At 71.2% G+C, this 55939-nt stretch carries 56 protein-coding genes (1 of these 56 cut by a window edge); 39 read left to right on the top strand and 17 right to left on the bottom strand.

The genetic code is table 11. The features are described from left to right. The 6 genes from dacB to folE form a co-directional block, all read left to right on the top strand. Window positions 1–71, top strand: the final stretch of a protein-coding gene (dacB, locus tag O5O46_RS25200) for a D-alanyl-D-alanine carboxypeptidase/D-alanyl-D-alanine endopeptidase (RefSeq protein WP_443072619.1). It extends 1513 nt beyond the left edge of the window; 71 of the gene's 1584 nt are visible here — the last part of the coding sequence; its start codon lies beyond the left edge, outside the window; it ends in the stop codon at window positions 69–71. A 77-nt stretch (window positions 72–148) separates the two neighbouring features. Continuing rightward, entirely contained in the window at window positions 149–1306 is a 1158-nt protein-coding gene (locus tag O5O46_RS25195) for a zinc-dependent metalloprotease (RefSeq protein ID WP_269857848.1), read from the top strand. A gap of 166 nt (window positions 1307–1472) precedes the next feature. Beyond that, on the top strand, window positions 1473–2549 hold the full coding sequence (tilS, locus tag O5O46_RS25190) for a tRNA lysidine(34) synthetase TilS (RefSeq protein ID WP_269857847.1): 1077 nt from the start codon (window positions 1473–1475) through the stop codon (window positions 2547–2549). A 48-nt stretch (window positions 2550–2597) separates the two neighbouring features. Beyond that, on the top strand, window positions 2598–3137 hold the full coding sequence (gene hpt, locus O5O46_RS25185) for a hypoxanthine phosphoribosyltransferase (RefSeq protein WP_443072621.1): 540 nt from the start codon (window positions 2598–2600) through the stop codon (window positions 3135–3137). 254 nt (window positions 3138–3391) lie between these two features. Beyond that, window positions 3392–5476, top strand: a complete 2085-nt coding sequence (gene ftsH, locus O5O46_RS25180) for an ATP-dependent zinc metalloprotease FtsH (RefSeq protein ID WP_269857845.1) — start codon at window positions 3392–3394, stop codon at window positions 5474–5476. Window positions 5477–5590: 114 nt separating this feature from the next. After that, complete coding sequence (folE, locus tag O5O46_RS25175) at window positions 5591–6196, top strand: GTP cyclohydrolase I FolE (RefSeq protein WP_269857844.1); 606 nt, start codon at window positions 5591–5593, stop codon at window positions 6194–6196. Window positions 6197–6433: 237 nt separating this feature from the next. Here folE and O5O46_RS25170 read toward each other — a convergent pair whose 3' ends face one another. After that, window positions 6434–7555: an alpha/beta hydrolase gene (locus O5O46_RS25170; protein WP_269857843.1), complete on the bottom strand. Its 1122-nt coding sequence runs from the start codon at window positions 7553–7555 to the stop codon at window positions 6434–6436. 203 nt (window positions 7556–7758) lie between these two features. Here O5O46_RS25170 and O5O46_RS25165 point away from each other — a divergent pair, with 203 nt between their 5' ends. The 6 genes from O5O46_RS25165 (at window position 7759) to O5O46_RS25140 (ending at window position 12773) form a co-directional block, all read left to right on the top strand. Beyond that, window positions 7759–9600, top strand: coding sequence for a phosphatidylglycerol lysyltransferase domain-containing protein (locus O5O46_RS25165; protein ID WP_269857842.1), 1842 nt, complete (start codon window positions 7759–7761; stop codon window positions 9598–9600). A 60-nt stretch (window positions 9601–9660) separates the two neighbouring features. Beyond that, window positions 9661–10515, top strand: coding sequence for a dihydropteroate synthase (gene folP, locus O5O46_RS25160; protein ID WP_269857841.1), 855 nt, complete (start codon window positions 9661–9663; stop codon window positions 10513–10515). Between the two features lie 2 nt (window positions 10516–10517). Further along, window positions 10518–10997, top strand: a complete 480-nt coding sequence (locus tag O5O46_RS25155) for a nuclear transport factor 2 family protein (RefSeq protein ID WP_443072620.1) — start codon at window positions 10518–10520, stop codon at window positions 10995–10997. Window positions 10998–11318: 321 nt separating this feature from the next. Next, window positions 11319–11678, top strand: a complete 360-nt coding sequence (gene folB, locus O5O46_RS25150; protein WP_269857839.1) for a dihydroneopterin aldolase — start codon at window positions 11319–11321, stop codon at window positions 11676–11678. Next, window positions 11675–12265 carry a 2-amino-4-hydroxy-6-hydroxymethyldihydropteridine diphosphokinase gene (gene folK, locus O5O46_RS25145; protein ID WP_269857838.1) on the top strand — a complete coding sequence of 197 codons (591 nt, stop codon included), beginning with the start codon at window positions 11675–11677 and terminating at the stop codon, window positions 12263–12265. Before folB ends, folK begins: the two co-directional genes overlap by 4 nt. A 46-nt stretch (window positions 12266–12311) precedes the next feature. Next, on the top strand, window positions 12312–12773 hold the full coding sequence (locus O5O46_RS25140) for a DUF3180 domain-containing protein (RefSeq protein WP_269857837.1): 462 nt from the start codon (window positions 12312–12314) through the stop codon (window positions 12771–12773). Between the two features lie 125 nt (window positions 12774–12898). Here O5O46_RS25140 and O5O46_RS25135 read toward each other — a convergent pair whose 3' ends face one another. Then, window positions 12899–14050, bottom strand: a complete 1152-nt coding sequence (locus O5O46_RS25135; protein WP_269857836.1) for an ABC transporter ATP-binding protein — start codon at window positions 14048–14050, stop codon at window positions 12899–12901. Between the two features lie 252 nt (window positions 14051–14302). Between O5O46_RS25135 and O5O46_RS25130 the strand changes: the two genes are divergently transcribed. The 4 genes from O5O46_RS25130 (at window position 14303) to O5O46_RS25115 (ending at window position 17744) form a co-directional block, all read left to right on the top strand. Beyond that, on the top strand, window positions 14303–15025 hold the full coding sequence (locus O5O46_RS25130; protein ID WP_269857925.1) for an ABC transporter permease: 723 nt from the start codon (window positions 14303–14305) through the stop codon (window positions 15023–15025). Further along, window positions 15025–15750, top strand: coding sequence for an ABC transporter permease (locus O5O46_RS25125; RefSeq protein ID WP_269857835.1), 726 nt, complete (start codon window positions 15025–15027; stop codon window positions 15748–15750). The genes O5O46_RS25130 and O5O46_RS25125 overlap by 1 nt, the downstream gene beginning before the upstream one ends. Next, window positions 15747–16718: an ABC transporter substrate-binding protein gene (locus O5O46_RS25120; protein WP_269857834.1), complete on the top strand. Its 972-nt coding sequence runs from the start codon at window positions 15747–15749 to the stop codon at window positions 16716–16718. The genes O5O46_RS25125 and O5O46_RS25120 overlap by 4 nt, the downstream gene beginning before the upstream one ends. Window positions 16719–16808: 90 nt before the next feature. Next, a complete protein-coding gene (locus O5O46_RS25115) occupies window positions 16809–17744 on the top strand; it encodes a hypothetical protein (protein WP_269857833.1) in 936 nt (311 codons plus the stop codon). A gap of 68 nt (window positions 17745–17812) precedes the next feature. Here the strand turns inward: O5O46_RS25115 and O5O46_RS25110 are convergent, their stop codons facing one another. Further along, window positions 17813–18955: an NADH-quinone oxidoreductase subunit D gene (locus O5O46_RS25110; protein ID WP_269857832.1), complete on the bottom strand. Its 1143-nt coding sequence runs from the start codon at window positions 18953–18955 to the stop codon at window positions 17813–17815. A gap of 12 nt (window positions 18956–18967) precedes the next feature. Continuing rightward, on the bottom strand, window positions 18968–20020 hold the full coding sequence (locus tag O5O46_RS25105; protein ID WP_269857831.1) for an SAM-dependent methyltransferase: 1053 nt from the start codon (window positions 20018–20020) through the stop codon (window positions 18968–18970). Window positions 20021–20104: 84 nt separating this feature from the next. On the opposite strand from O5O46_RS25105, the gene O5O46_RS25100 reads away from it, so the two are divergent. From O5O46_RS25100 to O5O46_RS25045, 12 genes are all read left to right on the top strand, one after another. Beyond that, window positions 20105–21307: a sensor histidine kinase gene (locus tag O5O46_RS25100; RefSeq protein ID WP_269857830.1), complete on the top strand. Its 1203-nt coding sequence runs from the start codon at window positions 20105–20107 to the stop codon at window positions 21305–21307. A 46-nt stretch (window positions 21308–21353) separates the two neighbouring features. Then, the gene (locus O5O46_RS25095) at window positions 21354–22040 is read left to right on the top strand and encodes a response regulator (RefSeq protein ID WP_269857829.1); all 687 of its coding nucleotides are present in this window, start codon (window positions 21354–21356) and stop codon (window positions 22038–22040) included. Window positions 22041–22270: 230 nt separating this feature from the next. After that, window positions 22271–23185 (top strand): Rossmann-like and DUF2520 domain-containing protein, encoded by a 915-nt coding sequence (locus O5O46_RS25090; RefSeq protein ID WP_269857828.1) that lies wholly within the window; start codon window positions 22271–22273, stop codon window positions 23183–23185. After that, on the top strand, window positions 23182–24033 hold the full coding sequence (panC, locus tag O5O46_RS25085; protein ID WP_269857827.1) for a pantoate--beta-alanine ligase: 852 nt from the start codon (window positions 23182–23184) through the stop codon (window positions 24031–24033). Before O5O46_RS25090 ends, panC begins: the two co-directional genes overlap by 4 nt. Then, window positions 24030–25727: an L-aspartate oxidase gene (locus tag O5O46_RS25080; RefSeq protein ID WP_269857826.1), complete on the top strand. Its 1698-nt coding sequence runs from the start codon at window positions 24030–24032 to the stop codon at window positions 25725–25727. Before panC ends, O5O46_RS25080 begins: the two co-directional genes overlap by 4 nt. Next, window positions 25724–26743 (top strand): carboxylating nicotinate-nucleotide diphosphorylase, encoded by a 1020-nt coding sequence (gene nadC, locus O5O46_RS25075; protein WP_269857825.1) that lies wholly within the window; start codon window positions 25724–25726, stop codon window positions 26741–26743. Before O5O46_RS25080 ends, nadC begins: the two co-directional genes overlap by 4 nt. Then, window positions 26743–27540, top strand: coding sequence for a type III pantothenate kinase (locus O5O46_RS25070; protein ID WP_269857824.1), 798 nt, complete (start codon window positions 26743–26745; stop codon window positions 27538–27540). Before nadC ends, O5O46_RS25070 begins: the two co-directional genes overlap by 1 nt. Before the next feature lie 236 nt (window positions 27541–27776). Next, entirely contained in the window at window positions 27777–28445 is a 669-nt protein-coding gene (locus tag O5O46_RS25065; protein ID WP_269857823.1) for a hypothetical protein, read from the top strand. A gap of 88 nt (window positions 28446–28533) precedes the next feature. Next, the gene (locus tag O5O46_RS25060; RefSeq protein ID WP_269857822.1) at window positions 28534–28716 is read left to right on the top strand and encodes a hypothetical protein; all 183 of its coding nucleotides are present in this window, start codon (window positions 28534–28536) and stop codon (window positions 28714–28716) included. A gap of 65 nt (window positions 28717–28781) precedes the next feature. After that, complete coding sequence (locus O5O46_RS25055) at window positions 28782–29189, top strand: BlaI/MecI/CopY family transcriptional regulator (protein ID WP_255932763.1); 408 nt, start codon at window positions 28782–28784, stop codon at window positions 29187–29189. 9 nt (window positions 29190–29198) lie between these two features. Next, a complete protein-coding gene (locus O5O46_RS25050) occupies window positions 29199–29750 on the top strand; it encodes an amino-acid N-acetyltransferase (RefSeq protein ID WP_269857821.1) in 552 nt (183 codons plus the stop codon). A gap of 225 nt (window positions 29751–29975) precedes the next feature. Then, window positions 29976–30311, top strand: a complete 336-nt coding sequence (locus tag O5O46_RS25045; protein ID WP_269857820.1) for a histone-like nucleoid-structuring protein Lsr2 — start codon at window positions 29976–29978, stop codon at window positions 30309–30311. On the opposite strand, the gene O5O46_RS25040 is transcribed toward O5O46_RS25045, so the two are convergent. Then, complete coding sequence (locus O5O46_RS25040) at window positions 30242–30880, bottom strand: SCO3374 family protein (protein ID WP_269857819.1); 639 nt, start codon at window positions 30878–30880, stop codon at window positions 30242–30244. The two genes, O5O46_RS25045 and O5O46_RS25040, sit on opposite strands and share 70 nt — an antisense overlap. Window positions 30881–31293: 413 nt before the next feature. Here O5O46_RS25040 and O5O46_RS25035 point away from each other — a divergent pair, with 413 nt between their 5' ends. Continuing rightward, window positions 31294–33825, top strand: coding sequence for an ATP-dependent Clp protease ATP-binding subunit (locus tag O5O46_RS25035; protein ID WP_269857818.1), 2532 nt, complete (start codon window positions 31294–31296; stop codon window positions 33823–33825). Between the two features lie 73 nt (window positions 33826–33898). On the opposite strand, the gene O5O46_RS25030 is transcribed toward O5O46_RS25035, so the two are convergent. The 6 genes from O5O46_RS25030 to O5O46_RS25005 all read right to left on the bottom strand — a co-directional run bounded on the left by O5O46_RS25030 (window position 33899) and on the right by O5O46_RS25005 (window position 38590). After that, window positions 33899–34150 (bottom strand): hypothetical protein, encoded by a 252-nt coding sequence (locus O5O46_RS25030; protein WP_269857817.1) that lies wholly within the window; start codon window positions 34148–34150, stop codon window positions 33899–33901. 197 nt (window positions 34151–34347) lie between these two features. Beyond that, the gene (locus tag O5O46_RS25025) at window positions 34348–35622 is read right to left on the bottom strand and encodes a sensor histidine kinase (protein WP_269857816.1); all 1275 of its coding nucleotides are present in this window, start codon (window positions 35620–35622) and stop codon (window positions 34348–34350) included. 15 nt (window positions 35623–35637) lie between these two features. Then, on the bottom strand, window positions 35638–36333 hold the full coding sequence (gene cseB / locus O5O46_RS25020) for a two-component system response regulator CseB (RefSeq protein WP_269857815.1): 696 nt from the start codon (window positions 36331–36333) through the stop codon (window positions 35638–35640). After that, window positions 36326–36916: a hypothetical protein gene (locus O5O46_RS25015; RefSeq protein ID WP_269857814.1), complete on the bottom strand. Its 591-nt coding sequence runs from the start codon at window positions 36914–36916 to the stop codon at window positions 36326–36328. The genes cseB and O5O46_RS25015 overlap by 8 nt, the downstream gene beginning before the upstream one ends. Then, window positions 36904–37461 (bottom strand): SigE family RNA polymerase sigma factor, encoded by a 558-nt coding sequence (locus tag O5O46_RS25010; protein WP_269857813.1) that lies wholly within the window; start codon window positions 37459–37461, stop codon window positions 36904–36906. The genes O5O46_RS25015 and O5O46_RS25010 overlap by 13 nt, the downstream gene beginning before the upstream one ends. Before the next feature lie 220 nt (window positions 37462–37681). Beyond that, window positions 37682–38590 (bottom strand): A/G-specific adenine glycosylase, encoded by a 909-nt coding sequence (locus O5O46_RS25005; RefSeq protein WP_269857812.1) that lies wholly within the window; start codon window positions 38588–38590, stop codon window positions 37682–37684. Window positions 38591–38713: 123 nt separating this feature from the next. Here O5O46_RS25005 and O5O46_RS25000 point away from each other — a divergent pair, with 123 nt between their 5' ends. After that, entirely contained in the window at window positions 38714–39517 is an 804-nt protein-coding gene (locus O5O46_RS25000; protein ID WP_269857811.1) for a hypothetical protein, read from the top strand. A 9-nt stretch (window positions 39518–39526) separates the two neighbouring features. On the opposite strand, the gene disA is transcribed toward O5O46_RS25000, so the two are convergent. Both disA and radA read right to left on the bottom strand, forming a co-directional pair. Further along, the gene (disA, locus tag O5O46_RS24995) at window positions 39527–40651 is read right to left on the bottom strand and encodes a DNA integrity scanning diadenylate cyclase DisA (RefSeq protein ID WP_269857810.1); all 1125 of its coding nucleotides are present in this window, start codon (window positions 40649–40651) and stop codon (window positions 39527–39529) included. Between the two features lie 92 nt (window positions 40652–40743). After that, window positions 40744–42132: a DNA repair protein RadA gene (radA, locus tag O5O46_RS24990; protein ID WP_269857809.1), complete on the bottom strand. Its 1389-nt coding sequence runs from the start codon at window positions 42130–42132 to the stop codon at window positions 40744–40746. A 346-nt stretch (window positions 42133–42478) separates the two neighbouring features. On the opposite strand from radA, the gene O5O46_RS24985 reads away from it, so the two are divergent. Next, window positions 42479–44026 (top strand): BACON domain-containing protein, encoded by a 1548-nt coding sequence (locus O5O46_RS24985; RefSeq protein ID WP_269857808.1) that lies wholly within the window; start codon window positions 42479–42481, stop codon window positions 44024–44026. A gap of 83 nt (window positions 44027–44109) precedes the next feature. Here O5O46_RS24985 and O5O46_RS24980 read toward each other — a convergent pair whose 3' ends face one another. Next, the gene (locus tag O5O46_RS24980) at window positions 44110–44913 is read right to left on the bottom strand and encodes a hypothetical protein (protein WP_443072618.1); all 804 of its coding nucleotides are present in this window, start codon (window positions 44911–44913) and stop codon (window positions 44110–44112) included. A gap of 62 nt (window positions 44914–44975) precedes the next feature. Here O5O46_RS24980 and O5O46_RS24975 point away from each other — a divergent pair, with 62 nt between their 5' ends. The 5 genes from O5O46_RS24975 to O5O46_RS24955 all read left to right on the top strand — a co-directional run bounded on the left by O5O46_RS24975 (window position 44976) and on the right by O5O46_RS24955 (window position 49959). Continuing rightward, window positions 44976–45899 (top strand): Ppx/GppA phosphatase family protein, encoded by a 924-nt coding sequence (locus O5O46_RS24975; RefSeq protein ID WP_269857807.1) that lies wholly within the window; start codon window positions 44976–44978, stop codon window positions 45897–45899. A 157-nt stretch (window positions 45900–46056) separates the two neighbouring features. Beyond that, window positions 46057–46887, top strand: coding sequence for a sugar phosphate isomerase/epimerase family protein (locus O5O46_RS24970; RefSeq protein ID WP_269857923.1), 831 nt, complete (start codon window positions 46057–46059; stop codon window positions 46885–46887). After that, window positions 46884–47507, top strand: coding sequence for a TetR/AcrR family transcriptional regulator (locus O5O46_RS24965; protein WP_269857806.1), 624 nt, complete (start codon window positions 46884–46886; stop codon window positions 47505–47507). The genes O5O46_RS24970 and O5O46_RS24965 overlap by 4 nt, the downstream gene beginning before the upstream one ends. Before the next feature lie 89 nt (window positions 47508–47596). Then, a complete protein-coding gene (ilvD, locus tag O5O46_RS24960) occupies window positions 47597–49438 on the top strand; it encodes a dihydroxy-acid dehydratase (RefSeq protein ID WP_269857805.1) in 1842 nt (613 codons plus the stop codon). Between the two features lie 11 nt (window positions 49439–49449). Continuing rightward, on the top strand, window positions 49450–49959 hold the full coding sequence (locus O5O46_RS24955; protein ID WP_269857804.1) for a hypothetical protein: 510 nt from the start codon (window positions 49450–49452) through the stop codon (window positions 49957–49959). Window positions 49960–49965: 6 nt separating this feature from the next. Here the strand turns inward: O5O46_RS24955 and O5O46_RS24950 are convergent, their stop codons facing one another. Then, window positions 49966–50613, bottom strand: coding sequence for a LuxR C-terminal-related transcriptional regulator (locus O5O46_RS24950; RefSeq protein WP_269857803.1), 648 nt, complete (start codon window positions 50611–50613; stop codon window positions 49966–49968). Next, window positions 50565–51959, bottom strand: a complete 1395-nt coding sequence (locus O5O46_RS24945) for a sensor histidine kinase (RefSeq protein WP_269857802.1) — start codon at window positions 51957–51959, stop codon at window positions 50565–50567. The genes O5O46_RS24950 and O5O46_RS24945 overlap by 49 nt, the downstream gene beginning before the upstream one ends. Window positions 51960–52081: 122 nt before the next feature. Here O5O46_RS24945 and O5O46_RS24940 point away from each other — a divergent pair, with 122 nt between their 5' ends. The 3 genes from O5O46_RS24940 to proC all read left to right on the top strand — a co-directional run bounded on the left by O5O46_RS24940 (window position 52082) and on the right by proC (window position 54509). Beyond that, on the top strand, window positions 52082–52843 hold the full coding sequence (locus O5O46_RS24940) for an ABC transporter ATP-binding protein (protein ID WP_269857801.1): 762 nt from the start codon (window positions 52082–52084) through the stop codon (window positions 52841–52843). Further along, window positions 52840–53577, top strand: a complete 738-nt coding sequence (locus O5O46_RS24935; protein ID WP_269857800.1) for an ABC transporter permease — start codon at window positions 52840–52842, stop codon at window positions 53575–53577. The genes O5O46_RS24940 and O5O46_RS24935 overlap by 4 nt, the downstream gene beginning before the upstream one ends. Window positions 53578–53699: 122 nt before the next feature. Then, on the top strand, window positions 53700–54509 hold the full coding sequence (gene proC, locus O5O46_RS24930) for a pyrroline-5-carboxylate reductase (RefSeq protein WP_269857799.1): 810 nt from the start codon (window positions 53700–53702) through the stop codon (window positions 54507–54509). A 9-nt stretch (window positions 54510–54518) separates the two neighbouring features. On the opposite strand, the gene trpS is transcribed toward proC, so the two are convergent. Then, complete coding sequence (gene trpS / locus O5O46_RS24925) at window positions 54519–55517, bottom strand: tryptophan--tRNA ligase (RefSeq protein ID WP_269857798.1); 999 nt, start codon at window positions 55515–55517, stop codon at window positions 54519–54521. Window positions 55518–55939 lie beyond the last annotated feature (422 nt).

Here is a 55939-nt window from a genome sequence, read left to right as displayed (position 1 = left end):
AGAACGCCACGAACGCGGTCACCGCGCTGGACCGGCTGGCCGCCACCGTGACGAACTGCGGCTGCCGGTAAGGCGCCGGGGGCAGGGGGCGGGCCCCAAAATCAGCGCCGGGCGGCGAAAGCCGCCCGGCGCCACGTACCGTGAAGCCATGACGAGCATCGGTGGTGCGGAGATGGTCGACTGGAACCTCGCGGTGGCGACCGCGACCCGGCTGGTACGCCCGGGTCCCGAGGTCAGCCGTGAGGAGGCGCGGACCGTGGTGACCGAACTGCGCCGCCACGCCAGGTCGTCCGAGGAACACGTACGGTCCTTCACGCAGATGTACGGCGCCGGCGGCCCCGACGAGCCGCAGAACGGCAGCCCGGTCCTGGTCGTGGACCGCGCGGGCTGGGTCAAGGCCAACGTGGCGGGCTTCCGGGAGATCCTCAAGCCGCTGCTCGACAAGATGCAGGCGCGCCGCGGCACGCTCCCCGGCGGTGCCGTGCTCGGCGCGGTCGGCGGCAAGGTCACCGGCGTCGAGGTCGGCGCACTGCTGTCGTTCCTCGCCTCCCGGGTGCTCGGCCAGTACGAGACCTTCGCCCCGGCCACCCGCGAGATGCCCGCGGGTCCGGTGCTCCCCGAGCCCGGCGCGCCGCGCACCGGGCGACTGCTGCTGGTCGCGCCGAACATCGTGCACGTGGAGCGTGAACTCGACGTGGATCCGCACGACTTCCGGCTGTGGGTCTGCCTGCACGAGGAGACCCACCGCACCCAGTTCACCGCCGTGCCCTGGCTGCGCGACCACATCGAATCGGAGATCCAGGAGTTCCTGTCGCAGACCGACGTCGACCCCGCCACCCTGCTGGAGCGGGTCCGCGAGGCCGCACAGTCGTTCGTCGGCGCCCGTCCCGAGGGCGAGGAGAGCGAGGGCCGCAGTCTGGTCGAGATCGTCCAGACCCCGGCCCAGCGGGAGATCCTGGCCCGGCTGACCGCCGTGATGTCGCTGCTCGAAGGCCATGCCGACTATGTGATGGACGGCGTGGGACCGGACGTCGTGCCGTCCGTCGCGGAGATCAGGGAGAAGTTCCAGAAGCGCCGTGCCACCGGCGCCGGTCGGCTCGACCAGGCGCTGCGCAAGCTGCTCGGGCTGGACGCCAAGCTGCGCCAGTACCGCGACGGCGAACGCTTCGTGCGCTCCGTGGTCGACGAGGTCGGCATGGACGGCTTCAACCGGATCTGGACCTCGCCCAACACCCTGCCCACCAAGACGGAGATCGCCAAACCGGCGGACTGGATCGCAAGGGTGCATCGTCGCACTGATTCATGAACCCTGAGCGCCCCACAGTTCACCCATCCGAGGGACCATGGCCGATGGGTAGGCGTGCGATGCTCGGGTAGCGCTCCATATCTGTCACCATCTAGCCACGCTCCGTCATCCCCCCGCGGCCCTCCCAAAATCCTCAGGTGGGCTGTGTATTTCAGGAGGAATGGATATGGGTCCCCACCCCGCGGTCGCCGCGATACGCCTGGCGGTCCGCCGCGTACTGCACGACGTGCTCAACGACCTGGCCCGCACCCCCGCCGCAGCCTCCACGCCGACCACCCCCACCGCCGCCGGCACCCGCGCCCTGATGGACCGGCCGCTGGTCCTCGCGGCCTGTAGCGGCGGCGCCGACTCCATGGCGCTCGCCTCAGCCCTCGCCTTCGAGGCCCGCAAGCTCGACGTACGGGCCGGCGCCGTCACCGTCGACCACGGCCTGCAGAACGGCTCCACCGCCCGCGCCCTCGACGTCGTGCACCGACTGCGCGACCTCGGCCTCGACCCCGTGGAGGCCCTCGGCGTCACCGTCGGCCGCCAGGGCGGCCCGGAAGCCGCCGCCCGCGACGCCCGGTACGCCGCCCTCGACGCCGCCGCCAGCTCGCTGGGCGCCGCCGCCGTGCTGCTCGGCCACACCCGTGATGACCAGGCGGAAACCGTCCTGCTGGCGCTCGCCCGCGGCTCCGGCACCCGCTCGCTGTCCGGCATGGCCGCCGTCTCCGGCCCCGGCGGCCGCTACCGCCGCCCGTTCCTGCTGCTCGACCGGGAGACCACCCGCAAGGCCTGCGTCGCCCAGGGCATCGACGTCTGGGAGGACCCGCACAACGCCGACCCGGCGTACACCCGCGCCCGGGTCCGGCACGAGGCGCTGCCCGTACTGGAGAAGTCGCTGGGCCGCGGGGTGGTCGCCTCGCTGGCCCGTACCGCCCAGCTGTTCCGGGACGACGCCGACGCGCTCGACCAGTGGGCCGCGGCCGCCACCCGGGAGGCCACGGTGGACGGTGACCCGGACCACGCGCTGGACCCCGCCAAACTCTTCCCCCTGCCCTCCGCCGTACGCCGCCGGGTCCTGCGCCGCGCGGCCATCACGGCGGGCAGCCCGGCCGGATCGCTGTTCTCCCGGCACATCGAGGAGACCGACCGGCTGATCACCGGTTGGCGCGGTCAGGGCCCCATCAACCTGCCCGGGGGCGTCGAGGCCCGTCGGTCGAATGGCAAACTGGTTTTCCGGCGGACGACCGCAGCCGAATGACGTAGCCGGTAGGCCTTGCAGGAAGTAGCGCGGGTGAACGAGAAGGACATGGGCACCGACCTCGAGAAGGTGCTCATCAGCAAGGAAGAGATCGACCTCAAGCTGGCCGAGTTGGCCGCGGAGATCGACAGGGACTACGCCGGGAAGGACCTGCTGATCGTCGGTGTCCTGAAGGGTGCCGTGATGGTGATGGCGGACCTGGCCCGCGCACTGTCCTCCGACGTCACCATGGACTGGATGGCGGTGTCCTCGTACGGCGCCGGAACCAAGTCCTCCGGCGTGGTCCGCATCCTCAAGGACCTCGACACCGACATCGCCGACCGCGATGTGCTGATCGTCGAGGACATCATCGACTCCGGCCTGACCCTGTCCTGGCTGCTGTCCAACCTCAGCTCGCGCGGCCCGGCCTCGCTGCGGGTGTGCACCCTGCTGCGCAAGCCGGAGGCGGCCAAGGTCGACATCGATGTGACGTATGTCGGTTTCGACATCCCGAACGAGTTCGTGGTGGGCTACGGGCTGGACTACGCGGAGAAGTACCGCAACCTGCCGTTCGTGGGCACACTCGCCCCGCACGTCTACGGCGGCTGACACGCCGACCGGCTGGGCCAGATTTCGGAAACCCGGTGTCGGAGCCGGGGAACCGACCCCGGTTTCCTGCCGTTGGAGCAAGGGAAGAGGGGTTTGTTAACGGTCCTCGGCAGCATCGGGTGACAATGCTGAGGTACCGTCCGAAGGTCGGGTCATAAACCGTCGGGTCATACACCTAGCTAGCGCACATCGGCCGATGGGGCCGAAGTGCTCTCACTGTGGCAGGAGGGACGGGGCGTCGCCGCCCCGCATGGATGGACGTCAAACGCTACTTCCGTGGGCCGGTCATGTGGATCGTGCTGGCCGTCCTTGCCGTGGTCGTCTTGATGCAGGTCGTCGGCTCGACGGGCGGCTACAAGACGGTGGACACCGGCCAGGTCGTCGCCGCGGTCGACCAGGGGCTCGCCCAGTCAGCCAAAATCACCACCGGTGACGAGCAGACCATCTCGGTCCAGCTGAAGCCGGGCGCCAAGGTCGACGGCAAGGACCTCGGCGACAAGATCAAGGCGAGCTACATCGGCCGCCAGGGCGCCGACCTCGCGGCGAAGCTGCAGACCCAGGTCGACGACCACCAGCGCGGCGGCACGCAGCTGCCCGACGGCTACACCATCTCGCCGTCGAAGCAGAATCCGTTCGTCGGTGTGCTGCTCTCGCTGCTGCCCTTCGTCCTGATCGTCGTCGTCTTCCTGTTCCTGATGAACCAGATGCAGGGCGGCGGCTCCCGGGTGATGAACTTCGGGAAGTCCAAGGCCAAGCTGATCACCAAGGACACGCCCAAGACCACGTTCACCGACGTGGCGGGCGCGGACGAGGCGGTCGAGGAGCTCCAGGAGATCAAGGAGTTCCTCCAGGAGCCGGCCAAGTTCCAGGCCGTGGGCGCCAAGATCCCCAAGGGCGTGCTGCTCTACGGCCCGCCCGGAACCGGTAAGACGCTGCTCGCACGCGCCGTCGCGGGCGAGGCGGGCGTGCCGTTCTACTCGATCTCCGGTTCCGACTTCGTCGAGATGTTCGTCGGTGTCGGTGCCTCCCGGGTCCGTGACCTGTTCGAGCAGGCCAAGGCGAACGCCCCGGCGATCGTCTTCGTCGACGAGATCGACGCCGTCGGCCGGCACCGCGGCGCGGGTCTCGGCGGCGGCCACGACGAGCGCGAGCAGACGCTCAACCAGCTGCTGGTCGAGATGGACGGCTTCGACGTCAAGGGCGGCGTCATCCTGATCGCGGCCACCAACCGGCCGGACATCCTGGACCCGGCGCTGCTGCGCCCGGGCCGCTTCGACCGCCAGATCGCGGTGGACCGCCCGGACCTTCAGGGCCGTCTGGAGATCCTCAAGGTCCACCAGAAGGGCAAGCCGGTCGCCCCGGACGTCGACCTGCAGGCCGTCGCCCGCCGTACCCCGGGCTTCACCGGCGCCGACCTGAGCAACGTCCTCAACGAGGCCGCGCTGCTCACCGCCCGTAGCGACCGCAAGCTCATCGACAACAAGATGCTGGACGAGGCGATCGACCGCGTTGTCGCCGGACCGCAGAAGCGGACCCGGATCATGAGCGAGAAGGAGAAGAAGGCGACCGCGTACCACGAGGGCGGACACGCCCTGGTCGCCGCGGCCTGCCCCAACAGCGACCCGGTCCACAAGATCACGATCCTGCCGCGCGGCCGTGCCCTGGGCTACACCATGGTGTTGCCGGACGAGGACAAGTACTCCCAGTCGCGCAGCGAGATGCTCGACCAGCTCGCCTACATCATGGGCGGCCGGGCGGCCGAGGAACTCGTCTTCCACGACCCGACCACCGGCGCCGCCAACGACATCGAGAAGGCGACCGCCACCGCCCGCGCGATGGTCACCCAGTACGGCATGACCGAGCGGCTCGGCGCGATCAAGTTCGGCACCGACAACTCCGAGCCGTTCCTCGGCCGTGAGATGGGTCACCAGCGCGACTACTCGGAAGAGGTCGCGGGCCTGGTGGACGAAGAGGTCAAGAAGCTGATCGAGAACGCCCACAACGAGGCGTGGGAGATCCTGGTCGAGAACCGCGACGTCCTGGACAACCTGGTGTTGGCGCTCCTGGAGAAGGAGACGCTGAACAAGGAGGAGGTCGCGGAGATCTTCAAGCCGGTGGTCAAGCGCCCGGCGCGCCCGGCGTGGACCGGCTCCTCGCGCCGTACGCCGTCGACCCGCCCGCCGGTGCTCTCGCCGCGCGAGCTGGCGCTGGCCAACGGCGCGGGCACGGCCAACGGCAGCGCCCAGCCCACGGTCTCCACGGTGAAGCAGCCGCAGGCGCAGCCGACCGACACGGTCGAGCTGCCGGAGGACGGCCCGCAGGGCCCGAGCGACAGCTGACGGTCCCACCGGGGCCCATCGGCCCGGAATGAACGCCGCGCCTCCCAGGTTCTAGCCTGGGAGGCGCGGCATTTCGCTTTGCCAGGTGTTACGTGTAGCAGGAACGAGGCGCATATGACCGACCCGGTGACGCTGGTCGACGCGGCCCCCGCCGGCGAGTTCGACGAGAAGCGGGCCGAGAACGCCGTCCGCGAACTGCTGATCGCGGTGGGAGAGGACCCGGACCGCGAGGGCCTGCGGGAGACCCCGGCACGCGTGGCGCGGGCGTACAAGGAGATCTTCGCGGGCCTCTGGCAGACCCCGGAAGAGGTGCTCACCACCACCTTCGACCTCGGCCATGACGAGATGGTGCTGGTCAAGGACATCGAGGTCTACTCCACCTGTGAGCACCACCTGGTGCCGTTCCACGGCGTCGCGCACGTCGGCTACATCCCCGCCACCAGCGGAAAGATCACCGGGCTGTCCAAGCTGGCCCGGCTGGTCGACGTGTTCGCCCGCCGCCCCCAGGTGCAGGAACGGCTCACCACGCAGATCGCCGACTCCCTGATGGACATCCTGGAGCCGCGCGGCGTGATCGTGGTCGTCGAGTGCGAGCACATGTGCATGTCGATGCGCGGCATCCGCAAGCCCGGCGCGAAGACCACCACCTCGGCGGTGCGCGGCCAGCTGCGGGACCCGGCGACCCGCGCCGAGGCTATGAGCCTCATACTGGCCCGCTAGGGCCGCCGGGGACCTGCGGGCGGTTCCGGCGCCGTCGGGCGCGCCCTTGGCCGCTTCGGCGCTGATTCCTCCGCCACGACGGCTCGCGCCCCCGCAGCGCCGCCCGTCGGCGTCGCGACGTGCCGCACCCGCCCAGCCCGGCGGATCCGTCCGAAGGACGAACGCGCCGCGGCCGGGAGGACGTCCTGTCCTCCCGGCCGCGTTGAACGGTGCGCCCCCGTGGGGGGTGGTGGGGTGTTACTGGGTGAGGTGCTGGCTCAGCGCGTCGAGCGCGCTCGGCACCTCCCGGTTCCAGGTGGTGAAGTTGTGACCGCCGCTGGGCAGGATGATCGAGGCGATCTGCATCGGCGGCTTGACCGCCTTCATGAACGCCACCGTGCGGCTGTAGTCCCACTCGCCCTGCTTGCTGCTGGTGACCAGCGCCCAGACCTTCGGGGCGGGCTTGTTCTTCAGCAGCCACATCATGTCGTTCTCGTTCTGCAGCTGCTTGCTGCCGCCGAACAGGTCGCCGGTGGTCGGGTCGTTGTGGGTGTTGTAGTAACCCGACAGCGAGACGGCCGCGGAGAAGGCGTCGGGGTGCCGCATCGACATCTTCAGGGCGCAGTAGCCACCGGTGGAGTCGCCCATGACGCCCCAGTTCTGGGGTGCGTTGCCGACCCGGTAGTTGGCCGAGATGACCTGCCGCAGCTCCTTGGTGAAGAAGGTCTCCACCTGGGGGCCGCCGGGGACGTCCATGCATTCGGTGTCACGCGGGGGCACCACGGTCGGCCGCATCATGACCATGATCATCGGCTGCATCTTGCCCTGCTGGATGTGCTCCGTCGCCGTCTGCGGATACTTCATCCGGGTGATCAGCGACTCGGCGGTGCCCGGGTAACCGGTGAGTATCACCGACGCGGGGAAGTTCTGCTTGCTGAAACCCTTCTGGAAGTACTGCGGCGGCAGGTAGACATAGGCGGGGGTGGTGATGCCGGTCTTGGCACCCTTGATCTGCACCTTGTCGATCCGGCCGGCCTTCTCCGGCGACCCGCCGCCCGGCACGCCGACGCCCTGGGAGCCGAGGTGCTCCAGGCCGTCCTTGCCGTTCGTGGCGCCCGCCGTGTAGTCCACGACCTGGCCCGGGTCCTGGTTCGTCCCGAACAGGTCCGCGAACGAGGAGTAGAACCCGAAGTACGAGTTGATCGACAGCCCCAATGCGGCGAGGATCGCCAGCTGGCCACCGAACAGCAGCCCGACGCGGCCCGCTATGGGCTTGACCCCTTGGCGGGACAGCCGTGGCCACAGCCAGATGGTGGCGACGAAGAAGGCCACCGCCAGCACGATGACCAAGACCAGGAGTTTCTTACTAGTGAGACCCATGAGGCGCTTTCCGTTCGGTGGACCGGCCGTCCAGCCCCGCCAAGTGGAACCTCACGGCCAAAGCTCTCGTCCTAGAGGACGCACAGAGCTCGCACGGCCGACGCACATCGGGCCGGAAGATCCATTTATCGGGGCTGGGAGACCGATGTCTGCACACAAAGATGCCGAACGCCTTAAAAGGGTTCCGTCAGGGGGCGGCATCAATGACTGAGTCGTCCGCCACACAGGATTCACGCGCACGCCTCCCGAGGTTCACCCCGAGCAGCAAGGTGCCCGCACTCGTGGGCACCGTAGGCGCCGTGATCGGGCTGCTGGACCTGGCGACCGGGATCATCCCGCAGCTCAGGCACAGCCGGGTGCACACCTGGACGGGCTATCTGCCCGGTGCGGTGAGCAGCATCGCGGCAGCCGCCTCGATCATCCTGGGCCTGTTGATGCTGATGCTCGCGCACGGGCTCAAGCGCCGCAAGCGGCGGGCCTGGACGGCCGCCGTCGTGCTGCTGCCCGCCGGGATACTCGCGGAGGTGCTGCACCACCGGCTGTCGATAGTCGACACCGTCCTGTCGGCGGGTCTGATGGTGGTGCTGCTCACCCACCGCAGCCAGTTCACGGCGCTGTCCGACCCACGTACCCGCTGGCGGGCGGCGTTCAACTTCGTGCTGCTGTCCGTCGTCAGCTTCGGCATCGGGCTGCTGATCGTCAGCGCCCACCCGAACTCGGAGATCGGGAACCCGACCTTCCTCGACCGGGTGAAGACCGTCTTGTACGGCCTGTTCGGCTTCGGCGGCCCGGTGCACTACGCGCACGACCGCACCGCCGACATCGTCGGCTACTCCCTCGGCGGCCTCGGCTTCCTGATCCTGCTCAGCACCGCGTACCTGGTGCTGCGCCCCGAGCACCCGACCGCCGTGCTCAGCCCGGAGGACGAGGAGCAGATCCGCGGCCTGCTGGAGAAGCACGGACGGCGCGACTCCCTCGGCCACTTCGCGCTGCGCCGGGACAAGAGCGTGATCTTCTCGTCGACCGGCAAGGCCGCCATCTCGTACCGGGTGATCTCCGGCGTGATGCTCGCCAGCGGCGACCCGATCGGCGACGTGGAGGCCTGGCCGGGCGCCATCGAGCGGTTCATGGAGGAGGCCAGGGCGCACGCCTGGATCCCGGCCGTGGTCGGCTGCTCGGAGACCGGCGGTGAGGTCTGGACCCGGGAGACCGGCCTGGACGCGCTGGAGCTGGGCGACGAGGCGATCGTCGAGACCGACTCCTTCTCGCTGTCCGGCCGGGCGATGCGCAACGTCCGCCAGATGGTCAAGCGCGTCGAGCGCAACGGCTACAGCTGCCGGATGCGCCGGGTCAGCGACCTGGACGAGGAGGAGCGGGCCCGGATCCGCGCCGCAGCCGCCGACTGGCGCGGCACCGACACCGAGCGCGGTTTCTCCATGGCGCTGGGCCGTTTCGGTGACCCGGAGGACGGCAACTGCGTCGTCGTCACCGCGCACAAGACGGTGGAGGACGACCCGTCGCCGCACGGTGACCTCAAGGCCGTGCTGCACTTCGTCCCGTGGGGCGAGGACGGCATCTCGCTGGAGCTGATGCGTCGCGACCGCTCGGCCGACGGGGGCATGAACGAACTGCTGATCGTGCACGCCCTGCAGAACGCGCCGGAGCTGGGCATCACCCGGGCGTCGCTGAACTTCGCGATGTTCCGCTCGGCGCTCGCCCGCGGTGAGCGGATCGGCGCCGGTCCGGTGCTGCGCTTCTGGCGCGGGCTGCTGGTGTTCCTCTCCCGCTGGTTCCAGATCGAGTCGCTGTACAAGTTCAACGCCAAGTTCCAGCCGGTCTGGGAGCCGCGGTTCATGGTCTTCCCGACCCACCGCGACCTGCCTCGGATCGGGTTCGCCGTGATGCAGGCCGAGGCGTTCATCACCCTGGAGCTGCCCGCCCGGGTACGGCGGTGGATCCCGTTCGTCAGCAAGGAGCCGCAGCGCCGGGACTGCGCGCACCCCGAGCACAAGCGGATGGCCGCGGCGAGCGGTCGCGCCGCCTGACACCCGGGGCTCCTGTGGGCCGGTCTCCCGAAACGGGGGACCGGCCCTACGCTTTGGGGCATGGTGAATGTGCGAGGCCGGGTGGCCGGTCTGCCCGAATGGGACCGGTGCGCGGTGATGGGCGTGGTCAACGTCACGCCCGATTCGTTCTCCGACGGCGGTTTGTGGTTCGACCCCGAACTCGCCGTCAAGCACGGCCTCGACCTGATCGCCTCCGGCGCCGACCTGGTCGACGTGGGCGGTGAGTCCACCCGGCCGGGGGCACGGCGGGTCGAGGAGGCGGAGGAGATCCGCCGGGTGATCCCGGTGGTACGGGAACTGGCCGCCGCCGGGGCGCTGGTGAGTGTGGACACCATGCGGGCGTCGGTCGCCGAGCGCGCCGTCGAGGCCGGTGCGCGTCTGGTCAACGACGTCAGCGGCGGCCTCGCCGACCCGGCCATGGTGCCGATGGCCGCCGCCGCCCGTATCCCGTTCGTGGTGATGCACTGGCGCGGCGCCAGCATCGACATGATCAGCCGGGCGGTCTACCAGGACGTCACCGCGGAGGTGGTGGACGAACTGCGGCAGCGCCTTGACACCGTGGTCGCGGCGGGCGTCGACCCGGAGCGCGTTGTGATCGACCCGGGGCTCGGCTTCGCGAAGGAGGCCGAACACGACCTGGCGCTGGTGGCGCATCTGGACCGGCTGCGCGAGCTGGGCCGTCCGCTGCTGGTGGCCGCTTCCCGCAAGCGGTTCCTGGGCCGGGTGCTCGCCGGTGACGGGGGCGACCCGCCGCCCGCCCGCGAGCGGGACGCGGCGACCGCGGCCGTCTCGGCCATCGCCGCCCGCGAGGGCGCCTGGGCGGTGCGGGTGCACGACGTGCGGCCGACCGCCGACGCGGTACGGGTTGCCCGGGCGATCGAGGGTGCCGTGTGACCATCGGATCAGACGACCAGCGGGAGGCGGTCGAGCGCGTCAACCAGGACTTCTACGACGCGGTGGAGTCCGGCGACCTGGCGGCTCTGGAGGAGATCCTGCTCGACGGCCCGTTGGCGGACTCGGTGACCGTGGTGCACCCGGGGTGGCCGGTGCTGCGCGGGCGCGGGCACGTACTGCGGTCGTACGCGCTGATCATGGCGAACACCGACTACATGCAGTTCTTCCTCACCGACGTCGAGGTCGCGGTGGCGGGCGACACCGCGCTGGTGACCTGTAGCGAGAACATCCTCAGCGGCGGGCCCGCCCAGCCGGACGGCTCCGCGGGCGAGCTGGTCGGCGGCCTGGTGGTGGCCACGAACGTGTTCCGGCACACCTCGGGTGGCTGGAAGCTGTGGTCGCACCACGGATCTCCGGTGATGGCCGAGGAGACCGAGGACGAGGAGGACGACGAGTACGGGGACGGTGCCGCGGGCGTCTAGCGGTACGGGTGGTGGCCGTGGGGTGGCCAGCGGTCAGCCGGAACACGGCCAGCCACCCGTTCGAGGCAAGAACTTCCCAAGGTAGGAGTGGCCGCCCGAGTGTCGGGTATGGGCGCCTGCAATGCGGGCGTCGCCTGGCGGTCGGCGCCGCTGCCGAGGCGTCGCGCGGCACCCCGTTAGCAAGGGTTGTCGGTGCTCGCAGGTAGATTCGATATGTAGCTTCGACTCGTGGTTCCGACGTGGAGCCTCGAACCGGGCGGGCCCGTACATGATCGGCGGGACCTACGACCGTTGTCCGACGACCAGCAGGAGTGGTGTCTCGTGGATCGCGTCGCGCTACGCGGCTTGAAGGGCCGCGGGCACCATGGGGTCTTCCCCGAGGAGCGGGAGAACGGCCAGGACTTCCTGGTGGACCTGGTGCTCGGGCTCGACACGGCGCCCGCCGCCGCCGAGGACGACCTGACCAAGACCGTGCACTACGGCGTGGTGGCCGAGGAGGTCGTACGGGTCGTCGAGGGAGAGCCGGTCAACCTCATCGAGACGCTCGCCGAGCGCATCGCCACCCAGTGTCTGACCCACCCGCCGGTGCGGGAGGTCGAGGTGACCGTGCACAAGCCGCACGCCCCGATCGACGTTCCGTTTGACGACGTGACCATCACCATCCATAGGAGGCGCCCGTGAGTTCCGACCCCACCGTCCAGCCGGTACCCGCCTCCGTGGAGGAGCGCGTCGATGCCGCCGACACGACCTTGCACAACCCCAAATGGGCGGTGGTCTCGCTGGGGAGCAATCTTGGCAACCGGCTGGAGACGCTCCAGGGCGCGATCGACGCCCTCGCCGACACGCCCGGCATGCGGGTCAAAGCGGTCTCCCCGGTCTACGAGACCGAGCCGTGGGGCGTTGAGCCGGGCAGCCAGCCCAACTACCTCAACGCCGTGGTGCTGGTGAAGACCACCCTCCCGCCGGGCTCGCTGCTGGAGCGCGCCCACGCCATCGAGGAGGCGTTCGTCCGGGTACGGGACGAGCGCTGGGGCCCGCGCACCATCGATGTGGACATCGTCTCCTATCAGGACGTGGTCTCCACCGACCCGCTGCTCACCCTTCCGCACCCGCGCGCACACGAGAGGGCGTTCGTTCTCGTACCGTGGCACGACGTGGACCCGGCGGCCGAACTGCCGGGCCGTGGACCGGTCGAGGAACTGCTGGCGCACGTCGGCCGGGAGGGCGTGACACCGCGCTCGGACGTGGAACTGCGCCTGCCGGAGTAGACGTTGCCCTTCGGGTTGGGGGCGACGTCGTGATGAGGAGACCTTGTTGAAGCAGCTTCGGTTCCGGGTGCTGGGCGGGCTGTTCCTGGTGGCCGTAGTGCTGGGGTGGGCCGGTGCCCGGATGTGGGACTCGCTGGGCACGCTGCCCGGTGTGCCGGCCGCGGCGCCCATCGTGCTCGGGCTGATCGCCGTGGTGCTGGCCGCCGCGGCGCTGTCGCTGCGCGCCAGGCTGCGCGCCCAGCGTGAGCGGCGCCCGGGGGCCAAGGGCGTGGACCCGCTGGTGGCGGCCCGCGCGGTGGTCTTCGGCCATGCGAGCGCCTTGGTCGCCGCCCTGGTGGCCGGACTCTACGGCGGCGTCGGGATCCTCCTGCTGACCTCGCCGATCGACACCCCGGCCCGTCACGACCAGGCCGTGTACGCGGGCCTGTCCGTGCTGACCGGCATCGCGGTCTGCGCGGCCGCGATGTGGCTGGAACGCATCTGCCGCCTCCCGGAAGACGACAGCTGACGGAACGAGGGGGCGGAGCGCCGGGTAGGTCCCTCCGCAACGGCGAGCGACCACGACGGCGCTGACCGGCGGTGTCAGACGCCCCCACCGATCCGCCGACGGGCATGCAGGAGGGAGAAGCCTCCTCACGCCCCCGGCACCGTCTCCAACTCCACCTGGGCCCGGGCCACGTCCCGCAAGCCCGCCCCCACCGAGCGCCGCAGCGCCACGTGCAACCGCCCGGGCGTGAGCACGCCGAGGAAGCGGTCGCCGTCGAGGACGGCGATCCATCCCGCGTCATGCTGGAGCATCGCGCTGAACGCCTGCTTCAGGCTGGCTCCCACCGGAAGCCACGCCTCCATGCGCCGCGCGTGATCGCGCACCGCTCCCTCGCCGAGCGTGTCGGCGGCGACCCAGCCGTGCAGCGCGCCGCCCCCGTCGAGCACCACCGCCCACCGGGCGCCCTCGTCCGCGAGCCGTCGGGCGGCCTGCGGGGCCGAGTCGTCCAGCCGTACCACGGGCGGCTGTTCGAGGTCATCCGACTCGATGGGAGTGACCGAGAGCCGCTTGAGCCCCCGGTCGGAGCCGACGAAGTCGGCCACGTACGGGGTGGCCGGGGCGCCCAGCACGGTCGCGGGGGTGTCGAACTGCTCGATCCGCCCGCTGCCGTAGACCGCGATCCGGTCGCCGAGCCGTACCGCCTCCTCGATGTCATGGGTGACGAACAGGATCGTCTTTCGCACCTGCTGTTGCAGCCGGAGGAACTCGGACTGCAGGTGCTCGCGGACCACCGGGTCGACCGCGCCGAACGGCTCGTCCATCAGCAGCACCGGCGGATCGGCGGCCAACGCGCGGGCCACGCCGACCCGTTGCCGCTGGCCGCCGGAGAGCTGGTCGGGATAGCGCGCGCCGTGCGTGGCCGGGTCGAGGCCGACCAGGTCGAGCAGTTCGGCGGCGCGCTCGCGGGCCTTGCGGCGCGACCAGCCGAGCAGATGCGGAACGGTCGCGGTGTTCTCCAGCACGGTCTTGTGCGGGAACAGGCCGACCTGCTGGATGACGTAGCCGATCCGGCGGCGCAGCACCACCGGATCGAGGGTGGATATGTCCTCGCCGTCGAGGAGGATCCGGCCGCTGGTGGGCTCGATGAGCCGGTTGACCATCTTCATGGTGGTGGTCTTGCCGCAGCCGGACGGACCGACGAGCGTGACCAGTTCGCCCTCGGCGACCTCGAAGGACAGGTCGTCCACGGCGACGGTGCCGTCCGGGTAGCCCTTGGTGACGTGCTCGAATCGGATCATGCGTCCTCATTGGGTCGGCTCGTGGTGCCGCGATGGCCGGTGCTTTCGACCGTACCCCGCCCCGCCGACACTGCACGCGAGTTGTGAAGGCGGCGTTGCCGCCGTGTGACGGCCCCGGGCGATTGTCGGTGCCTCGGGTTAGGGTCGTCAGACATCGAACGCGGGTGGGTGTGGAACGGGGTGTCGGGCGAAATCAGCGCTCGAACCAGGCATTGGGCCCGCGTTGCGGGATAGACGGGGGAGGTGAGCGAGATGGCCGGTGCGGACTGCTTGGCGGCGAACGACTGGATCTGCGGGGAGTATGTGCGCTCCCGGGCCCAGGAGTTGACCGACGCCACGCTGCAACACGTGTGGATCACCGGCGTCTCGGTGGCGATCGGGCTGCTGCTGGCCTTTCCGCTGGCGCTGGTGGCCCGGCGCTGGCGCCCGGCCGCCGGGCCGGTGCTGGGCTTCACCACGGTGCTCTACACGGTGCCGTCGCTGGCGATGTACTCACTGCTGCTGCCGGTCTTCGGAATCTCGGCCGCGGTGGTGGTCACCGGTCTGGTGCTGTACTCGCTGACGATCCTGGTGCGCAACATACTGGCGGGGCTTGAGTCGGTGCCCGAGGACGCCCGGGAGGCGGCCCGCGGGATGGGGTACGGGCCGCTGCGGCTGCTGTTCGGCGTCGAGCTGCCGTTGGCGCTGCCCGCGGTGATGGCGGGGCTGCGCATCGCCACGGTCTCCGCGGTCTCGCTCACCACGGTCGGCGCCATCGTCGGCTACGGCGGGCTGGGCAACCTCATCTACGAGGGCATGAACAGCCTGTTCAAGGCCCAGGTGCTCACCGCCTCGGCGATCTGCGTGGTGCTGGCGATCGCCGCCGATCTGCTGCTGCTCGGCGCGCAGCGGCTGCTCACGCCCTGGACGCGGGGACGAAGGCCCGCGCGTGCCGGACGCCGAATACGGATGCGAGCCGGGAAGGCGGCGGTGTGATGGGCGCGGTCACCGGAGCGTGGGCCTGGCTGACCACCGGCGCCAACTGGGCCGGAACGGACGGAGTCTGGCACCGGCTGGGGGAGCACCTGTACCTCACGGCGGTGTGTCTGGTGATCAGTTGTGCCATCGCGCTGCCGGTCGGGCTGCTGCTGGGCCATCTCGGTCGGGGCGGTGCGCTGGCCGTCAACATCTCCAACGCCGGGCGCGCGGTGCCGACGTTCGCGGTGCTGGTGCTGCTGGTGCTCAGCCCGCTGGGGCGGTACGGGCAGTGGCCGACGATCATCGCGCTGGTGCTGTTCGCGGTTCCGCCGGTGCTGACCAACGCGTACGTCGGTATGCGCGAGGTCGACCGGGACGTGGTGGAGTCGGCCCGCGGCATGGGGATGACCGGCGGGCAGCTGCTGGTACGGGTGGAGCTCCCGCTGGCCTTTCCGCTGATCATGACCGGGGTGCGCACCGCCGCGGTGCAGGTGGTGGCGACCGCCACGCTCGCCGCGCTGCCGGGCGGCGGCGGCCTGGGCCGGCTGATCACGGCCGGGTTCAACCGCTATGACACCGCGCAGGTGGTGGCGGGCGCGCTGCTGGTGGCGCTGCTCGCGCTGCTGGTCGAGGGCGCGTTCGCGGTCGCGTCCCGGATCGCCGACCCGCTGCGGCACCGGCGCCGCGTCGGTCGCCGATCCGTCAACTCCCGTGGAACGCCTAAGAGATGGGTAACCGAATGAGCAAGGGTCTGCGCGGCATACGCGCCGTCGGCGCGGCCTCGGCCGTGGTGGTACTGGCCGCGGGAGTGTCCGCCTGCGGTGGCAAGAGCCTGGAGCAGAACGGCGGCAGCCCGTCGTCCGGGTCCGGCGGCAAGGGCTCGCTGGTGATCGGCTCCGCCGGGTTCACCGAGAGCGCGGTCCTGGCGCAGTTGTACGCGAAGGTGCTCGGCGACGCGGGGTACTCCACGTCGGTCCAGACGCTGAACAACCGCGAGCTGTACGAACCCGCCCTGGAGAAGGGGCAGATCGATGTGGTCCCGGAGTACGCGGCGACGCTGGCGGAGTTCCTCAACGCCAAGGTGAACGGTTCGAAGGCCAAGCCGGTCGCCTCCTCCGACGTGACCGCGACCGTAGCCGCGCTGACCAAGCTCGCCGGACCGCGCGGGCTGAAGGTGCTCGCCGCCGGCGACGCGGTGGACCAGAACGCGTTCGCGGTGGCCAAGGCGTTCGCGGAACAGCACCATCTGAAGACGCTCAGCGATCTGGGCAGGTCCAAGCTGCCGGTGAAGCTGGCCGCCGGGGACGAGTGCCCGGACCGGCCGTACTGCGAGCCGGTACTGAAGCAGACCTACGGCATCGATGTGACCGGCATCGACCCCAAGGGCGTGGGCACTCCGCAGTCCAAGCAGGCGGTCAAGGACGGCGCCGACCAGTTGGTGCTGACCACCACCACCGACGCGACCCTGGACCAGTTCGGCCTGGTCCTGCTCCAGGACGACAAGAAGGTCCAGAACGCCGACAACGTGCTGCCGGTGGTGAACGCCAAGCACGCGGGATCGCCGCAGATCGCCGACGCGTTGGACAGGCTCACGAAGGTGCTCACCACCGCCGATCTCACCGCGCTCGACAAGCAGGTGGACGCGGAGCGGAAGAAGCCGTCGGATGTCGCCACGGATTACCTCAAATCGAAGGGATTGATCAAGAGTTGAGCAAGATCAATCCGATATGTGACAGAACAGGAAGGGACGAATCGGACAGTCCCCTCCCACTGGCCTCTTTCGCACGCTAGGTTTCAAGCCATGCCACGTGGACGACACCGCCATTCACCGCCGCTGCACAGGCTCCTTCCCTCGTTGACGGTCGCCGGGTCGGCCACGGCCCTGGCCGTGGGTGCCTGGTTCAGTCCCAGTGGTGAACATGCGGTCGTCCTGCGTGCGCTCGTCACCGCGGCGGCCGCCGCCGCGTGCGCCGGCGCGGTGCTGCTGCGCAGCTGGGACCGCGCCGCGGGCAAGCGGGTCGCCGAGCTGACCGCCGCCCGGGTGCGCGACGAGTGGCGCACCGACGAGCGCATAGCCGAGCTGGAAACCGATGTGGAGGAGTCCCGCGAGATCCGCCGCCGGCTGGAGAGCGCGCTGCGCGCCAAGCGCGGCGAGCTGTCCCGACTGCGCGGAGAGCACGCCGACCTGCTGCGCCGGTACGCCACCGCGGAGAGCGAGCGGGCCCGCGCCCTGGAGAGCCGCCGCAGGCTGGCGATCGAGGCCGCCGTACCGCGCGGCGCCATCGCCTCCGCGACGCCGTCCGGCGGCAGCTCGGTGTCCCCGGCCGCGTATCTGAAGGCCGCCAACGCGCTGCGCAACTTCGAGCGCAACGCCGCCAGGCAGCGCGCCGCCGAAGCCGCCGAGGCGGAGGACCGGGCCCCGGCCGTGCCGCCGCGGGCCACCACCGCCGAGGACCACGCGCCGCTCCCCGAGCAGCCGCGCCTCGTCCCGGCCTCGGCCGCCGTACTGCCCTACGCACAGGCCCGGGGCACGGCGGCCAAGCGCCCGCAGGGCGGCTTCGACTTCTTCGGTGTGCACAAGACCTCCGCCGCCCCCGACCTCGCCGATGTGATCGGTGACGAGGCCTACGCCGAGCACAGGGCGGGCCAGGACCACGACGACGACCCCGCGGTCATCGACCTGACCGCGCACGACGAGACAGAGCAGATCGACGTTCGGGCACTGCGCGCCCAGTAGTCGCGTACCCAAGGCGGCCGAAGGCCCGGCACCCGCTCAGCGGGTGCCGGGCCTTCTCCTTGCGACGGCTACTTGTCGATGTCGCCCACCACGAAGAACATCGAGCCGAGGATCGCCACCATGTCGGCGACCAGCGTGCCCGGCAGCAGCTCGGTCAGCGCCTGGATGTTGTTGTACGAGGCCGAGCGCAACTTGAGCCGGTAGGGGGTCTTCTCGCCCTTGGACACCAGGTAGTAGCCGTTGATGCCGAGCGGGTTCTCGGTCCACGCGTAGGTGTGCCCCTCGGGTGCCTTGAGTACCTTCGGCAGCCGCTGGTTGATCGGCCCGGGCGGCAGCTCGGCGATCCGGTCCAGGCAGGCGTCCGCCAGGTCGAGGGAGTTGTGCGTCTGCTCCAGCAGGCACTCGAACCGCGCCAGGCAGTCGCCCTCGGTGCGGGTGACCACCTTCAGGGTGTCCGCCAACTCCCCGTACGCCAGGTACGGTTCGTCCCGCCGCAGGTCGAAGTCGACGCCGGAGGCGCGGGCGATCGGCCCGCTCACCCCGTACGCGTGCACCGTCTGCGGGGTGAGGTGGCCGACGCCCCGGGTGCGGCCGCGGAAGATCTCGTTGCCCAGCACCAGCCGGTCGAAGACGTCCATCCGGGAGCGCACGTCGGCGATGGCCTGGCGGGCCCGCCCCAGCCAGCCGTTGGGCAGGTCCTCCTTGAGGCCGCCGACCCGGTTGAACATGTAGTGCATCCGGCCGCCGGAGACCTCCTCCATGGCGTTCTGCAACTCCTCGCGCTCGCGGAACGCGTGGAAGACGGGGGTGATGCCGCCGAGTTCGAGCGGGTACGAGCCGAGGAACATCAGATGGTTGAGCACCCGGTTCAGCTCGGCGAGCAGGGTGCGCGTCCACACCGCGCGCTCCGGCACCTCCATGCCCAGCATCCGCTCGACGGCGATGACGACGCCGAGTTCGTTGCAGAACGCGGACAGCCAGTCGTGCCGGTTGGCGAGCATGATGATCTGGCGGTAGTCGCGCGCCTCGAACAGCTTCTCCGCGCCGCGGTGCATATAGCCGATGACGGGTTCGGCGTGGCTGATCCGCTCTCCCTCCAGGACCAGCCGCAGCCGCAGTACGCCGTGCGTGGAGGGGTGCTGGGGGCCGATGTTGAGCACCATGTCGGTGCCTTCCGCGGCGCCGCCGATGCCGACCGTCGTCTCCGTCATGGGGACAGTCTCCTACGAGGGCGGCGCGGTGGTGAAAGCCGCCTCCACCGGAACGCCGACCGACCGCACCAGCCAGCCGAAGTCACCCAGCCCACCCGCGGCCGTCAGCTCCGCGGCCCGGCTCGCCTCGGCCAGCGCGCGCACATAGCCCGCCGGATCAGTGGCGGCCAGGGAAAGCGGCGGCCGTGCCCCGCCGACCCCCAGGTCGCGCAGCGCCTCCCGTTGGGAGAGCAGCAGGCACCCGGTCTCGCCGACCGCCGCGGCGCAGGCGTCCAGCGCCACGTGCGAGGTCAGATCGCACGAGCCGTCCGGCACCGGATCGACCTCCCGCCCGGCGCGGTAGCCGGTCAGGGTGCCGAACGGCGGCCGGGTGGCCCGCTGGTGCGCGTAGTCCACCGCCACCGCGAGCCCGCGGGCCAGCGAGCCGACCGCCTCCGCCCACGCCGCGTCCCGGGGCCGACCGATCTCGGCGCGGGCGCCCGGCGCGCCCGCGATCGGCCACCAGCGGTCGAGCCACTCCGCGTCCGCCCCGGCCACCGGCTCGCCCAGCCGCTGTGCGCCGTCCTCGGCGCGCACCAGGACGTAGCGGGGCACACCGTGCTCGTCGGACTCGGCCACCTCGACGGGGACGTTGTCCAGCCACTCGTTGGCGAACAGCAGCCCGGTCACACCGCGCGGCGGCTCCGCGCACCAGCGGATCCGCGGATCCAGGCCCTCCGGCCGCGCCGCGCGCTCCACGGCGTACGGCGTCAACCGCCCGGACAGCTCGGCCGGTACGCACCCGAGCACCCCGGTCAGCAGCTCGCCGCGTCCGGCGCCGACGTCCACCAGGGCCAGCTCGGCCGGTCCGCCCAGTGCCCGGTCGACCCGCGCGAGCAGTTCCGCGACGGCGGCGGCGTACCTCGGTGAGGCGTGCACGGACGTGCTGAAGTGCCCGGCAGGCCCCTCGGGCCGGTGGAAGAACCCGTTCGGCCCGTACAGCGCCGCCTCCGTCGCCTGCCGCCACCCCTGCCACCGCGTCGTCACCGCTCCACCGTAGGCGGTGACGGTGGATTGATCGGCCATCCACCCTGCGGAGTAGCGGGTGCCGCCCAGGATCGCTCTACTGGTTGACCCCATCACGTATGACCCGTGCCTACGCTGGGTTACGTGCAGCGCCTCTACGACTTCCTCCGCCGTCACCCGACCATGGTCGACAGCTTCTGGGCGTTCGTCCTGCTCGGGTTCGGGGCGCTGCAGATCGTCTCGGAGTCCGGGTCGCGCGGTGAGCGGCTGATGGAGCTTCCGGTCGCGGTGGCGCTGTGCCTGGTCGTGGCGCTGCGTCGACGGGCGCCGGAGAAGCTGCTGCTGCTGGCCATCGCCACCGGCATCGCGCAGCTGGTCTGGCGCGTCACGCCCACTCTGGCCAACTTCGCGATGCTGGTGATCGTCTACACGGTCGCCTCGGTCGGCGCCCAGTGGGCCCGCAGGCTGGCGCTGGTCGGATCGCTGAGCGCGGCGGGGCTGTACCAGCTGCGGTGGCCGACCAGCGCGGAGAGCAGCGGGCATCTGGTCAACATCGCCCTCGCCGTCGTCTTCATGACCATTCCGTTCTTCCTCGCCTGGGTGATCGGCGACAGCCTGCGCACCCGTCGCGCCTACTACGCGCAGCTGGAGGAGCGGGCCGAGCGGCTGCAGCGCGAGCGCGAGGCGCAGGCGAAGGCCGCGGTCGCCGCCGAGCGGGCCCGCATCGCCCGGGAGCTGCACGACGTGGTGGCGCACAACGTCTCGGTGATGGTGGTCCAGGCCGACGGCGCCGCGTATGTGCTGGACGCCTCGCCGGAGCAGGCCAAGCAGGCGCTGTCCACCATCTCGCAGACCGGGCGGCTGGCGCTGGCCGAGATGCGCCGCCTGCTCGGGCTGCTGCGCGCCTCGGACGACAGCGGCGGCGAGTACGTACCGCAGCCCGGCGTGGACCAGCTCGGCGACCTCATAGACCAGGTGCGCGGCGCGGGCCTTCCGGTGGACTTCGCCGTGGACGGCGCCCCGCGGCCGCTGTCCAGCGGGGTGGAGCTGACCGCGTACCGCATCGTGCAGGAGGCGCTGACCAACACCCGCAAGCACGGCGGCCCGGACGCGCGGGCCACCGTGCACCTCACCTACGGCGACAGCGAGTTGAAGATGCTGATCGAGGACGACGGGCGCGGCGCGCAGCACGAGCTGTACGAGGAGGGCGGCGCCGACGGCCTCGGTCAGGGCCTGATCGGCATGCGGGAGCGCATCGCCATGGTGGGCGGCACGCTGTCCGCCGGGCCGCGTCCTGGCGGTGGCTTCCGGATCAGCGCGGAGCTGCCGCTCAAACCAGTTAGCTGACGGAACGTCAGATTTGGTGGAAACAGAGGGATTGAGGGCTGAGGGAATGGCGATCCGGGTCATGCTCGTCGACGACCAGGTACTGCTGCGCACCGGCTTCCGGATGGTGCTCCAGGCGCAGCCGGACATGGAGGTGGTCGCCGAGGCGGGCGACGGCGCGGAGGCGCTGGACGTGCTGCGCGCCACGGATGTCGACGTGGTGCTGATGGACGTGCGGATGCCGAAGCTCGACGGGGTCGAGGCCACCCGCAGGATCTGCGGCGGCCCCGACCACGACCCGGACGCGGGCGGCCCCCGGGTGCTGATCCTGACCACCTTCGACCTGGACGAGTACGCGTTCGCCGCGCTCAAGGCGGGGGCCAGCGGGTTCATGCTCAAGGACGTGCCGCCCAGCGAACTGCTCGCCGCGATCCGCGCCGTGCACAGCGGCGACGCGGTGGTCGCCCCCAGCACCACCCGGCGGCTGCTGGACCGCTTCGCGCCGATGCTGCCGCCCAGCGGCGACCAGCCCACAACCGCCGAGTTGTCCCGGCTCACCGAGCGCGAGCGCGAGGTGCTGCTGCTGGTGGCACAGGGGCTGTCCAACGGGGAGATCGCCCAGCGGCTGGTGCTGTCGGAGGCGACGGTGAAGACGCATGTCGGCCGCATCCTGACCAAGCTGGATCTGCGCGACCGCGTCCAGGCGGTCGTGCTGGCCTACGAAACGGGCCTGGTCAGAGCTGGCGGCGCCTGACGCTGACCGCCCGCCCCCTGTCCAGGGCACAACCCGGCGCGCGAACGCCCGTGCGCAACGGAAAGCGAGGGCCGAGGACGAACGGGTGGGCGGGCGGCAAAGGGGCCCGACCGCGCACCCGCAGCGCACGGGGCGAGGCAAAACGGGTGGGGGGTGGGAGAAACCGTCTCGCGTAGCATGATGAGAGACGTCCGGTACCCCCGCGGACTGGAACGGAAGGCCGCAGCCGAGTGAACACCCACCGAATCACCGAGTCCGCCGAGTCGCGCCCGGCGCGGCTCGCCGTTGGTGTGGTCGGAGCCGGGCGGGTCGGCCCGGCGCTCGCCGCCGCGCTACGACTGGCCGGGCACCGGCCGGTCGCCGTGTCCGGGGTGTCCGAGGCGTCCCGCCGCCGAGCCGAAGCGCTGCTGCCCGGCGTACCGCTGGTCGAGCCCGCCGAGGTGCTGGCCCGCGCCGACCTGGTCCTGCTCACCGTCCCGGACGACGTGCTGCCCGGCCTGGTCGCAGGGCTGGCCGAGACCGGAGCCGTCCGCCCCGGGCAACTGCTGGTGCACACCTCCGGGCGGTACGGAACCGCCGTGCTCAACCCCGCGCTGCGCGCCGGTGCGCTGCCGCTCGCGCTGCACCCCGCCATGACCTTCACCGGCACCGCCGTCGACGTGCAGCGGCTGGCCGGCTGCTCGTTCGGCGTCACCGCCCCCGAGGAACTGCGGCTGGCCGCCGAGGCACTGGTGGTGGAGATGGGCGGCGAACCGGAGTGGATCGCCGAGGAGGCCCGCCCGCTCTACCACGCGGCGCTGGCCATCGGCTCCAACCACCTGGTCACCCTGGTGGCACAGGCCCGCGAACTGCTCAGCGCCGCCGGGGTGGCCAACCCCGGCCGGATGCTCGGCCCGCTGCTGGGCGCCTCACTGGACAACGCGCTGCGCTCCGGCGACCAGGCGCTCACCGGCCCGGTCGCCCGCGGCGACGCAGGCACCGTCGCGGCGCACGTCGCCGAACTGCGCAAGGCCGCCCCGCAGGCCGTCAACTCGTATCTGGCGATGGCCCGGGCGACAGCCGACCGGGCGCTGGCCAACGGGATGCTGAAGGCGGAACAGGCCGAGGCGCTGCTCGGCGTGCTCGCCGATGGAGGGAACGTATGACGGAGCTGGTCCACACCTCGCGCGGACTGGACGCGCTGCCGGCCGCGTCCGGTGCGCGTGCCGTCGTCATGACGATGGGCGCCCTGCACGAGGGGCACGCCGCCTTGATCCGCGCGGCCCGCGAGCGGGTGCGGGACGGCCAGGTCGTCGTCACCGTCTTCGTCAATCCCCTGCAGTTCGGCCCCAGCGAGGACTTCGACCGCTATCCGCGCACCCTGGAGGCGGATGTGAAGGTCGCCGAAAAGGCCGGTGCCGACGTGGTGTTCGCCCCCGGCACCGACGAGGTCTACCCCGGCGGCGAGCCGCGGGTGAGGATCACCGCCGGGCCGATGGGCGAGGGCTACGAGGGCGCCTCGCGCCCCGGCCACTTCGACGGCATGCTCACCGTCGTCGCCAAGCTGCTCCACCTCACCCGTCCGGACATCGCCTTCTACGGCCAGAAGGACGCCCAGCAACTGGCGCTGATCCGCCGCATGGTGGCCGACCTCGACTTCGGGGTGGAGATCGTCGGCGTACCGACCGTCCGTGAACCGGACGGCCTCGCCCTGTCCAGCCGCAACCGCTATCTCTCCGACGACGAGCGGCGACGTGCCCTGGCGCTGTCCCGCGCCCTGTTCGCCGGGCGGGACGCGCTCGCCGACGGGCCGGACGCGGTACGCAAGGCGGCCCGCACGGTACTCGACGCGGCCGACGGGGTGGCGGTGGACTACGTTGCCCTGGTCGACCCGGCGGACTTCACCGAGGCCGCGACCGGCCACACTGGCCCGGCGGTGCTCGCGGTCGCGGCCGGGGTCGGCACCACCCGGCTGATCGACAACATCCCCCTGGAGTTCGGAGTCCGCCCATGACCGGCATACGGCTGCTCGCTCCGGCGCCCGGCTGGGCCATCGAGGCCGACGTGGTCGTCGTCGGCTCCGGCGTCGCGGGACTGACCACAGCGCTGCGCTGCGCCGCCGCGGGCGCCAGGGTCACCGTGGTCACCAAGGCGAAGCTGGACGACGGCTCCACCCGCTGGGCGCAGGGCGGCATCGCCGCCGCCCTCGGCGACGGCGACACCCCGCAGCAGCACCTGGACGACACGCTGGTCGCGGGCGCCGGGCTGTGCGACGAGCCCGCGGTGCGCGCCATGGTCACCGAAGGCCCGGACGCGGTAAGGCGGTTGATCGCCTCCGGCGCCCGGTTCGACACCTCGCAGGACAGCGGCGAGATCCTGCTGACCCGCGAGGGCGGCCACCACCGCAGCCGGATAGTGCACGCCGGCGGCGACGCCACCGGGGCCGAGGTCTCCCGCACCCTGGTCGGCGCGGTACGGGACAAGGGCATCGAGACCATCGAGAACGCGCTGGTCCTCGATCTGCTCACGGACACCGAGGGCCGTACCGCCGGAGTCACCCTGCATGTGATGGGCGAGGGGCAGCGCGACGGCGTCGGCGCGGTGCACGCACCCGCCGTGGTGCTGGCCACCGGCGGCATGGGCCAGGTGTTCTCCGCCACCACCAACCCGGCGGTGTCCACCGGCGACGGCGTCGCGCTGGCGCTGCGGGCCGGAGCCGAGGTCTCCGATCTGGAGTTCGTCCAGTTCCACCCCACCGTGCTGTGGCTCGGCCCGGAGGCCGAAGGCCAACAGCCGCTGGTCTCCGAGGCGGTGCGCGGCGAGGGCGCGTACCTGGTGGACGCGGACGGCGTGCGGTTCATGCGGGGACAGCACGAACTGGCCGAGTTGGCACCGCGCGACATCGTCGCCAAGGGCATCATGCGCCGCATGCGGGAGACCGGCACCGAGCACATGTACCTCGACGCCCGGCACTTCGGCGCCGAGATGTGGGCGCACCGCTTCCCGACCATCCTCGCCGCCTGCCGCGCCAACGGCATCGACCCGGTGACCCAGCCCATCCCGGTCGCGCCCGCCGCGCACTACGCCTCCGGCGGCGTACGCACCGACCTGCGCGGCCGTACCACCGTCCCCGGTCTGTACGCGTGCGGTGAGGTGGCCTGCACCGGGGTGCACGGCGCGAACCGGCTGGCGTCCAACTCCCTTCTGGAAGGGCTGGTGTTCGCCGAGCGGATCGCCGACGACATCCGGGCGAACCCCCCGGCCGCCGGTGCTCCGGTGCCGCCGGGACCGTCCCGCGACCCGCTGCTGGAGCACTCCGCGCGCTACGAGATCCAGCGTGTGATGACCCGCGGCGCGGGCGTGCTGCGCAGCGCCGAGAGCCTGGCGCGGGCGGCCGAGGCGCTGGAGGGGATCCACGCCCGGGCCGTGGAGGACCTGGAGCGGGACGAGAAGACCGCCGAACCCTGCGTGGAGACCTGGGAGGCCACAAACCTCAACCTGGTCGCCCGGGTGCTGGTCGCCGCCGCCCGCCGCCGCGAGGAGACCCGCGGCTGCCACTGGCGCGAGGACCGCCCGGACCGCGACGACACCAACTGGCGCCGCCACCTGGTGGTCCGCCTCACCCCCGAGCGGACGCTGTCCGTGTCGTTGACCGCGACCGCCGACTTCCCCAAGCCCGTCCACAGCAACAGGGAGCCCCGCTCATGAGCACGCCAGACCTGCCACTCCTCCAGATCGGCCGCCCGGGGCAAGTGCCGGTCGACGCCGCGGGAGGCTGCGGTGACGCCTGCGGCTGCGGAGAGTCCGAGGTGTACGACGTCGACCCGCTGGAGTGCGGCCTCGACCCCGATCTGGCGCAGCTGCTCGCCGACGCCGGACTGGACCCGGTACAGGTCGAGGACATCGCGCACATGGCGATCGAGGAAGACCTGGACAACGGCGTCGACGTGACGACGGTGGCCACCGTCCCCGAAGACGCCGTCTGCGTGGGCGACTTCACCGCCCGCCAGCCCGGCACGGTGGCCGGTCTGCGGATCGCCGAGGCGGTCCTGTCGGTGGTCTGCACCGACGAGTTCGAGGTCGAACGGCATGTGGAGGACGGCGACCGGGTCGAGGCGGACCAGGTGCTGCTGACCGTACGCACCCGCACCCGCGACCTGCTCACCGCCGAGCGCAGCGCGCTCAACCTGCTGTGCCGGCTCTCCGGCATCGCCACCGCCACCCGTGCCTGGGCCGACGCGCTGGAGGGCACCAAGGCGAAGGTCCGCGACACCCGCAAGACCACTCCGGGCCTGCGCTCGCTGGAGAAGTACGCGGTGCGTTGCGGCGGCGGCGTCAACCACCGCATGTCGCTGTCCGACGCGGCACTGGTCAAGGACAACCACGTGGTCGCGGCCGGTGGCGTCACCGAGGCGTTCCGCGCGGTGCGCACGGAGTTCCCCGAGCTGCCCATCGAGGTCGAGGTGGACACCCTGCACCAGTTGCGCGAAGTCCTCGACGCCGGGGCCGACTTGGTGCTGCTGGACAACTTCACCCCGGTCGAGACCGAGGAGGCGGTCGCGATCAACGCGGGTCGGGCCCTGCTGGAGTCCTCGGGCCGACTGACGCTGGACAACGCCCGCGCCTACGGCGAGACCGGGGTCGACTACCTCGCGGTAGGCGCGCTCACCCACTCCTCGCCGATCCTCGACATCGGCCTGGACTTCAGGGCGGAGCAGGACTGATGCTGCTCACCATCGACGTCGGCAACACCCATACGGTGCTCGGCCTGTTCGACGGCGCGGAGATCGTCGAGCACTGGCGCATCTCCACCGACGCCCGGCGCACCGCCGACGAACTCGCCGTGCTGCTCCAGGGGTTGATGGGCATGCACCCGCTGCTCGGCGACGACCTGGGCGACGGCATCGACGGCATCTCCATCTGCTCGACCGTCCCCTCGGTGCTGCACGAGCTGCGCGAGGTGACCCGGCGGTACTACGGGGACGTGCCGTCGGTCCTGGTGGAACCGGGCGTCAAGACCGGGGTTCCGGTGCTGGCCGACAACCCCAAGGAGGTCGGCGCGGACCGCATCATCAACGCGCTGGCCGCGGTCCATCTCTACGGCGGCCCCTGCATCGTGGTGGACTTCGGCACCGCCACGACCTTCGACGCGGTCTCCGCGCGCGGTGAGTACCTGGGCGGCGCGATCGCCCCCGGCATCGAGATCTCGGTGGACGCGCTCGGGGTACGGGGTGCGCAGCTGCGCAAGATCGAGCTGGCCCGGCCGCGCAGCGTCGTCGGCAAGAACACGGTCGAGGCGATGCAGTCCGGCATCCTGTACGGCTTCGCCGGCCAGGTGGACGGCATCGGTGAGCGGATGGCCCGGGAGCTGGCCGACGACCCGGACGACGTGACGGTCATCGCCACGGGTGGCCTCGCTCCCCTGGTCCTGGGCGAGGCCTCCATCATCGACGCCCACGAACCGTGGCTGACGCTGATCGGCCTCCGCCTGGTCTATGAACGCAACGTCTCGGTGACGTAGCCCTCCCGGCGGGCTTTGGGGGTACGGCGGTTTCGGCACCGCCCGGCTTCTTGGCGCTCGGGGTTCGGAGGCTTGCCCCCGACAAGGAAACCGCGGGAATTGTGAGCGACCACGACCGCGGAGTCCGGCGGCGCCAAACCACCCGTCCCCGTCCGGGAACCCGCCGGAAGGGCAGTCCGCCGCGCCGTCACGGACAAATGCGCGGCATTTGTCCGTTAAGTACGTAAAGTCAGGCCATGCCCACGCCACACGGGTCCCGAGGCGGCATGGCGTTCAGCGCGGACGAGCTGCGTGTGCTCCGGCGCGCCCTCGCCGAGGCCGCCCGCACCGCACCCACCGCGGAACTCCCGGCCGAGCCCGCCCACCGGGCGGGCGCCGTGCACAACTATCTGCGGCTCGCCGAAGCGCTGGACGAGGCGGCTCGCGAGGGCGACCGCCTGCGCTCCTTCCTCCGCGCCGACCTGGCGCGGTACCGGGCGGCCCTGCCCGGCACGGCGGCGGACTACCTGGAGCTGCTCGGTGAGGCGTTGGACAGCGGCTATCTGCCGCGCCCCGAAGACCTCACCGCGCTGGGGGAGTTGTGCGGGCTGCCCTGCGGACCCGCCGAGTCGTACCGGAGGGAAGGTATGCGCCGACGTTGTGAAGACCTCGCCGAACGGGCCGCACGCGCCCGGCTCGACGGCCGTACGCCGCGTCCGAGGCCCGCGGAATGGGGCTGGGCGCGACCGGCCGACCGCAAGCTGCTGGCGCTCCCCGGCGGCCGCCGGGCGGGCGGGCCCGTCGAGGAGCCGCCGCAGCCGCCGCAATCCCCCGACCCGGAGCGGCGGGTGCCCACCCCGGCGGAAATCTGGCCGCCGCGCCGCCGGGACACCACGCCTGAACAGGAACGGCGCGCCATCGGCTGACTTATGGCCCCTCGGGGCCGGACGGGAAAACCCACTGGCCTACTCTGGGAGCCTTGGCACGGTTTCCCGTAGAAGGAGTGAGGCAATCGTGGGCTACGTCTCCGCGCTGGTTCCGCCGATCGTAATGGCGGTGGCCTTCACGTACCTCGTCGTGACGATCATCAAGAACCAGGGTGGTGTCAACAAGTCCAAGGAGGACGCCGCCGTCGACGCGGCGCTCGCCCGCGCCGAGGCGACCCGCCAAGCCGCTTCAGCGGAGCCCCGGAGTTAATGTCTCGGGGCTCCAATCGGCCCTGAAAATGCCGCATCCGTGACATTTGCCACTACTATTCTGCTGTGGCACGTCGATTGGGCGATCTCGAAGACGCGGTCATGACCAGGGTGTGGCAGTGGAACCGCCCGGTCACGGTCCGCGAAGTGCTGGAAGACTTGCAGCAGGAACGGTCCATCGCCTACACGACGGTGATGACGGTAATGGACAACCTGCATCAGAAGGGCATGCTCCGCCGGGAACACGAAGGCCGCGCCTATCGCTATGAGGCCGTTTCCACCCGGGACGCGTACTCGGCCGCACTGATGCACGAGGCATGGGCCGCGAGCGAGAACCCGGCCGCGGCTCTCGTGCAGTTCTTCAGCATGATGTCGCCGGAACAACGCGAAGCCTTGCGGGACGCGTCCAGGATCGTCCAGCCGGAAGCCGCTCCCGGCGAACCCGCCGGTACCCGGGAAGCGCCCGGGCGATAGCGTCCGGCTATGTCCTCTGCGCCTTCGCCGTCATCGTCCACAACGCCCCGCGCCGCAAATGACGTCACCGTCCGCCGGGCCAGGACCAGTGATGTGGCCGCGATCCGGCGGTTGCTCGACGGCTATGTACACGAACGCATCCTGCTCGACAAGCCCACCGTGACGCTTTACGAGGACATCCAGGAGTTCTGGGTCGCCGAACAGGACACCGACGCCGAGGTGGTGGGCTGCGGCGCGCTCCACGTGATGTGGGAGGACCTCGCCGAGGTGCGAACTCTTGCGGTGCGGCGGGACCAGCACGGCAAAGGCGTTGGACACCTGGTGCTCGGCAAGCTCTTGCAGACCGCGCGCTGGCTGGGAGTGCGCCGTATTTTCTGCCTCACCTTCGAAGTCGACTTCTTCACGAAGCACGGCTTCGTCGAGATCGGCGAGACTCCGGTGGACGGCGATGTCTACAGCGAGCTGCTGCGTTCCTATGACGAGGGCGTCGCGGAGTTCCTGGGTCTCGAACGAGTGAAGCCGAACACCCTGGGCAACAGCCGGATGCTCTTGCATCTGTGACCGCCGCACCCCGAGGTGTATTTTCCGCTAGATGTTGCCACCGGCATGGCCCCGCTCCCGGTACGGGTATGTCCGAATCGCGCCATGCGGAACGCGCTACCTCCGTACTGGTGCGCGGTCGACCGCTGCCCAAGGGTTTGAGTTTTTCCGGGAAAAGCGGTTTCCTTTTCTCGTACTGCTTTATCCCGGGGAGTCCCCGGAACCATATCGATGAAAGGGAAGCCCGTGGCACAGAAGGTCCAGGTCCTTCTCGTTGACGACATCACCGGCGGCGAGGCCGACGAGACCGTGACGTTCGCCCTCGATGGCGCGACGTACGAGATCGACCTCACCACGGAGAACGCGGACAAGCTGCGCGGCCTGCTCGCGGAGTACGTGGACGCGGGCCGGAAGACCGGTGGCCGCAGCCGTGGCCGTGGCCGGACCGTGCGCGCCGCCGCCAGCAGCAGCCAGGACACCGCCAAGATCCGCGCCTGGGCGAAGGAGAACGGCTACGAGGTCAACGACCGTGGCCGCGTCCCCGCCACCATCCGCGAGGCGTACGAGAAGGCGCACGGCTGATCCGTCCGCGCCGACAGGATCCGGGTCCGGTGGCACTCGGTGGCCACCGCCCCAACCAGCGGCACCAGACCTACCGGGCCGGTGCCGCCCGGCCCGCCGCCGCCCGCGCACACCGAAAGCGACGGCAGTGTCGGCTCCACCTCGCGACCCGGCTCGGGAGGCCGTAGCCACATCGGCCGGTGCCGGTCACCGGCGGTCGCCGTAGCCGGGGCCGTGTCCGACCGGTAGCCGGCCTCCCCCGGGACGACTGGCGCGGGGACGCGTCCGCCCGCGCCGCGCACCGTCAGATCCAGCTCGATACCGCCCCATTCCAGCCAGTCGAGCAGCCCTGGCAGCTCGTCCGCGCTGCCCGCGGCGACCAGCAGCAGGATCCTCTCCCCGGCCAACGCGGCCGGTCCGGTGCGGGCGATCCTGCGCAGCACCGCGAGCCCCGCGGCGGCGGGCACGTCGAGCACGTCGAAGCGCAGCCCGGTGAGCAGTTCCACCGGTGTGTGGCCGGATGTGGCCCACCCCAGCTCGCGTTCGTACCAGTCGAGCGTGCCGTGTCCCATGCCCGTAGCAACTGCCATCCCCGAGAAGGGTTACGGAAAGCTGTACGGGCAATACGAAGAGTGATGGTTCATCGGGGCGCATTCGGCGCCGACCCGGCGCAAGGTTGTTCGCTGGTAGCAGACATGACGGATGTGCGCCGCATGGATTGTCGGTGTGAGCGGGTAAGAAATACCTAGTGGGGAGGGATGGCGCGATCGCAGGTGAGGTGGGCGTTCGCCACGGGCGTACGCGATAAGTGTTCATCCACCTGGCCTGCGGGAACATCGTCTCGCACCATCGGGTTGGAGCTGTTGTCGGCTGTGAGGGCAGCGAAGCTTCTCACGGGTGTCGACGGTTGAAGTGAGCTGTCCCGCTCGTCGGGACTAGCATGCGGAAGGACAGGGAGGGGACCGGCCCCGATCTGCCTGACCGCTCTGAGGAGCGATTAACGATGTTCGAGAGGTTCACCGACCGTGCGCGGCGGGTTGTCGTCCTGGCTCAGGAAGAAGCCCGGATGCTCAACCACAACTACATCGGCACCGAGCACATCCTCCTGGGCCTGATCCACGAGGGTGAGGGTGTCGCCGCTAAGGCCCTGGAGAGCCTCGGGATTTCGCTCGAGGCGGTCCGCCAGCAGGTGGAGGAGATCATCGGCCAGGGCCAGCAGGCCCCGTCCGGGCACATTCCCTTCACCCCGCGCGCCAAGAAGGTCCTGGAGCTGTCGCTCCGTGAGGCCCTCCAGCTCGGCCACAACTACATCGGTACGGAGCACATCCTGCTCGGCCTGATTCGCGAGGGCGAGGGCGTGGCCGCCCAGGTCCTCGTGAAGCTCGGCGCCGACCTGAACCGGGTGCGGCAGCAGGTCATCCAGCTGCTCTCCGGCTACCAGGGCGGCAAGGAGTCGGCCACGGCCGGCGGCCCGGCCGAGGGCACGCCCTCGACCTCCCTGGTCCTCGACCAGTTCGGCCGCAACCTGACGCAGGCCGCTCGCGAGACCAAGCTCGACCCGGTCATCGGGCGCGAGAAGGAGATCGAGCGGGTCATGCAGGTGCTGTCCCGCCGTACCAAGAACAACCCCGTCCTCATCGGCGAGCCCGGTGTCGGCAAGACCGCCGTTGTCGAGGGCCTGGCCCAGGCCATCGTCAAGGGCGAGGTTCCCGAAACGCTCAAGGACAAGCAGCTCTACACCCTCGACCTCGGCGCGCTGGTAGCCGGGTCGCGCTACCGCGGTGACTTCGAGGAGCGCCTGAAGAAGGTGCTCAAGGAGATCCGCACCCGCGGCGACATCATCCTGTTCATCGACGAGCTCCACACCCTGGTGGGTGCGGGTGCCGCCGAGGGCGCGATCGACGCCGCGAGCATCCTCAAGCCGATGCTGGCGCGGGGCGAGCTGCAGACCATCGGCGCCACGACGCTCGACGAGTACCGCAAGCACCTGGAGAAGGACGCGGCCCTGGAGCGCCGCTTCCAGCCCATCCAGGTCGCCGAGCCGTCGCTGCCCCACACCATCGAGATCCTCAAGGGCCTGCGCGACCGGTACGAGGCGCACCACCGTGTCTCGATCACCGACGCGGCCCTGGTCGCGGCGGCCACCCTGGCCGACCGCTACATCTCCGACCGCTTCCTGCCGGACAAGGCGATCGACCTGATCGACGAGGCCGGTTCCCGGATGCGCATCCGCCGGATGACCGCTCCGCCGGACCTGCGCGAGTTCGACGAGAAGATCGCCGACGTGCGCCGGGAGAAGGAGTCGGCCATCGACTCCCAGGACTTCGAGAAGGCCGCCTCGCTCCGTGACAAGGAGAAGCAGCTGCTTTCCGCGAAGACCAAGCGGGAGAAGGAGTGGAAGGCCGGCGACATGGACGTCGTCGCCGAGGTTGACGAGGAGCTGATCGCCGAGGTCCTGGCCACGGCCACCGGTATCCCGGTCTTCAAGCTCACCGAGGAGGAGTCCTCCCGCCTGCTGCGCATGGAGGACGAGCTGCACAAGCGCGTCATCGGCCAGAAGGACGCCATCAAGGCGCTCTCCCAGGCCATTCGACGCACTCGTGCGGGTCTGAAGGACCCCAAGCGTCCCGGTGGCTCGTTCATCTTCGCCGGTCCGTCCGGTGTGGGTAAGACCGAGCTGTCCAAGACGCTCGCCGAATTCCTCTTCGGCGACGAGGACGCGCTGATTCAGCTCGACATGTCGGAGTTCAGCGAGAAGCACACCGTTTCCCGCCTCTTCGGCTCGCCTCCCGGTTACGTCGGCTACGAAGAGGGCGGTCAGCTCACCGAAAAGGTGCGCCGTAAGCCGTTCTCGGTGGTGCTGTTCGACGAGGTCGAAAAGGCCCACCCGGATATCTTCAACTCGCTGTTGCAGATTCTGGAGGACGGTCGCCTGACCGACTCCCAGGGCCGGGTGGTCGACTTCAAGAACACGGTCATCATCATGACCACGAACCTCGGTACCCGGGATATCTCCAAGGGCTTCAACCTCGGCTTCGCCGCCGCGGGTGACGTCAAGACCGGGTACGAGCGGATGAAGGCGAAGGTCAGCGAGGAGCTGAAGCAGCACTTCCGGCCCGAGTTCCTCAACCGTGTCGATGACATCGTGGTCTTCCACCAGCTCAGCGAGGACGACATCATCCAGATCGTCGACCTCATGATCGCCAAGGTGGACGAGCGGCTCAAGGACCGGGACATGGGCATCGAGCTCAGCCAGGAGGCCAAGTCGCTGCTCGCCAAGAAGGGCTACGACCCGATCCTGGGTGCCCGGCCGCTGCGCCGCACGATCCAGCGGGAGATCGAGGACCAGCTCTCGGAGAAGATCCTCTTCAACGAGCTGCGCCCCGGTCACATCGTGGTCGTCGGCACGGAGGGCGAAGGCGAGGAGAAGACCTTCACCTTCCGCGGCGAGGAGAAGGTCACGGTGGCGGATGCTCCTCCGGTTGAGGCCGCGGGCAGCGGTGGCGCCGGCCCGAACCTCAGCAAGGACGTCTGACAGACGCGGACACAGAAGGGGTCGGCCCCGGAACCCATGTGGTTCCGGGGCCGACCCCTTCTTCGCGCGTCGGTCACAGGCCGCCCGGGGAGGCCATGCCGCCGCTCTGGCCGATGGCGTTGCTCAGCGGTGCCGCGCCATGGCGGCCCTGCAAGCCGTTCAGCGTGTTGGCGACGAGCGGTACGGCCGTCTTGGCCACCCGCTCCACCAGCGGGCCGAGGTCGGCCCCCACAGCACTGGCGGAGCCCGCCGAGGCGATGACGGGCAGGGTGCTTGCGGTGGCCAGCAGGGTGACCTGGGCGATCCGACGCTTGAGGGACGACATGAAACTCCTCGCCGAACTGGGGCACAACGGTGCCCGATGGACATGCGTCCTGCCTACCGATCCGCGGCACCCGGAAGTTGTGGCCTGATTAGGAAAAATTTCCCAAAAGGGGCGGTATATCCCCGTAACCCCCTCGGCGCGGACGCCGCCTGTGCAAGCCGACCGCACCCCCGCCCGTAAACCGGCCCTAGGGGCCGCTAGGCGTCCGGCTGGGCGGGTGGAAGGTGGAGTTCGGCTATGGCGCCGCCGCCATCGTCGTCGGCGGCGTTGTGGAAGGAGAGGGTGGCGCCCAGGACCCGGGCCTGGCCGGTGGCGATGGTCAGGCCCAAGCCGTGGCCCTGGCCCGCCCGGTCGCTGCTGCCGGTGCGGAACCGGCTCGGCCCGTCCTGGAGCAGCACGTCAGGGAACCCCGGCCCGTGGTCGCGGACCCGCACGACCGTGCCGTCCACCATCACCTCGACCGGCCCCTTGCCGTGCCGGACCGCGTTGGCCAGCAGATTGCCCAGGATGCGCTCCAGGCGCCGCGGATCCGTCTGCACCCACGCGTCCCGTACCACCTCGACGGTCGCCTCCGGCGCGAGCCCGCGCACCCGGCGGCGGACGAACTCCGGCAGCGCCACCTCCTGGAGGTCGGCGCGCTCCTCCGCGCCGTCCAGCCGGGCGACCTCCAGCACGTCCTCGACCAGCGTGCGCAGCGCCTGCGCCCGGTCCCGTACCAGCTCCGAGGGGCGGCCCGGCGGCAGCAGTTCGGCGGCGGTGACCAGGCCGGTGACCGGAGTACGCAGCTCGTGCGCGATGTCCGCGGTGACCCGTCGCTCCGCCTCCAGCCGCTTCTGCAGCGCGTCGGCCATCTCGTCCACCGCCCGCGCCAACTCGTCGGTCTCGTCCCGTACCCGGCGCCCCACCGCGTCCCGTACCCGTACGTCGGGCTCGCCGTTGGCCACCGCGCGCGCCGCGACCGCCGCCTTGCGCAGCCGCCGGGAGAGCTGTCCGCCGACGATCACGCTCAGCGCCGCCCCGGCCAGCACCACCGCGACCGAGCCCGCGATCAGCACCCCGTCCAGGTCGGAGAGCACCTGGGCGAGGTCGGGGGAGCGGTCGTAGAGCGAGATGACCTTGTTGTTGGGCAGCGGCATCTCGGCCCAGACGATGGGCTCCCCGCTGACCTTCTTGATGTAGGTGGCGCGAAGTCCCTTCGCCGCAGCGGCCTTGAGCGGCGCGGGCAGATTGGGGTCGTTGATCTTGGCCGAGATCACCAGCCGGTGGTTGGACTCGTAGATCCGCGCCGCGACCTGCACCCGCTGGTCCTGTAGTTCCCGGGCGCTGTTGAGCATGCTGAGGTGCGCCGCGTTATGCACCACCACGGCCATGGCCAGCGCGACCAGCGCGGAGACCGCCGCTATCGCCACCGTCAGCTTCCAGCGCAGCCCGGGCCAGCGCAGCCCAGCGCGGCGGAGCGCGGCACGGTTCAAGGGGGCCACGGTCGCTCAGGCCCTGAGCTTGTATCCGAAGCCACGCACCGTCTCTATCCGGTCCTGGCCGATCTTGGTGCGAAGCCGCTGCACATGGACGTCCACGACCCGGGTGTCGCCGCCCCAGTCGTAGTCCCAGACGCTGGTCAGCAGCCGGTCACGGGAGAGCACCGAGCCGGGCGCGGCGGAGAACTCCAGCAGCAGCCGCATCTCGGTCGGGGTGAGCGATACCGGCTCACCACCGCGCCGTACCTCCATGCCGTCGGTGTCGATCTCCAGGTCGCCGAACCGCAGCGATCCGTCGTCCTCGGCGGAGGATTCCCTTCCGCCGTGCGCGGTGGCGTGCCCGAAGCGGCGCAGCACGGCACGGATCCGGGCCACCAGGACCGCGGCGTCGAACGGCTTGGTGACGTAGTCGTCGGCCCCGGCCTCCAGGCCCAGCACCACGTCGATGGAGTCGGCGCGTGCCGACAGCATGATCACCGGAACCGTGGACTCGTCCCGGATCCGGCGGCACAGGCTGACGCCGTCGAGGCCGGGCACCATCACGTCGAGCAGCGCGATGTCCGGCTGCCGGGCGCGGAACGCCTCCAGGCCGACGATCCCGTCCGGGACGGCGGTCACCTTGAAGCCGTCGCGCTCCAGGGCGAGCTGCGTCGCTTCGCGGATCACGTCGTCGTCCTCCACGAACAGGACATGAGTGTCAGCCATCGGCGGCCTTTTTTCCGTAGTCGCTGTGGGTGCGGGTGGTCTCGGCGAACCGGTCGCCCGTCCAGTGGTACGTGATCACGTCCTCACCGGACGGACAGCACACCTTGTCCTCGGGCCCGTAGACCTGCCGCGTCAGCACCAGGTCGCCCTTGTCGATGTCAATGTAGACAGGCGGCTGCTCGTCCCCGAAGACATCGGTGTATTCGCCGTTCTCCATACGGTAGACGTAACTACCCAGTCCCACGCCATCCGCGCAAGTCTGGACGTTTATCACCACATCGGGCACAGAGTTCCCGGTCAGGTTCCCGTAGCTGGTGTCGATGGGGTATTCGTGGCCCGCGCACGGCTTGAGGTTCCGCTTTATGTCGGTGCCGACCTTGGGGTCGTTGCTCAGCAGTGCGACCGGATCGACCTTGGTGGCCGGCGTCGGCCGTAGCGAGGGCGAGGAACTCACCGCGGCGGTGCCGGCGGTCCCCTCGACACGCACACCGCCGCCCTCGGCGCAGCCGGTGATCAGCACCAGCGGCGCGAGCGCGGCGGTCAGCAGTGCGCATCGCCAAGGGGACGGGGCTATGCGGCGCACGCGCCCTCCCCTGGCTCCCCTTCGACGTGCTCCTGGCCGTACGCGGTGCGCTCAAGCTCCTCGCGCAGCCGGGCCAGGGCGCGGTGCAGGGTGCTCTTGACCGTCCCGATGGACATCCCCAGCGCCTTGGCGGTCTCCTCGGTGCTCATCTGCTCCCAGTGTCGCAGTACGACGACCTGCCGCTGCTTGGGGGCGAGCACCGCGAGCGCGCCCAGCAGCATGGCGCGGTCCGCGTGCTGCTCGGTTCCGTCGTCGATGCTGGCGTCCGGGAGGTTCTCGGTGGGCACCTCGTCCAGTTTGCGGGCGCGCCACCACTCGGTCCGGGTGTTGATCATCACCCGGCGCATGTAGGCGTCGGCCAAGCCCTTGTCCGCTATCCGCTCCCAGCGCGGGAACGTACGGCACAGCGCGGTCTGCACCAGGTCCTGGGCGTCCACGGGGTCGGGGACCAGCCGGCGCGCGCTGCGGAGCAGCGAGTCCTGCCGGGCTCGCACGTACTCCTCGAAGTCCAGCGTCTTGCCGTCGATCGCCGAGTCCGCCGCCATGGCCGCCTCCAAACGTCCCGTTGCCGTGGTGTCACCGTTCGCGTCCGATCGGTTGGTCAACCCAAGAAAGGAAGGACGCAGGGAAGGACGCTAGGGACCGGCTGTTGCGGATTCCCCGACCTTGGGCGCACAGCGGTTTCACAGGAACCCATCGGTTGTGTAACAACCGGAACCAACGGCCCTGACGATCACTGCGCGGTCACAGCGCGCTGACAGCCGCTCACTCAACGGGCAGGCGGTACACGCCCGGTTCGACGGGCTCCACCAGACCGTCGGCCACCAGACCGTCCAACGCCCGGGCTCGTTGTACCGGTTCGTCCCAAACCGCATCAAGTGTGGCTTGTGTCACGGGTTCATGAGATTCGCGTAGTACGGCAAGAAGCTTGCCGCGCACCTGCCGATCGGTCCCCGCGTACGACTGGCCGCGCCGCGGCGGACCGTCGTGCTCCGGGAACCCGGCCAGCCGCCATGCACACCGCGGCGCGATCGGGCACCGCCCGCACTGCGGACCGCGTGCCACGCAGACCAGCGCACCCAGTTCCATCGTGGCCGCCGCCCAACGCGCCGCCGTGGCCTCTTCGTCCGGCAGCAACTGCCGCGCCAGGCGCCGCTCCGCCGCCGTGGTGGCGTTCGGCGGGTACTGCAGGCCGCTGACCGCACGGGCGAACACCCGGCGCACGTTGGTGTCCAGCACCGGATGCCGCTGGCCGTAGGCGAACGAGGCGACCGCGGCCGCCGTGTACTCGCCGACCCCGGGCAGCGCCAGCAACTCGGCGTGGTCACTGGGGACTTCACCGCCGTGCCGCTCGGTGATGGCGTTCGCGGCGGCGTGCAGCCGCAGCGCACGGCGCGGGTAGCCGAGCCGCCCCCAGGCTCGCACCGCCTCGCCGGGCGGCTGGGCGGCCAGGTCGGCCGGGCGAGGCCACCGGGCCAGCCACTGCTCGTACATGGGCAGCACCCGCGAGACCGGAGTCTGCTGGAGCATGAACTCGCTGACCATGACCCCCCACGCACCGGCCTCCGGGCGGCGCCAGGGCAGATCGCGGGCGTTGGCCTCGTACCAGGCGTTCACCGGCAGGTGCAGCGTGGCGGCGGCGTTCTCGGCGGTACGGGCGGTATCGGTGGTCATGGCGTGTTCGATCCTTCCACACCGTTCCGGCGGCGTCGAAACATATGAAGAGCTGCAAAGAGTTGAGGTCCGTGCGGCGGGTGGTGCACAGAGCGGCGTCGGATCTCCCATAGAGTTTGGTGCGTGGGCAATCTGCGCAACCCGGTGGGCCCCCTGCCCTCCTCCATCTACTGGCGGCGGCGGGCAGTTGTGCTGGGCCTGTTCGTGCTCCTCGTCGGGCTCATAGTCTGGATGCTGCTGCCCGGCGGTGACAGCAACGCCGGGCACAAGGGCGAGGCGCAGGGGCCCGGCGGCCGTACTCCGGTTCCTTCCATCACCCCAGGTCCGACGAGCAGCCAGAGCGGCATCACCGCACGGCCGGGCGGTCGCGACACCGGCGGCACCAGCTCGTCCGGAGGCTCCGGCGGCAACGCGGGTACCGCGGGCGCCGGGGGCGCCAACTCCGGTTCCTCCGGCGGCTCGTCGGGCGGTGGTCCCGGTTCCGGTGGCAACCCGCCGCCGCTTCCGGCGGACTCCGCGCTGCCCGACTGCGCTTCCGCACAGGTGCAGTTGAAGCTGCGCAGCGTGAAGAGCACCTACGACCTCACCGACAAGCCCAAGTTCGAGCTGACGGCGGTCAACTCCGGTGGCAGCGCCTGCAAGGTGGACTTCGGCAGCACCGCCGCGGTGGTCACCATCGTGGACGGCTCCGGCCACCACGTGTGGGCCTCGGACGACTGCCCGCCCACCCGTGAGGCCTATCCGCTCCAGGTCCCGGCCGGTGGTTCGACCAGCTTCTACGTCCAGTGGGACCGCACCCTGAGCGTCCCGCAGTGCGCCTCGCCGTCCGGCGCGCAGACCGCGCCCTCCGGCAACTACCAGGTCAAGGTCACCACGGGCGGAATCGGTTCCGCGCAGACCACGTTCACCCTCAACGGGGGTTCCTGAGGGCCGGAACTAGACGTACCGCTCCAGGATGGAGGACTCCGCCAGACGGGAGAGGCCCTCGCGGACCGAACGGGCCCGGGCCTCGCCGACGCCCTCCACCATCTGCAGGTCGTCCACGCTGGCCGCCAGCAGCTTCTGCAGACCGCCGAAGTGCTCGACCAGCCGCTCTATGACGGTGTTCGGCAGCCGGGGCACCTTGGCCAGCAGCCGGTAGCCGCGCGGGCTGACCGCGGTGTCCAGGGACTCCGGCGAGCCGGTGTAGCCCAACGCCCGGGCCACGGTGGTCAGTTCGATCAGTTCGCTCTGCGGCAGCGAGTCCAGCTCGGCCAGCGCGTCGCCGACGGTACGGGTGCGCTTCGCGGTGGGCTCCGGCACGTAGTCACGCACCACCAGCTCGCGCTCCGGCTCCACGCCCGCGATCAACTCGTCCAGCTGGAGCGACAGCAGGCGTCCGTCGGTGCCCAACTCGGTCACGTACTCGTCGATTTCGGTGGCGATCCGGCGCACCATCTCAAGCCGCTGCGCCACCGCCGTCACGTCCCGCACGGTGACCAGGTCCTCGATCTCCAGCGCGGACAGCGTGCCCGCCACCTCGTCCAGCCGCAGCTTGTAACGTTCCAGCGTGGCCAGCGCCTGGTTGGCGCGGGACAGGATCGCCGCCGAGTCCTCCAGCACCCGGCGCTGCCCGCCGACGTACAGCGCGATCAGCCGCATCGACTGGCTGACCGAGACCACCGGGAAGCCCACCTGCCGACTGACCCGGTCCGCGGTGCGGTGCCGGGTGCCGGTCTCCTCGGTGGGGATGGTCGGGTCCGGGACGAGCTGGACGCCCGCGCGCAGGATCTTGGTGATGTCCCGGTCCATGATCACCGCGCCGTCCAGCTTGCACAGCTCGCGCAGCCGGGTCGCGGTGAACTCCACGTCCAGTACGAAGCCCCCGGTACACAGCGACTCCACGGTCTTGTCCATGCCCAGCACGATCAGCCCGCCGGTGTTGCCGCGGACCACCCGCTCCAGACCGTCCCGCAGCTCCGTACCGGGCGCTACCGCGCTGAGCGAGGCGCGCATGAGCCCGTCGGTGCCGGAACCTCCGCCAGACCTGCCGGAAGCCGCTGCCCGGTCGTTGGCTGCCACTGCTCTCCTCCGGTCGTACGGATGCCCGGACGGGCGAGACCAGGGCAAAGTCTACCGGCCACGCCACCGCCGCCGAGGGCTGCCGGTGCCCGCTAGCGCGTGCGGCCCCGGGCCGGAAGGACCCGCAGGGCCTCGCTGACGTCGGCCACCTCGGTCACCCGCATGCCCGCCGGGACCTTGCCCGGATCCTGCGGCACCAGGGCATGGGTGAAGCCCAACCGGGCCGCCTCCGCGAGCCGCCGCTGCACCCCGGTGACCCGCCGGACCTCGCCCGCCAGGCCCACCTCGCCGATCGCCACCAGGTTCTTGGGCAGTGGTGTGTCGCTGGCCGCGCTGGCCAGCGCGAGCACCACGGCCAGGTCGGCGGACGGCTCGGACAGCCGCACCCCGCCCACCGTGGCGCTGTAGATGTCGCACTTGCCGATCTGGTGGATCCGGCCGCGCTGCTCCAGCACCGCCAGCATCATCGACACCCGCGAGGTCTCCAGCCCCGAGGTGGTCCGCCGCGGCGAGGGGATCTGCGAGGCGACGGTGAGCGCCTGCACCTCGGCGACCAGCGGGCGGCGGCCCTCCAGCGTGACGGTCAGACAGGTGCCCGGCACCGCCTCGTCCCGCCGGGTCAGGAACAGGCCCGACGGGTCGGCCAGGCCCGTGATGCCCTCGTCGTGCAGTTCGAAGCAGCCCACCTCGTCGGTCGCGCCGTACCGGTTCTTCACTCCGCGGATCAGCCGCAGCCGGGCATGCCGGTCGCCCTCGAAGTGCAGCACCACGTCGACCAGGTGCTCCAGCAGCCGGGGACCCGCGATCGCACCGTCCTTGGTGACGTGGCCGACCAGGATCGTGGACATCCCGCGCTCCTTGGACGCCCGGATCAGCGCCCCGGCCACCTCGCGGACCTGCGCCATCCCGCCCGGCGCGCCGTCGATCTCCGGCGAGGCCACGGTCTGCACCGAGTCCAGCACCAGCAACGCGGGCTTGACGTCGTCCAGATGGCCGAGGACCGCGCTCAGATCGGTCTCCGCGGCCAGGTACAGATGGTCGCTGATCGCCCCGATCCGGTCCGCCCGCAGCCGCACCTGCCCGGCGGACTCCTCTCCCGTCACATACAGCGTCCTGGCCTGGCCGCTGGCCGCCTTCGCCGCCACGTCCAGCAGCAGCGTCGACTTGCCGACCCCCGGCTCGCCCGCCAGCAGCACCACGGCGCCCGGCACCAGACCGCCGCCCAGCACCCGGTCCAGCTCCGGCACGCCCGTGCCGCGTGCGGTCGCCTGCCGCCCGTCGACCTGCCCGATGGGCCGCGCCGGTGCGGTGACCCGGCCCGGCGCGGTGGTGCGCACGGCGGGGGCGGCGCCGTACTCCTCGACGGTGCCCCACGTCTGGCACTCCCCGCACCGGCCGACCCACTTGACGGTGGTCCAGCCGCACTCGGTGCAGCGATAGGACGGTCGGTCCTTTGCGGTCGTACGCGTACGGGCAGCCATGGCCGCCACCGTAGCGGTGGGGTCCGACAACCCTGGTCCGGGCTCACTCGCCTCCGGGCGCTTTGCCCCGGTCTCGGCACTCCACGTCGAGCAGTCGGTCCCCTGTCGCTCCGTCCGCCGTCCTCGTCGCTGTCGGGACCGGCGCGCTCTTCGGCTCACTCGCGGCGGCATGCCGCAGGACGGCCTGGCACCGCCGGCACCCGGGTGGTGCGCCGTTGACCCGGCACGGCGTCACCCATATGGCCGAACCTGGTGTCCGCCTTTGCGGGTGAAGTGCACCCGAAAGGGTTAAACCTTGCGATCGGGGGTGGGATGGCGCTAATCACCGCCCTACCGTCGCCCAGTGATGAGCAGGCCCGAACACCCCCAGTCGCCCCCCACCATCACCGGTGCGCACCGGGCCGTGCCGCGAGTCGGCCGCCGCGTGCCCAGCCCCGCTCCCTCGCCGTACGAGCCGTATCTGGACGGGCTGTTCACCTACTGCCTGTCGGTGCTGTGCGAACGCGACACCGCCGTCGCCGCGCTCGGCGACACCCTCGCCGTCGCCGAGCGCTACCGGGGACGGCTGCGCGACCCCGAGTTGCGCCGCCCCTGGCTGTACGCCATCGCCCGCTGGGCCTGCCTGCGCCGCCTCGCCGAGGGGCGCCCCGCCGTCGGCTCACCGGAGACCTCGCAGCAGGCCGCCCAGGAGCGCCGCCGCGAACTCGCCGCCCTCGCCTGGCCGGAGGCCGCCGGAACCAGCCCGGAGCAGCGCGAGGCCATCGAACTCGCCGTACGCCACCAGCTGTCCGAACGCGAGATCGCGATGGTCACCGGAATGGACCGGGAGATCGCCCGCGCCCTGCTTTCCCGAGCCGCCTGCGAGATCGAACGCACCCGCACCGCGCTGGCGGTGGTCGAACTCGGCAGCTGCCCGGCCGTCGCCCGGCTCGCCGGGGACACCCAGGTGCTGCTCGGTACGGCGCTGCGCCGGGAACTCGTACGGCACGTCGACGAGTGTCCGGCGTGCCGCCTCACCGCGGAACAGGCGGTGGCCGCCGGACCGTGGCCGGGCACCGCCACCCCGTCCGTGCTCTCCGTACTGGAGGCGCCGCGGCAGGCCGCGCACAGCGCCATGCAGCACTCGCTGCGCGCCATGCGCGCCGGTGGGCACCGTCCGGTACCGCACTTCGACCGGCGGGGCTTCCCGGTGGACAGCAAGGACCGGGCCGCCCGCCGTGCGCTGATCCGGCACCGCGCGGTGACCACCACGGTGGTCGCGGCCGTGGTGGCCGCCCCGGCCCTGGCGCTGTGGGCCGCGTACCGCAGCGCCCCGCACACCGGGGAGAGCCAGGACGCCACCACCGTCTCCGCCACCGAGGCGGACGGCGGTGACGGCTACTCGTACCAGAAGGCGGGCAGCAGCGGGCGGCTCGCGGAGGAGCGCGGACGCAAGGACGGCAGCGGCGGCCCCAGCGCGCTGCCCGGCAGTCCGGGCGCCTCGCCGAGCGGTACGGGCAGCGTGTCGTCCGCACCCGGCGCGCCCGGTTCACCGTCCCCGTCCGGCTCCGGCGGCAGCGGCGCGCCGTCCCCGGGCCGACTCACCGTCAGTGCCCAGCCGGCCGGCACCGACACACTGATCACACTGACCAACGAGGGCGGCTCGCCGATCCACTGGGCCGCCTCGACGGGCGCGTCCTGGCTCCAACTCAGTCTCGCGGCAGGCCAGTTGAGCCCCGGCGAGAGCGTCACGGTGACGGTCACCGTGAACCGCCAAGCGGAACCGGCCGGCCCCTGGCGGGGCCGCATCGTCTTCACGCCCTCCGGCGCCATGGTCACCATCGAGGGCCAGGGCCAGCCCTCCCCGACCCCCTCCGCCACCACGACGCCGACACCTCGGGCGTCGGCGTCATAACCGGGGCCCGGGGGCTTGCCCCGAATAAGCCGGGGTTCGGCGGCACCGAAAGACACCGACCCGTACCCCCGCCCCGGCAGGGGCTACGCCGGATCCGCCGGGTGGGGGGCCACCAGGGGCAGCTGCGCGGCCAGCCGCGCCTCGCACAGCTCCGCCAGCTTGCCGTATCCGGCCGAACCCATCAGCTCGGTGAGCTCCGGCCGGTACGACACGTAGACCGGTTCGCCGCCTCCGTGCGCGGAGGTGGCGCTGGTGCACCACCAGTGCAGGTCGTGCCCGCCCGGGCCCCAGCCGCGCCGGTCGTACTCGCCGATCGACACCACCAGCACCCGGCTGTCATCGGGCCGGTCCACCCACTCGTACGTCCTGCGGATCGGCAGCTGCCAGCACACGTCCGGCTTGGTCTCCAGCGGCTCGCGGCCTTCGCGCAGCGCCAGCGTGTGCAGTGCGCAGCCCTCGCCGCCCGGGAACCCCGGCCGGTTCAGGAAGACGCACGCGCCGTCCACCCGGCGGGTCTGCCGGTCGCCGTCCTCGTTGACCTCGGCCCAGCCCTCCGGGCCGGTACCGATCTCGTACAGCTGCCAGGTCTGCGGGGTCAGCCGGGCCGCGTGCTTGGCGACCCGCGCCTCGTCGTCCTCGTCGGAGAAGTGCGCGCCCAGCGTGCAGCAGCCGTCGCTGGCCCGGCCCGCCTCGATGCCCTGGCAACCGCGGCCGAACACACACGTCCAGCGGGAGGTGAGCCAGGTCAGATCACATCGGAAGACCTGCTCGTCATCGGCCGGGTCGGGAAACTCGACCCAGGCCCGCGGGAAGTCCAGACCGACCTCGTCGGCCGCGTCCCGCTGCTGCTTCTTCTTCGACTTCTTCACCTTTGCCGCCTTTGCCACGCGGTCCAGGGTAGGTGCTGCCCCCGCTCACCGCGGCGTACGGACGCGCTAGCGTCTTGGCTATGCGACTCGGAGTACTCGACGTGGGGTCCAACACCGTCCACCTGCTGGTGGTGGACGCGCATCCGGGCGCGCGGCCACAGCCCGCGTACTCCCACAAGGCGGAGCTGAAGCTGGCCGAACTGCTCGACGAGAAGGGGGCCATCGACGACGCGGGCGTCGAGCAGTTGATCGCGCAGATCCTGGAGGCCCGGCAGGTCGCCGAGGACAAGGGCGTGGAGGAGGTCCTTCCGTTCGCCACCTCGGCGGTACGGGAGGCGGCCAACGGTGAGCAGGTGCTGGCCCGGGTCGCCCAGGAGACCGGCACCGAGCTGGCCGTGCTCTCCGGCGAGGACGAGGCCCGGCTGACCTTCCTCGCCGCCCGCCGCTGGTTCGGCTGGTCGGCCGGACGGCTGCTGGTGCTGGACATCGGCGGCGGCTCGCTGGAGGTCGCCTACGGGATCGACGAGCAGCCGGACGCGGCGGTCTCGCTGCCGCTGGGCGCGGGGCGGCTCACGGCCGCCGGCCTGCCCGGTGATCCGCCTTCGGCGGAGGACGTACGGGCGCTGCGCAAGCACGTCCGGGCGGAGATCGCCCGGACGGTCTCCGAGTTCGCCCGGCTCGGCACGCCGGACCATGTGGTCGGTACGTCCAAGACGTTCAAGCAACTCGCCCGGATCGCGGGCGCGGCCCGCTCCGCGGAGGGGCTGTACGTGCAGCGCACGCTGGGGCGGCGGGCGCTGGAGGAGTGGGTGCCGCGGCTGGCGAACATGACCGCGGCCGAGCGGGCGATGCTGCCCGGGGTGTCCGCGGGGCGTGCCCGCCAGCTGCTGGCGGGCGCGCTGGTGGCGGAGGGCGCGATGGACCTGTTCGAGCTGGACGAGCTGGAGATCTGCCCCTGGGCGCTGCGGGAGGGAGTCATCCTGCGGCGGCTCGACCGGATCTAGTCCGGCACTTCCACCCGGGGTCGACGCACCTACCCGGGACCACCCCCACCCGGGGGTAACCGGGATCACGCTCGCCGTGCGCCGGTGCCCCCGTACGCTGTTGCCCGTGGCCGACCCAACGCACCCGCACCCGCAGCGCACCCCGCGCGCAGGAGGCATGGCGAAGCGCCGTGCCGTGACGGTGCCGGACGCCAAGGTCGCCCTGTCGACCGCGTCCGTATACCCGGAGTCCACCGCGACCGCCTTCGAGATCGCCGCCCGGCTGGGCTACGACGGCGTCGAGGTGATGGTCTGGACGGACCCGGTCAGCCAGGACATCGAGGCGCTGCGCCGCCTGTCGGACTACCACGGCGTGCCGATCCTGGCCGTCCACGCGCCGTGTCTGCTGATCACCCAGCGGGTCTGGTCCACCGACCCGTGGATCAAGCTGCAACGCGCCCGCAGCGCCGCCGAGCGGCTGGGCGCGTCCACGGTCGTGGTGCATCCGCCCTTCCGGTGGCAGCGCAACTACGCCCGGGACTTCGTGCGGGGCGTCTGGCGGATGGCCGACGAGACCGATGTCCGGTTCGCGGTGGAGAACATGTACCCGTGGCGCTACCGCGACCGCGAGATGCTGGCGTACGCCCCCGACTGGGACCCCACCAAGGAGGACTTCCGGCACTTCACGGTCGACCTCTCGCACACCGCGACGGCCCGCAACGACGCGCTGGAGATGGTCGACCGGATGGGCGACCGGCTGGCGCATGTGCACCTTGCCGACGGAAACGGTTCTGCCAAGGACGAGCACCTGGTCCCCGGCCGGGGCAGCCAGCCGTGCGCCGAACTGCTGGAGGGGCTGGCCGCGAGCGGCTTCAGCGGCCATGTGGTGGTCGAGGTCAACACCCGGCGGGCGATGTCCGCCGCCGAACGTGAGGCCGACCTGGCCGAGGCACTGGCCTTCACCCGGCTGCACCTGGCCTCCGAGGCGGGGGTCGGCCGCACCCGATGACCGAACACGAGCAGCCGCCCACCCGACGCCGCCGTGGCCGTCCCGCCGGTGCCCGCGCCGGTGACTCCGGCACCCGGGAGCGGATCCTGGGCGCCGCCCGTGGCGTGTTCGCCGAGCGCGGCTACGACAAGACCTCGATCCGGGCGATCGCCAAGGCCGCCGAGGTCGACCCGGCGCTGGTCCACCACTACTTCGGCGCCAAGGAGCAGATCTTCGAGGCGGCGATCGAGGTCAGCTTCGCGCCCGCGCTGGGCGTGCCCGACGTGCTGGCCGCGGGTCCCGACCAGGTGGGGGAGCGGCTGGCCCGCTACTTCCTGTCGGTGTGGCACAACCCGGCGACCCGTGCCCCGCTGCTCGCCGTTGTGCGCTCGGCGGTCACCAACGAGACGGCGGCGGGCGTACTGCGCGGCTTCGTACTGCGCCGGGTGCTGCTGAAGGTGGCGGGCGAGCTGGACCTGCCGGACGCCCGGCTGCGCGCGGAACTGGCCGCCGCGCAGTTGATCGGCGTGGTGCTGGTGCGCTACGTGCTCAAGGTGGAGCCGCTGGCCTCGGCGACGGAGGAGGAGATCGTCGCGTACGTGGCGCCCACCATCCAGCGCTACCTGACCGCCGCCGAGTGAGGCTGTCCGGATCGCGGACGGCACGTCCGCATCCCGACACGGTAGGCGTACCCTCGGAAGGCGCCCACGAATTCGAGGAGTGAGGTCCCGTGCCCGAGCTGAGGTCACGTACGGTCACCCACGGCCGCAACATGGCGGGAGCCCGCGCGCTGCTGCGCGCGGCAGGCGTAGCCGGTGAGGACTTCGGCAAGCCGATCATCGCGGTGGCCAACAGCTTCACCGAGTTCGTGCCCGGCCACACCCACCTCGCCCCCGTGGGCCGTATCGTCTCCGACGCCATCAAGCAGGCGGGCGGCATCCCGCGCGAGTTCAACTCGATCGCGGTGGACGACGGCATCGCCATGGGACACGGCGGAATGCTCTACTCCCTGCCGTCCCGGGACCTGATCGCCGACTCCGTGGAGTACATGGTCGAGGCGCACCGCGCGGACGCCCTGGTCTGCATCTCCAACTGCGACAAGATCACTCCGGGCATGTTGATGGCCGCGCTGCGCCTGAACATCCCGACGGTCTTCGTCTCCGGCGGCCCCATGGAGGCCGGCAAGGCCGTTCTGGTGGACGGCACGGTGCGCACCGGTCTCGACCTGATCTCCGCGATGTCCGACGCCGTATCGGACTCGGTCTCCGACGAGGACCTGGCCCGGATCGAGGAGGCCGCCTGTCCGACCTGCGGCTCGTGTTCCGGCATGTTCACCGCCAACTCGATGAACTGCCTGGTCGAGGCGCTGGGCCTGGCGCTGCCCGGCAACGGCTCGGTGCTCGCCACCCACACCGCCCGCAGGAGGCTGTACGAGGACGCGGGCCGCACCGTCGTCGAGCTCACGAAGCGGTACTACGACCAGGACGACGCGACCATCCTGCCGCGCGCCGTCGCCAACCGCGCCGCGTTCGAGAACGCCATGGCCATGGACATCGCCATGGGCGGCTCGACCAACACGATCCTGCACCTGCTCGCCGCCGCCCAGGAGGCCGAGCTGGACTTCACGATGGCCGACATCGACCAGCTCTCCCGCGGTGTGCCGTGCCTGTGCAAGGTGGCGCCCAACGGCACGTACCACATGGAGGACGTGCACCGGGCGGGCGGCATCCCGGCGATCCTCGGCGAACTGCACCGGGCCGGGCTGCTGGACGAGAGCGTGCACGCGGTGCACTCGGCGTCCCTCGCCGACTGGCTGAAGAAGTGGGACGTCCGCGGCGGCTCCCCGTCCCCCGAGGCCGTGGAGCTGTTCCACGCGGCGCCCGGCTGCGTTCGCTCGGCCACCGCGTTCTCCCAGTCCGAGCGGTGGGACTCGCTGGACACCGACGCCGAGTCCGGCTGCGTCCGTGACGTGGCGCACGCCTACTCCGCCGACGGCGGCCTCGCGGTGCTGCGCGGCAACCTCGCCGTGGACGGCTGTGTGGTCAAGACCGCCGGGGTGGACGAGTCGATCCTGGTCTTCGAGGGTCCCGCGGTGGTCGTGGAGTCCCAGGAGCAGGCGGTCGACGCGATCTTGAACAAGCGGGTCAAGGAGGGCGACGTGGTGGTCGTCCGCTACGAGGGGCCCAAGGGCGGGCCGGGCATGCAGGAGATGCTCTACCCGACCGCGTTCCTCAAGGGCCGCGGCCTGGGCAAGGCGTGTGCGCTGATCACCGACGGCCGGTTCTCCGGTGGCACCTCCGGCCTGTCGATCGGCCATGTCTCCCCGGAGGCGGCGGCCGGCGGCACGATCGCGCTGGTCAGGGACGGTGACCTGATCCGCATCGACATTCCGGCCCGGTCCGTCGAGCTGAAGGTGGACGAGTCGGAGCTGGCCGAGCGGCGCGCGGCGCTCGGCGGGGTGTACCGCCCGGCCGACCGCGACCGCCATGTCTCCACCGCGCTCAAGGCGTACGCGGCCATGGCGACCAGTGCCGACAAGGGTGCGGTGCGGGACGTCAGCAAGCTCGGGTGACAATTGCCGGTGTGAGCGAGGCAGAGCAGCAGCGCAGCAGCGACGAGGGTGGCCCGGAGCCCGAGCCCATCCGGTTCTTCGGTACCACCTGGGTGCACCACGACGGCGGCTACGGCTGGCGGCGGGCCGGTCTTGCGATCGGCTCGCTGCTCGCCGCGGCGGCCGGGGCGTTCGTGGTGCGCTTCGCCTACCAGGGCTTCGACACCGCCGATGTGGGCGCCTTCGTCAAGATCCTGTTCGTCGCGGCCCTCGCCATCTGCACCGCGCTGGCCTTCCGGCAGACCTGGGACGGCTTCAACCGCCGCCCCGAGTCCAGGGGCGACAACCGCGGACTGCTGCTGATCGGCTTCATCGGCTCGCTGTTCGCCTACTTCGTGCGCTGCCTGCGCGAGGCGCCGGGGGAGCGGCTGCGCCGCACCGAGTACGAGCGGGCCCGTGAGGCGTACGAGCGGCGGCGCTCCACACGCACCGGCAACCCGGCGGCACGCTCCGCCAACTCCGGCAGGCGCAAGCGCCGTTGACCCGCGTCACGCCCCGTTGAGGTAGGCCAGCACGGCCAGCACCCGGCGGTTGTCGTCGTCCGAGGCGGCCAGGCCCAGCTTGGCGAAGATGCTGGTGGTGTGCTTGCTGACCGCCCCCTCGCTGATGAACAGCCGCCCCGCCACAGCTGTGTTGGAGCGGCCCTCCGCCATCAGCTCCAGCACCTCGCGCTCCCGTGGGGTCAGCGCGGCCAGCGGCTCGTCCCGTGCGTTGCTGCGCAGCAGCTTGGCGATGACATCCGGGTCCATCGCGGTGCCGCCCGCGGCCACCCGGCGTACCGCGTCGGTGAACTGCTCGGCGTTGAACACCCGGTCCTTGAGCAGATAGCCCACCCCGCCGGAGCCGTCCGCCAGCAGCTCGCGCGCGTACAACTGCTCCACGTGCTGGGACAGTACGAGCACCGGCAGGCCCGGCACCTCGCGCCGGGCGGCCAGCGCGGCCTGCAGCCCCTCGTCGGTGAACGTCGGCGGCAGCCGTACGTCCACCACCGCGACGTCCGGCCGCAGTTCGACCAGCGCCCGCTGCAACTCGGGGCCGCTCTCCACGGCCGCCGCGATCTCGAAGCCATGGGCCTCAAGCAGCCGGATCAGGCCGTCCCGTAGGAGGTAGAGGTCCTCGGCGAGGACAATGCGCACGGTAGCTCCAGGGTCACGATGGTCGGTCCGCCCTTGGGACTGCTCAGGGCCAGCACGCCGTCAAACGTAGCGAGCCTGCGCTCGACACCGCGCAGCCCACTGCCGTTGGAGGCGTCGGCACCGCCGCGGCCGTCGTCGGTGACCTGGACCCGCAGCGCGTCGCCGGTGTGGTGCACGTCGATCCACACCCGGTCGGCCGCCGCGTGCCGGGCCGCGTTGGTCAGCAGCTCGCTCACCGCGAAGTACACCGCGGACTCCACCGGTGGTTCGGCCCGCCCCGGCAGGTCCTCGGTCACCTCGACGGCCAGCGGGCTGTCCAGCGCGAGCGCCCTGATCGCGTCCGCCAGGCCGCGCTCGGCGAGCACCGGCGGATGGATCCCGCGCACCAGGCCGCGCAGTTCGCCCAGCGCCGTCGCCGACGCCTCCCGGGACTGCGCCAGCAGCGCCTTGGCGGCGGCCGGGTCGCGCTCCAGCAACTGCTCGACCGCGCCCAGGTTCAGGCCCATCGCGACCAGCCGGGCCTGGACGCCGTCGTGCAAGTCCCTTTCGATCCGCCGCAGTTCGGCGGCCTGTGCGTCGAGGGCGTCGGCCCGGGTCTCGGTGAGCCGCCGCACCCGCTGCCGCAACTGGGCGTTCCGCGGCGGCGAGAGCAGCTTCGCCGACCAGGCGCCGTAGCGTTGGACCAGGGCCGGGGCCAGCCCGAACCCGCCGAAGAACGTCGCGCCCAGCAGGACGTGCGCGGGCCAGGACAGCTCCCCGTCGGGCGCGGCCAGGAACCAGGTGTAGACGGTGCTGTCGCCCTGTCCCAGATGGTGCGCCCCCCAGGCGATCACCGGTATGAGCTGGCCGATCAGTCCATAGCCGATCAGCGCCGCCGGTACCGCGGCCAGCACCCCGAGCACCAGGGCACTGGACAGCCAGCGCAGATCACGCCAGATCGCCGGATCGGTGGTGAACTGCTGGAAGTCGAGCTCCCACTGGCCCGGCACCGTGCGCTTGACGCGCCTGCCGAAGCGGTACCGCCCGTCGGGCAGCGTCTCCACGGTGACCTGCGGCTTGTACGCCTCCGGGACCTCGATGCCGAACTCCTCGGCCAGCACCCGGCGTTCGCGCCTGGCCATGCACTGGGTCAGCCGCAGCGCGGGCGGTGCCAGGAAGACCAGTCCCACGCAGAACGTCAGCGCGGTGGCGGCCAGCGCCACCGCCAGCGGCATCACGGTCCCCAGCGACCTGCGGAACATCCGCAGCCCGAGCCCCAGCGCCCGCCACTGCTCGGCCCGCCGGACCCGGCGGGCCAGCCGCTCGCGGTCGTGGGTCCTCCGTCGTACTCGCCCTTGTCCCCTCATGGCACCAGTCTCGGCGAGCGCCGGGCCGCTGGCACTGCCTCCAGGGCCCGATCCGGGGTGGGGCCAGACCCACCCCGCGCCCCTTGACGGCGGCGGCACCGGCGCGCATTATTCATCGCGTGATGAATTCGGCTCCACCGGCCGTACGCGCCGCCGGCCTCACCGTGACCCGCGGTGCCCGTACCGTCCTCCAGGGCCTCGACTTCACCGTTCCCCGCGGCCAGGTCACCGGCCTGCTCGGCCCCAGCGGCTGCGGCAAGTCCACGCTGCTGCGCGCCCTGGTCGGCGCCCAGGCCAAGGTCGCCGGGCGGCTCGACGTCCTGGGCCACCCCGCGGGCCATCCCGTACTGCGCTCCCGCGTCGGCTATGTGACCCAGGCGCCCTCGGTGTACACAGACCTGACGGTAAGTCAGAACCTGGACTACTTCGCCACCGTGCTCGCCCCGGGCGCGGCCCGCGCCGACCGCCGGTCGACCGTTCGCCGGGTACTCGCCGAGGTCGACCTCACCGCCCACGCCGACCACCTCGTCAGCCGCCTCTCCGGCGGCCAGCGCTCCCGGGCCTCGCTCGCCGTCGCCCTGCTCGGCACCCCCGAACTGCTCGTCCTGGACGAGCCCACCGTCGGACTCGACCCGGTGCTCCGCCGCGAGCTGTGGCACCTCTTCCACCGCCTGGCCGCCGACCACGGCACCACCCTGCTGGTCTCCAGCCACGTCATGGACGAGGCCGAACGCTGCGAACGGCTGCTGCTCATGCGCGACGGACGACTGCTCGCCGACGACACCCCCGACGCACTACGCGCCAGCACCCGCACCGCCACCGTCGAGGACGCCTTCCTGCACCTCGTGGACCAGGCCGCAGACCACCAGGAGGCGACCCGATGACCGCCCAGCGCACCCTCGCCACCGCCCGCCGGGTACTGCGCCAACTCGGCCACGACCCGCGCACCATCGCCCTCATGCTGGGCGTCCCGCTCGTTCTGCTCACCCTGCTCTACTGGGCCTTCCACGCCACCCCGCAGACCTTCGACCACATCGGGCCAGCACTGCTCGGCGTCTTCCCACTGATCGTGATGTTCCTGGTCACCTCGATCGCGACGCTGCGCGAACGCACCTCGGGCACCCTGGAGCGGCTGCTGTCGATGCCGCTGCGGAAGGCCGAGCTGATCCTCGGCTACGCGCTCGCCTTCGGCCTGCTCGCCATCGTCCAGGCCGCCCTCGCCACCGGCCTCGCCGTCGGACTGCTCCACCTCAGCCTCGCCGGACCCACCTGGCTACTGCTGCTCGTCGCCGTGCTCGACGCACTGCTCGGCACCGCGCTCGGGCTGTTCGTCAGCGCCTTCGCGGCCAGCGAGTTCCAGGCCGTCCAGTTCATGCCCGCGGTGATCTTCCCGCAACTGCTGCTGTGCGGCCTGTTCGTACCGCGCGGCGCCATGCCGACCGCGCTGTCCTACGTCTCCGACGCCCTGCCCATGTCATACGTCGTCGACGCCATGACCCACGTCTCGCTCGACGCCTCCGCCAACGCGGACCTGCTGCGCGACCTCGCCGTCATCGCGGGCAGCGCCCTGCTCGTACTGGCCCTCGGCTCGGCCACACTACGGCGCCGCACACCGTAGGACAGCGAAGCGGGCGGGTGGGGAAAACCCACGCGTACCCGCCACCGGCCCGCACACGCGCACCCCGAGATGCGACGATGGCCCGGCAACCAGCCAGAACGGCAGCGGAAAGGTGAAGCACGATGCCCCAGAAAGTCGCCGTACTAGGCACCGGAAAGATCGGCGAAGCGCTGCTCTCCGGAATGATCCGAGCCGGTTGGGCCCCGGGGGACCTGCTGGTCACCACCCGCCGCGCGGACCGCGCCGCGGAACTGCGCACCCGGTACGGCGTCGACGCGGTCAGCAACGTCGAAGCCGCCAAGGCCGCTGACACCCTCATCCTCACCGTCAAGCCGCAGGACATGGCAGCCCTGCTGGACGAACTCGCCGCGCACGTCCCCGCCGACCGCCTGGTGGTCTCCGCCGCCGCGGGCATCACCACCGCGTTCCTCCAGGAGCGGCTCGCCGACGGCACCCCGGTGGTACGGGTCATGCCCAACACCCCGGTCCTGGTGGACGAGGGCATGTCCGTCATCTCCGCCGGAAGCCACGCCACCGAAGCGCACCTGATCCGCACCGAGGAGATCTTCAAGCCGGTCGGCAAGACGCTGCGGGTCCCCGAGTCCCAACAGGACGCGGCCACCGCGCTGTCCGGCTCCGGCCCCGCCTACTTCTACTACCTGGTCGAGGCGATGACCGACGCGGGCATCCTGCTCGGCCTGCCCCGCGCCCAGGCCCACGACCTGATCGTCCAGGCCGCCATCGGCGCCGCCGTCATGCTCCGGGACAGCGGCGAGCACCCGGTCAAGCTCCGCGAGGCCGTCACCTCCCCCGCGGGGACCACCATCAGCGCCATCCGCGAACTGGAGAACCACGGCGTACGGGCCGCGCTGCTCGCCGCCCTGGAGGCCGCCCGCGACCGCAGTCGCGAACTGGCCTCCGGGAACGGCTGATTCACCGGCCTACAGCGCTGGCAGCAGCCCGATCGCCGAGTACGCCGCGTCAACGGTCGGGCGGGCCAGCGCCCGCGCCCGCTCGGCGCCCTCCCGCAACACCCGGTCCACCTGGCCCGGATCGGCGCACAGTTCGCCATGCCGCTCCCGCAACGGCCGCAGCACCTCGACCACCGCCTCCGCGGTGTCCTTCTTCAACGCGCCGTACGAGTCATAGCTCTCGGCCAGTTCCTCCGGTGAACTCCCCGTGCACGCCGCCAGGATGTCCAGCAGGTTAGCCACCCCCGGCCGCGTGTCGGGCTCGTACGCGACCCCACTGCCGCTGTCCGTGACCGCGCGCATCACCTTCCTGCGGATCACGTCCGGCTCGTCCAGCAGATAGACGATCCCGGCCGTCGCGGCATGGGACTTGCCCATCTTCGAAGTCGGATCCTGGAGATCCATCACCCGCGCGGCCACCTGCGGACGGACCGCCCTCGGCACGGTGAAGGCGTGCCCGTACCGCTGGTTGAACCGGACCGCCAGATCCCGGGCCAGTTCCACGTGCTGCGTCTGGTCGTCCCCGACCGGCACCTCGTCCGCCTGGTACGCCAGGATGTCCGCCGCCATCAACGCCGGATAGGTCAGCAGCGACAGCCGTACGCTCCCGCCGCGCTGCTGCTCGCGGGCCGCCTTCTCCTTGTACTGGATCATGCGCCGCATCTCGCCGTCGGTGGCGGTGCACTCCATCAGGTACGACAGCCGGGCGTGCTCGTCGACGTGACTCTGGACGAACACGGTGCACCGGGCGGGGTCCAGCCCGGCCGCCAGCAGCAGGGTGGCCGCCTGGCGGCTCAGCCGCCGCACCCGGCCGGGATCGTGGTCGACGGTCAGCGCGTGCAGGTCGACGACGCAGAAAAGGGCGTCCGCCCGGTGCTGGTCCACCTCCACCCACCGGCGTACGGCGCCGAGGTAGTTGCCCAAGGTGAGGTGGCCGGTCGGCTTGATACCGCTGAAGATTCGCGTCATCTCGCTGTCTCCCTGGATACGGGCCGCCTACCGCGGCGGCCGGATGCGGGAGCAGATACGCCAACGGCCGCCGAGGCGGCGGCCGTTGGATGCATGCACTGAGGGGCGGCCGCCGTCAGGCGGGCCACCACTGCTGGGTGAGCGCATGCGAAGTCATGGCAGGCAGCGTAGCGCGCGGCGAGCCAACTGGCGCGGCTTGTACGCCATACGGGCCTGGTGTAGAGTCGAACAGTTGCCGCGGGCCGAACAAGGTCCAACGGCAGCCACTTCCGCCGCTCCGCGGCAAACCACTACTGCACGGCCTCCCTTCAGGGTCAATTTCGGCATGCCGAAATTCGATTCGATCGGCTCGATTATGAGCCGGCGGGGAAATCCGCTAAAGTAGTGAACACGCCGGACGGGCCGAGAGGCCGGAAAGGCAG

The sequence above is a fragment of the Streptomyces sp. RPT161 genome (genome assembly GCF_027533845.1).
Lineage (GTDB): Bacteria > Actinomycetota > Actinomycetes > Streptomycetales > Streptomycetaceae > Streptantibioticus_A > Streptantibioticus_A silvisoli_A.
The sequence above is the reverse complement of the archived record's forward strand: the minus strand, read 5'-3'. Positions and strand labels throughout refer to the sequence as shown.

Coding starts and splice junctions, on each gene's coding strand:
- O5O46_RS25195 (WP_269857848.1), top strand. CDS start 149: ATGACGAGCATCGGTGGTGCGGAGATGGTCGACTGGAACCTCGCGGTG.
- tilS (WP_269857847.1), top strand. CDS start 1,473: ATGGGTCCCCACCCCGCGGTCGCCGCGATACGCCTGGCGGTCCGCCGC.
- hpt (WP_443072621.1), top strand. CDS start 2,598: ATGGGCACCGACCTCGAGAAGGTGCTCATCAGCAAGGAAGAGATCGAC.
- ftsH (WP_269857845.1), top strand. CDS start 3,392: ATGGACGTCAAACGCTACTTCCGTGGGCCGGTCATGTGGATCGTGCTG.
- folE (WP_269857844.1), top strand. CDS start 5,591: ATGACCGACCCGGTGACGCTGGTCGACGCGGCCCCCGCCGGCGAGTTC.
- O5O46_RS25170 (WP_269857843.1), bottom strand. CDS start 7,555: ATGGGTCTCACTAGTAAGAAACTCCTGGTCTTGGTCATCGTGCTGGCG.
- O5O46_RS25165 (WP_269857842.1), top strand. CDS start 7,759: ATGACTGAGTCGTCCGCCACACAGGATTCACGCGCACGCCTCCCGAGG.
- folP (WP_269857841.1), top strand. CDS start 9,661: ATGGTGAATGTGCGAGGCCGGGTGGCCGGTCTGCCCGAATGGGACCGG.
- O5O46_RS25135 (WP_269857836.1), bottom strand. CDS start 14,050: ATGATCCGATTCGAGCACGTCACCAAGGGCTACCCGGACGGCACCGTC.
- O5O46_RS25130 (WP_269857925.1), top strand. CDS start 14,303: ATGGCCGGTGCGGACTGCTTGGCGGCGAACGACTGGATCTGCGGGGAG.
- O5O46_RS25125 (WP_269857835.1), top strand. CDS start 15,025: ATGGGCGCGGTCACCGGAGCGTGGGCCTGGCTGACCACCGGCGCCAAC.
- O5O46_RS25120 (WP_269857834.1), top strand. CDS start 15,747: ATGAGCAAGGGTCTGCGCGGCATACGCGCCGTCGGCGCGGCCTCGGCC.
- O5O46_RS25115 (WP_269857833.1), top strand. CDS start 16,809: ATGCCACGTGGACGACACCGCCATTCACCGCCGCTGCACAGGCTCCTT.
- O5O46_RS25110 (WP_269857832.1), bottom strand. CDS start 18,955: ATGACGGAGACGACGGTCGGCATCGGCGGCGCCGCGGAAGGCACCGAC.
- O5O46_RS25105 (WP_269857831.1), bottom strand. CDS start 20,020: ATGGCCGATCAATCCACCGTCACCGCCTACGGTGGAGCGGTGACGACG.
- O5O46_RS25095 (WP_269857829.1), top strand. CDS start 21,354: ATGGCGATCCGGGTCATGCTCGTCGACGACCAGGTACTGCTGCGCACC.
- panC (WP_269857827.1), top strand. CDS start 23,182: ATGACGGAGCTGGTCCACACCTCGCGCGGACTGGACGCGCTGCCGGCC.
- O5O46_RS25080 (WP_269857826.1), top strand. CDS start 24,030: ATGACCGGCATACGGCTGCTCGCTCCGGCGCCCGGCTGGGCCATCGAG.
- nadC (WP_269857825.1), top strand. CDS start 25,724: ATGAGCACGCCAGACCTGCCACTCCTCCAGATCGGCCGCCCGGGGCAA.
- O5O46_RS25070 (WP_269857824.1), top strand. CDS start 26,743: ATGCTGCTCACCATCGACGTCGGCAACACCCATACGGTGCTCGGCCTG.
- O5O46_RS25065 (WP_269857823.1), top strand. CDS start 27,777: ATGCCCACGCCACACGGGTCCCGAGGCGGCATGGCGTTCAGCGCGGAC.
- O5O46_RS25050 (WP_269857821.1), top strand. CDS start 29,199: ATGTCCTCTGCGCCTTCGCCGTCATCGTCCACAACGCCCCGCGCCGCA.
- O5O46_RS25040 (WP_269857819.1), bottom strand. CDS start 30,880: ATGGCAGTTGCTACGGGCATGGGACACGGCACGCTCGACTGGTACGAA.
- O5O46_RS25035 (WP_269857818.1), top strand. CDS start 31,294: ATGTTCGAGAGGTTCACCGACCGTGCGCGGCGGGTTGTCGTCCTGGCT.
- O5O46_RS25030 (WP_269857817.1), bottom strand. CDS start 34,150: ATGTCGTCCCTCAAGCGTCGGATCGCCCAGGTCACCCTGCTGGCCACC.
- cseB (WP_269857815.1), bottom strand. CDS start 36,333: ATGGCTGACACTCATGTCCTGTTCGTGGAGGACGACGACGTGATCCGC.
- O5O46_RS25010 (WP_269857813.1), bottom strand. CDS start 37,461: ATGGCGGCGGACTCGGCGATCGACGGCAAGACGCTGGACTTCGAGGAG.
- O5O46_RS25005 (WP_269857812.1), bottom strand. CDS start 38,590: ATGACCACCGATACCGCCCGTACCGCCGAGAACGCCGCCGCCACGCTG.
- radA (WP_269857809.1), bottom strand. CDS start 42,132: ATGGCTGCCCGTACGCGTACGACCGCAAAGGACCGACCGTCCTATCGC.
- O5O46_RS24985 (WP_269857808.1), top strand. CDS start 42,479: ATGAGCAGGCCCGAACACCCCCAGTCGCCCCCCACCATCACCGGTGCG.
- O5O46_RS24975 (WP_269857807.1), top strand. CDS start 44,976: ATGCGACTCGGAGTACTCGACGTGGGGTCCAACACCGTCCACCTGCTG.
- O5O46_RS24970 (WP_269857923.1), top strand. CDS start 46,057: ATGGCGAAGCGCCGTGCCGTGACGGTGCCGGACGCCAAGGTCGCCCTG.
- O5O46_RS24965 (WP_269857806.1), top strand. CDS start 46,884: ATGACCGAACACGAGCAGCCGCCCACCCGACGCCGCCGTGGCCGTCCC.
- O5O46_RS24945 (WP_269857802.1), bottom strand. CDS start 51,959: ATGAGGGGACAAGGGCGAGTACGACGGAGGACCCACGACCGCGAGCGG.
- O5O46_RS24940 (WP_269857801.1), top strand. CDS start 52,082: ATGAATTCGGCTCCACCGGCCGTACGCGCCGCCGGCCTCACCGTGACC.
- O5O46_RS24935 (WP_269857800.1), top strand. CDS start 52,840: ATGACCGCCCAGCGCACCCTCGCCACCGCCCGCCGGGTACTGCGCCAA.
- proC (WP_269857799.1), top strand. CDS start 53,700: ATGCCCCAGAAAGTCGCCGTACTAGGCACCGGAAAGATCGGCGAAGCG.
- trpS (WP_269857798.1), bottom strand. CDS start 55,517: ATGACGCGAATCTTCAGCGGTATCAAGCCGACCGGCCACCTCACCTTG.